The sequence below is a fragment of the Bifidobacterium aesculapii genome (assembly GCF_001417815.1).
GTDB classification, from domain to species: Bacteria; Actinomycetota; Actinomycetes; order Actinomycetales; family Bifidobacteriaceae; genus Bifidobacterium; species Bifidobacterium aesculapii.
Map to the genome: position 1 here is coordinate 1 of NZ_BCFK01000024.1, position 40,699 is coordinate 40,699.

Consider the following 40,699-nt stretch of genomic DNA (forward strand, 5'->3'; position numbering starts at 1 on the left):
AAAGAACCAACCAACCACAAGAGGAAGGAACCCCAGGCGCCGAGCGGCAACAGACGACTAACCTACACCACCCCACCCACCAACGCAAACCCACACCACAAAACAACCCCAAAACCCCCGGAAACACACGCCTCCACCGGCGTGTCGAAAACACGGCACCAAACACCACCAACCCCACCCCACCAACACCAACCCAACACCACAACCCCGAAAACAACAACCAAACAACAAACACACAACCAACCACACCAACCCCATGGTGCGGCAACACAACACCACCACAACCCCGGAAAACCAACAATCCCAACCCCCACAACACCAACCACTCACCACACCATGGGAAAGAAGGCCAATCGGGTCGGGCCGGATGGAATCAGATGAGCCCCAGCGTACGGAATGCGTTGGCGATGCCGTCATCATGAATGTCGGTGGTGACCAGATCGCAGAATCGTTCGATGCCGTGGACCGCATTGCCCATCGCCACCGACATGCCGGCGGCTTTGAGCATGGCGGTGTCGTTGTCGCTGTCTCCCACGGCGACGGTGTCCTCGATGCGGTAGCCGAGCCGTGCCGCAACGTCACGTACCGCGGTGCCCTTGTCCACTCCGTTGATGAGCAGCTCGCCATTGTTCGGCGAAATCGCGTCATACGAGCCGTGCACGGTCTCGAACCAGGCAGAGAGGTCATGCCGCGTCTGCTCGAACGTCACATCCGGGTCGGGGCCGGTGAAATACGATCCTTTGCTCACATGGATGACCTGCCCCAGAGTGAAGCCTTCAGGCACCTCGACCTCATCGATGAGATGCCAGAATCGCGCGAATTCCCCGCGGTCGAACGCCTTGCCCTTCGATTCGAGATAGCGACGGTACCCTTCGGAGATGTACATACCGTCCGCCCCCTGCCATTGGTAGGCTTCGATGCCATGCGCGCGGAAGTACTCGTCGGCCGCATCAACCGCCTCAGGCGGAACCAAGTGCCGGAACAACACCTCATCGCCGACGTTCGCCTGCGCACCGGCCACCGAGACGACGCCGTCGAATCCGAGCGCGAGGATGCTGCGCTCGATCTTCGGCATGGAACGTCCGGTGCAGATGAACAGCTTGTGCCCGTTGGCCTGTGCCTCGCTGCACGCCAGACGCGCGGACTCGGGCACGACATGGTTCTCATCCGCCAGTGTGCCGTCGATGTCGAGAAACACCAGTCTGGAATCGTTCGTCACCATACTCCCCTTTCGAATCATCCATCGTCACCGTATGCCGGTCACCGTCCGTAGAAGAGCCGCTCGGTCACTTCCCTCGCCTTGCGCATGACGGCGAGCAGATCGTTCTCGAAATGCTGGCCACGGTTCGCGTCATAGCCGAGATAGACGGCGATGCCGCCCAGCGAATACATGTCGTCGGGCAGGATGTCCGCCTGGTTCGCGCGTCCGGACCACAGGTAGTTGCCGTTGCGCGCCGCCGTGCACATCGTCCATGCGTTGCGCAGCGTATACGCGTCCGCCTTGTCGATGATCTTGCGGCGCTCCAGTACGGCGAGCGCGGCGAGCGTGCCGCCGACGCGCAGCTCCTTGATGTCGCCGGCATGTCTCAACTGCATGAGCTGCACGGTCCATTCCACGTCGGACAATCCGCCTTTGCCGAGTTTCAGATGCCGGTCGCGGCGCACGTTGCGCGGCAGGCGTTCAGCCTCCATACGCGCTTTGAGCCTGCGGATGTCGCCGAGTTCGGTTTCGGTGAGATCCGTATGCGGGTAACGGAGCGTATCGGCGATGTTCGTGAGGAAATCACGGGCGAGTTCCTCGTCTCCGGCCGCGTACCGGGCGCGCAGCAGCGCCTGATGCTCCCACGTGCTCGCCCATGAACGATAGTATTCCTCACAGGAGGCATAGGAGCGTACGAGCGGCCCGTTCTTGCCTTCTGGGCGTAGGTCCAGATCGAGTTCGATCTTGGGTTCAAGCGTCGTAGGGCCTTGCAGGATCGCGCGCAGATCGTCCGTCACCTTGCGCGCGAAACGGTTCGCCTCGCCCTCGTCGGCGCCGGATGCGGGACGGTAGATGATGATCGCGTCGGCGTCGGAGCTGAAGTTGACCTCGCGCCCGCCGTACCGTCCCATGCCGATGATCGCCAATGACGCCGGCGCCTTGCCGCCCGTATCGCTAACGTGCCGGTTCACCGACCAGCGCAACGCGGCGTCGATGATCGCGTCGTACACGTCGGTCATGCCGCTGAGTGACGCGTCGCCGTCCATGACGCCGCTCATCCACGACAGGCCGATGCGTTCGATCTCATGACGGCGCATCGCGCGCATCGATGTGGCGAAATCGTTGATGTCGGCGGCGTTGCGCTCCAGTGAGGAGCGGCACTGCACGTCGAGGCTCGCCCGAGTGCGCGCCCGCAGTCTGGTGTCATCGCCCAGCCAGGTGACCGATTCGACGGATTTGTTGAGCGCGTCGCCGAGGAAGCGGGAATTGGACAGTACGTGGCACAGGCGTTGCGCGGCCGAGGGGGAATCGCGCAGGAATCCGAGGTATTCGCTTTCGGATCCGAAATGCTCTTCGAGCTTGCGCCAATTGAGCAGGCCCATGTCCGGATTCTGCCCTTGTCCGAGCCATTCGAGCGCGGCCGGCAGGATGATCCGGTTGATCTTCGCCGCGCGGGAGACGCCCGCTGTGAGTGCGACGACATGCCTCATGGCCGCGTCGGGATCGCCGAAGCCGATGGAGCTGAAGCGTTCGCGCGCCGCATCCGGGGTGAGGTTGATCTGATCGTCCTCCAACTGCGCGGAGACAGGCAGCATCGGACGGTAGTAGATGTCGAGGTGCAGGTGGCGCACTTCACGTCGGGTCTCGTCGTACCGTTCCACGAGTTCCTCGGGATGCAGGTGGAACGTGCGTGCGACGCGGCGCAGCTCCTGGTTCTGGTTCAATGCGTCGACGTCGACGTCGCGTTTGCGTTCGAGCCCGCCGAGGTTGGCGGCGCCTCCGAGATCCGGGAACAGGTGGGTGCGTTTGAGCGCCCACATCTGCTGCCGGTGTTCGAGTACGCGTTCGAAACGGTAGTCGGAGGAAAGACGTGCGGCCTGCTTGCGTGAGATGTACCCGCCTTCCGCAAGCCGCGCCAATGATTCGAGCGTGGATCGCGTGCGCAGCGTCTCATCGGCGCGGCCATGCACGAGCTGAAGCATCTGGACCGTGAATTCCACGTCGCGCAGCCCGCCTCGGCCGAGTTTGATCTCCCTGTCCTTGAGGGGCGCGGGGATGAGATCCTCGACGCGTTTGCGCATCTTGCGGCAGTCGTAGACGAAATTGTCGCGTTTGGAGGCGGACCAGACGAACGGACGCGTCATGTCCATGTATGACCGTCCGAGTTCCGGGTCTCCGGCGACGGGACGCGCCTTGAGCAGCGCCTGGAACTCCCAGTTCTCCGCCCACTGCTCGTAGTAGCCCTTATGCGAGTCGATGGTGCGGACCAGTGGGCCGTCCTTGCCTTCCGGACGCAGTCCCCCGTCGATCTGCCACAGGGTGGGTTCGGCGACGCCCATGATCACGGACTGGCATACACGCTGCAGCGTGGTGGCCATCTTCGTGCCCGTGCGGATGAGCGTCTGACGGTCGACGGCGTCGTCGGCCGGCTCGACAGCGTAGATGAGATCCACGTCGGACACGTAGTTGAGTTCCTGCGCGCCGAGCTTGCCCATGCCGATGATGACGAAACGCACATGTTCGCTTCCGGACACTTCATGCCTTGCGATGGCGAGGGCGCCTTCGAGCGCCGCATCCGCCAGATCGGACAATCCACGGCTGATGACCGGCTGGATGGCGCACGGATCGGTGGCCGTGGCGTCCTGTGCCATGATGGCGGCGAGCTGGCGACGGTAGGTGCCTCGCAATGCGGTGGTCGCCTCGGCGAGCGGCAACGAGGCGACGGGTGCGGCGGCGTCCTCGGGATCGGCGCCGACGGCTTTGAGGATATGCGCCCGACGCTGCGCCCGATCGTAGCAGTGGCTGTTGCAGCTGTCCTTGGAAGCGGCTTCGACGAGTCCCGGACGGAAGCGCATGAGCTTGCCAAGCGCATCGGAGACGCCGAGCACGGTGACGAGACGCTCGAACGCCCCTTCGTCGGGAACCATCGTCTCGAAGTCGCGTCCCTGGCTTTGCACCGCGTTGGTGATGGAGACGAGGTTCGCGAGCGCGGCGTCCGGGTCGCATGCCTTGCCGAGGGCTCTGAGAATAAGCCGCAGGCGGCTATCGGGGACTCCATCCGATCTGAGCCGGTCGAACATGCCGCGTGCGTCATCGAGGTTCTGCAACCCTGCGCGAATCAGATCCATGGCCGTTGGGCGGAAGGCGTCATGTGCGTTCATACTTAGCTAATGTACACCGTGAGGCGCGCCCATACGGGCAACGCCCTTCGACGGATGGCCTGATCGGAATGCGTTAGACTGATTGACGGCCGCACGGACGGCCGTATTGTCGTTTCACGCGGTGCCGTTCCTCGGCGCGGAGTCGTGCGTCGGCATTGTCGTCCCCACGCATCGTGGGTATGGTTCGGAGGGATCGCTTATGAGCACTGTGGATATCGTCATCACCGTCGCCGTGTGCGTGGTGGGAGTGCCGCTCGGCATGTTCTTCGGGTTCATCCCGATGCGCACGTCCAATCTGTCGGAGGAGCAGAACAGACTGTCGCAGACGTTGGGCGTCATCGGCGTGGGATTGATCATCGTGCTGATCTTCACCAAGCAGGACGCCGCCTCGTGGGCTGCGACCTTCGCGATGATCGCGGGCGTCCTCATCGCGAAGATTCCGCCGCTGCACCGTTGGGCGCTCAGGCGGTTCCCCGTGTTGCGCCCCGCTCGCGACGACTCGGATGGGAAGTCGGGCAAAGGCGGCAGGAAGCGCAAATAACGGCGGGGCCGGCTCCGCTATGCGAGACCGGCCTGTGCCATTGTGCTTCCGTGGCCGGTGCACGGGTCGGCGATGATCCGCGCACCGGCCGCATGGTTTGTCACGTTCACTCGGTGGTGAACAACGGACGCACGTTGCGCCAGATGCGACGTGTGGTGGCGGGACGGTTCATCGTGTACAGGTGCACGCCGTCGACGCCGTGCGCCACCAGATCGGTGATCTGGGCGGACGCATAGTTGATGCCCGCCTCACGCAACGTGGGTACGTCGCCGCCCCACCGTTCCAGCAGCGCCTCGACGGCGTCCGGCACGCGCGTGTTGTTCTTCGCCGCCATGGAGCGCAGTGATTTGGCGCCGCTGATCGGCATGATGCCGGCTTCGATGGGAACGTCGATTCCCGCGGCGCGCGCCTTGTCCACGAACCGGTAGAAATCCTCGTTGTCATAGAACAGTTGGGAGATGAGATGCGTGGCGCCCGCATCCACCTTCTCCTTGAGATGCTTGATGTCCTCGTCGAGCGACACGGCTTGGAAATGCCCTTCCGGGTAGCAGGCGCCGAATACCTTGAACGCCGGCTTGCGTTCCCGGATGTAGCGCACCAGATCCACGGCGTGTTCGAACACGCCGACCGGGGTCTCGCCCTCGATGTAGTCGCCGCGCAACGCGAGCACGGCCTCCACTCCGGCATGTTCGAACATGTCCAGGGCCTCGTCGACCTTCGCTTCGTCGGAGTAGAGCGCGGTCAGGTGGGCGACGGTGGGGATCCGGTATTCCTTGCGGATCGTGTTGGCGATGCGCGCGGTGGCGGTACGGTCGGCGTGCGTGCCGTGACCGTAGGTCACCGAGATGAAGTCCGGATCGAGCCCCTGCAGGCCGTCGAGCGTGTCGTAGATGGTGCCGACGGGGGCGTCTCGTTTCGGCGGAAACACTTCGAGCGAGAACATGGGCTTGTGCATGATGGTCTCTCCTTCACGACGTGGGGCTCCCTGCGGTCAGGGAGCCCCACGTAATCGGTCATGGTCTATCGGCGATTCACTTCGCCAATTCGGCACGGACCGCCTTGGCGGCGGCTACGAGATGCTCGAGGCTCGGCCAGGTCTCGGCGTTGCCGCGGGTCTTCAGACCGCAATCCGGGTTGATCCAGACCTTCTCCACGTCCATCTTCTTGAGGATCTCGTGGATGCGGTCCACGATCTCCGCTTCGGAGGGGATGCGAGGCGAGTGGATGTCGTAGACGCCCGGACCGGCCTCGGTCTCGAAGTCGGCCTCATGGATGGCGTCGAGCACGACGAGATCGCCGCGTGAGGCCTCGAAGGAGATCACGTCGGCGTCCATCGCGTCGATGTCGCGGATGATGTCGTTGAACTCCGAGTAGCACATGTGCGTGTGGATCTGCGTGGTCGGCTTGACGCCGGAGTGCACGAGACGGAACGCGGGCACGGCCCAGTCGAGGTACTTCACGTGCCAGTCGGTCTTGCGCAGCGGCAGCTTCTCGCGCAGCGCGGCCTCGTCGATCTGGATGACCTTGATGCCGGCGGCCTCGAGGTCGAGCACTTCGTCGCGGATGGCGAGGGCGAGCTGTTCGGTCTGCTGCTCGTGCGTGATGTCCTCGCGCGGCCAGGACCAGTTGAGGATGGTCACCGGGCCGGTGAGCATGCCCTTCATGACGTGCTTCGTGCGGCTCTGCGCGTAGGCCGACCATGCCACGGTGATCGGCTTGGCGCGGGAGACGTCGCCCCAGACGATCGGGGGCTTGACACAGCGGGTGCCGTAGGACTGGACCCACGCGTTCTTGGTGAACAGGAACCCGTTGAGGTTCTGGCCGAAGTATTCGACCATGTCGTTGCGCTCGAACTCGCCGTGGACGAGGACATCGAGGCCGATCTCCTCCTGATGCCTGATGCAGGCGTCGATCTGCCCCTTGATGAACTCGTCGTACGCTTCCTTGGTGATCTCGCCCTTGCGGAACTTGGCGCGTTCGGCGCGCACTTCGCGCGTCTGCGGGAAGGATCCGATCGTGGTGGTGGGCAGCAGCGGCAGCCCGAGGGCCTCTCGCTGGAGCTTCTGGCGCTCGGCGCGGGCCGGCTGGCGCGTGTAGTCGGCGTCGGTGAGGGCCGCGATGCGTTCGGCGACCTTCGGGTCGGCCGCTACGCGGGTGCCGTCGAACAGCGCCTGGTTGGCGGCGAGGGCGGCGTCGGCCTTGCGTTCGTCGTCGGTCGCGTCGGCGAGCGCGGCGATCTCCTTGAGTTCGCCCAGCTTCTCGACGGCGAACGCGAAATGCTTGAGCACGGCCGGGTCGAGGGCGGTTTCGCCTTCGGTGCTGAACGGCACGTGCAGCAGGGAGCTGGCGGTGGAGACGGCCACGTTCGCGGTCTTCTCCTTGAGGGCGTCGACGAGTCCGAGGCTCACGGCGTAGTTGTTGCGCCAGATGTTGCGGCCGTTGACCACGCCGGCGAAGATGGTGGTGTTCTCGGCGACGCCGTACTTGTCGACGGCGGCGAGGTTCTCGTCCTTGCCTTCGTTGAGGTCGAGGCCGATGCCGTCGAATCCGAGCAGGTTCACGGTCTCGTAGATGTCGGCGATGTGGCCGAAGTAGGTGTTGAGCAGGACCTTGACCTTGCCGTCGCGGGCGGGCAGGATCTTCGCGTACAGGCTCTTGAACAGCTCGACGTCGCCCGGCTGCTTGTCGAGCACGAGGTACGGCTCGTCGAGTTGGACCCACGCGGCGCCGAGTTCGGCGAACCTCGTGAGCACTTCGGCGTAGACGGCGGCCACGGCGTTGACCAGGCCCTTGTCGTAGGTGAGCTCCTGCGCGTTGTCGTCGCGGGAGAGCTTGAGGAAGGTGTACGGGCCGATGAGCACCGGCTTGGTGTCGATGCCGAGCGCCTTGGCCTCGTTGTACTCGTCGAACGGCTTGGTGCCGTTGAGCTTGATCTCGGTGGACGGCTCGATCTCCGGGACGATGTAGTGGTAGTTGGTGGTGAACCACTTCTTCATCGGCAGGGCGGTGACGTCGCCCTTGTCGCCCTGGTATCCGCGGGACATGGCGAACAGGGTCTCCTCCGGCTCGGTGAAGCCGAGACGCTGGTAGCGTTCCGGAATCACGTTGAGCAGGATGGCCGTGTCGAGCAGCTGGTCGAAGTAGCTGAAGTCGTTGCTGGGAATGAGGTCCACGCCGGCGGCGGCCTGGAGTTTCCAGTGCTTGGCGCGCAGCTCCTTGGCGGTGGCGTGCACCTCATCGAGCGTGGCGTTGCCCTTCCAGTAGGCCTCGATGATCTTCTTGAGTTCTCGGTTCTGACCGATGCGCGGGAATCCGGACACGGACGTGAGTGCAGCCATGAATCCTCCATACTGCTGACGTTAACGAAACGGCTTTCAACCCGCCCAGCCTATCAAACACATCCGCGAACAGGGTCATCAATGACATCTACGTGTCGCTATAAACCGGCTTTATACCGCCGTTTTCAAGACCTTCGCCGTGGATACCCGATAGTTCGGCGGGCGTACGAAGCGCAAGTATAAGGTGGCGGCGACGCCTCGACGCGCCCGTGACCGCATGCCGATACCACGTCACACCGCCTCGGAGAACGGCGGCGCGTCATCGCGCCGGCGCCCGTCAGTCGAAATCGGAGGAGCTCATCACGGCGAGCAGGTCGCCGGAGTGGACCTGCCATTGGTTGAACGGCTTGTCCGATCCGAACACCACCACGCCCGCGGTCTGTAGGCCGAGATTGAGCAGGTCGAGCCGTTCGGGGTCCGATTCCGATGAGGCGAGCCACTGGCTGGCTATCGATACGGTGGGCTCGTGACCGAGCACCATGAGCACGCGTGTCTTGTCCTTGGCGTGCGCAAGCTCGTCGAACACGGACTGCATGCCCGCGTCATACAGGCTCTGATGGTAGTCGACCTTGGGCTTGTCTCCGAAGACCTTGAGCATCCGCTCCAAGGTCTGGCGAGCGCGCGCGGCGGCCGAACAGGCGATGGCATCGGGCGTGAGCTTCATCTCGGCGAGGCCTTTGGCGACCTTCTTCGCCTGTTTGAGCCCCTTCGCCGTAAGCGCGCGGCCGTAGTCCCCTTCCTGACCGAACGGCTCCGCCTTCGCGTGCCGCATGATGACGAGGATATGGCCGTAGCCTTTGGCCCGTTTCGCTACCTTGTTCGGATTGACTCCCACGTGGGCCTCCCAGCCTCGACGTCCATCGCGCGGCCGGAGCCGAAACGGCTTCGGATGCGGCCGCGCGAGATACAGCGAACCATTATATCGCCTCACGAGGCGGCGTCGCCACTACCGTGCGAGAGACGAGACCTGACGGTCGAGGTCGCGCAGCACCTTACGCAGTTTCCTGTCGGAGATGTCGCGCAGCTCCAGATCCTCGAGCTGCGCTTCGCGCTCTTCGGCGGTCAGGTCGTCGACGTCGGTGACGGTGTCCTTGGCGGGGCGGTCCCGCTTCTTCAATGCGTCGAATCCTTCGGCCATGGCACGACAGACCACGAGGAATCCGGTGTGGCCGATCATCTGATGGTCGGGGCGCACGGCGAGCCCCTGCACCTTCCAGCTGCGTTCGAGCGTCTCCTGCACGGCCGGCTCCGTCCAGTGGCCGGATTCGCGCAACGCCTCGGCCATACGGCTCATCTGCGTGATGGTGGTGATGTACGCGACGAGCACCCCGCCCGGCGCGATCGCACGCCACGCCTGGTCGAGACGGTTCCACGGATCGAGCATGTCGAGCACGATGCGGTCGAAATGATGATCGGGCAGCGTGGCCGCCACCGTGTCGAAATCACCCGTCAGCAGATTCCACCACGAGGGTCGTTCGCCGTAGTAGAGGGTCGCGTTCGCCTCGGCGACACGAGCGAAATCGGGCCTCAGCTCGATGGTGGTCAGGGAACCGGCCTGTCCCACGGCGTCGAGCAGATTCACGCTCATCGCGCCGGAACCGGCGCCGGATTCGAGCACATGGTGGCCGGAACGGATGTCGCCGAGCTGGATGACCTGCGCGATGTCCTTCGGATACATGATCTGCGCGCCGCGCGGCATGGACAATACGTAATCGGCGAGACGCGGACGCATCACGGCATACTGCCACCCTCCGATCGCACGCGCCGCCTTCCACGGCTTGCCTGCGTCGCGTTCCGGGTGAAGTGGGTCGGTCTGCGCCTCGCGTTTGGCCGAGACGGTGGTCACGACCATGCCTTCGCTTCCGCCGATCACGTCGTCGTGCAGGATCAGCCCGTGTTCGGTCTGCGTGCTGCCGCCCTCGACGATCTGGTCGGTGATCTTCTTGCCCCTGCGGTCGGTGAACTGCACCTTCTCCCCCGCGCCCAGCGGCCCACGTCGCATTCTCGTTCTCCTTCAGGTCCTATCCGGTCTGTGTTCCGATCAACGTGCATTATCGCACAGCGTGCCATCCGGCGTCGTCGGGCAGCGCGTCCATCGCCTTGTCGTACGAGCCGTCGTCGCGCATGTCCTTCAGCGCATCCTCGACGGCCGCGGCGAGGGCGACGGCGCCGGGTGCGACGGCAATGCCGTACCGGACGCTCCCGTATCGCGCCCGCGCCGGCATCGCGTACCCGTCCCCCGCCTCCCGCGCGAGGCCTGCGAGCACGACGGAATCCCCCGCGACGGCGTCGGCGGTGCCTACCATCAGGTCGGTGAGGCATTGCGGATACGTGTCGCGTTCGCGTATGACGACGCGGCGCTGGGCATCGAGCAACGCATCGCCCGCGCCGCTGCCGGAGACGGCGCAGACGGCGGCGCCGTCGAGCGCGTCCGTCGTGTCGGCGGCCGCGGCGCCGTCCGTACGGACGAGCACGTTGCGCGTCACGGTGAGATACGGACCCGCATAGGTCGCCTGCCCGTCGGAGACGACGCCCGCATCCGCGCCGTTCTCCGGCATCGGCATGCCGGCGACGACCATGTCGACGGTGCCGTCGCCGAGCAGGTCGAAGCGGTTGGAAGGCTGGACCTGTTTGAAGATGATCTGCTTGTCCGCGTAGCCGAGACGGCCGGCGACGTATCGCGCCACATCCGTCTCGAATCCGGAATACGTGCCGTCGTGCCATCGCGACAGTCCGGGCTCGTCGGCGGCGACGCCTATCGCGATGGTGGGGCCTTCGGGCTGCATGACCGTCGTGGGCGGTTCGCCGCATGCGGAAAGCGGGGCGGCGGCGAGCGTCAGCGCGGCCGCCGCGACGACGGCCCTGCGGGGTGTGCGGAGACGACGCTTCATGACGTTGGCCCGCTCCTACTTGAACATGCGCGAACGGGTGAGGAACCAGGTGACGGCGATGGACAGCAGTATGGAGATCACGACGATCAGCGTGAAGCCCCACGTCTTGTCGGTGAACGGCATGCCGAGCTGCCCGGGTACGAAGTTCATGCCGTACATGGAGAAGATGAGCGTGGGAATGGACAGCGTGATGGAGATGATCGTGAAGATGCGCATCACGTTGTTCAGGTTGTTGGACACGATCGAGGCGAAGGCGTCGGTCATGTTGGCGAGAACGCCGCTGTAGATGTTGGCCATCTCGATGGCCTGCTTGTTCTCGGTGATGACGTCGTCGAGCAGGTCCTCGTCGTCCGGGTACTGCTTGATGCGCTGCAGCGTGTTGAGCTTCTCCATCACGATCTCGTTCGATTTGAGGGAGGTGGTGAAGTACACCAAGGTCTTGCTCAGTTCCATGAGCATCACGATCTCGCGGTTCTGCATGGAGTGGCGCAGCTTCAGTTCGAGCTTGTCGCTTTCGCGGTCGATGATGCGCAGATAGCGCAGGTACATCGTGGCGTTGCGGTAGAGGATCTGCAGGATGAACCGCGAGTGCATGTACGTGTTGAACCCGCGGATCGTGCCTTCCATGAACGGATGGAGCACCGGGGTGTCCTGCATGCATACGGTGATGATGAGGTGCTCGGTGACGATGATCGACAACGGGATCGTCTCGTACCAGTCGCGTCCGCCGCGCTCCTCGACGGTGGGGATGTCGACGATGACCATCGTGTAGTCGTCCTCCACGTCGACGCGCGAGCGTTCCTCGTCATCGAGCGGGGCGCGCAGGTCGGCGAGGTCGACGCCGGTCTCGGAGGCGACGGTGGCGAGCTCGACGTCCGTGGGATCGCTCAGGCACAGCCATGATCCGTTCTCGGGTTTATCGACCCGTTCCACCTGGCCGTTAATGGTGCTGAACATCCTCAACATCGCTCTCACCCGCCTTTCACCGCGCCGAATCACCCGGGACGCCCCGGAAAACCTCGATAAGTCTAGTCCCATACGCGGGACACCTGTTCCGGGGATGCACCGCTATGGCCGAATTCGCGGTGAATTCGGTCTGCGTTCACCATGTCACCATGAGATGGGCTTCCAAGCGGCCATATGCGGGCCGCGCAGGTCCGCGGGACCGTTCTCCCAGTCGGTGAGATTCGCGGCGGGCGGGCATTGGTTGTGTTCGACCAGGTCGAACATCGGGGCGGCGCTGGGGCGTCCTGCGACCCGGTAGCGCACGGCGAGCCTGCTCCAACACGCGTTGCGCATGGATCCGATGCCGTTCATGCCGTCGGGGTCGACGCCCAGCAGTTCGCCGATGGTCGCGACGATCCATGAACCGTGGCCCACGAGCATCATCGTCTGCGGCTCGGCTTCCGCCTCGTGGGCGGCGATGAGGTCGCGCACCGCGGCCGCGCCGCGCCGGCCCACCGCCTTGCGGCTTTCGACGCCGTACGCGGTCTCCCCGCCCTCGTGTCGCTTCCATGAGGCGTAGGCTTCGGCGTCGATCCGCCTGACCTCCTCTCGCGTCAGTCCCTCCCACTGGCCGAAGGAGCGTTCACGCAGCCGTTCGTCGGGCGTGACGTCGAGTCCTAGGATGTCCGCGAACGCGTGCGCGGTCTGCAGCGCGCGGAACAGGTCGGAACTGTATACGACCATGCGCCGGCGCGCCGCGGGCGCCTCCTCGTATTCGGCGACGCTGGTGCTCCGCGCCGCCTGCGGCCCCGGCTGCGGTATGGCGTCGGGGTTCGCGGCGAGTGCGCCGACCTTCGCCCAATAGTATCGGGCGGCGAGCGCCAGGGCGGTCTGGTCGGCCTGCCATTGGCCGATGATGTCGAGGGGCACGTCGATCTGGCCTTGGAGACGCCGTTGCAGATTGTAGTTCGTGCGTCCGTGCCTGAGCATCACCACTTCGTCGATCATCGGCGTTCCTTTCGCGCGTATCGTCGTTTTCGTCCTCCAGCTTCCCACATCCGCCGTCGAGGCGCCACCGTTCGGCGGATACAATGAAACGGTGTTGATTTCGGATGGGACGCGCGCCTTCGCCCTGGCGCATCGTGACGAGGACGTGCGCGAACTCGCGCTGCATGCGAAGCCGAATGGGGACGTGGACCTGACGGCCGCGTTGGAGCAGATCGCCGGGTGGCGCGCGGCCCGTGCGAAACTGCCGGCCTGGGCCGCGTGCCCCGACGTGCTCTATCCGCCCCATCTGTCGATGGAGCAGTGTTCGTCGGAGGCGACGGCACGGTACAAGGCGGATGTCGCGCGGCGGATCGTCGCGGCGGACGATGCGCGCAATGCCGCCGACGGCGCCGGCGCGCACGCCGCGTCGACGCTCATCGATCTGACCGGCGGCTTCGGCGTGGACTTCTCGTATATGGCACGCGTGTTCGACCGCGCGTGCTACGTGGAACGGCAGCGTCATCTGTGTGAGCTCGCCGCGCACAACATGCCCGCGTTGGGACTGCCGTCGGCCGTCATCGTGAACGATGACGCGGAGACGTATCTCGCGTCGTCGCCGGATGATGCGGCGACGCTCGTCTTCCTCGATCCGGCACGGCGTGACGCGCATGGCGCGCGTACGTACGCGATCGGCGACTGCACGCCGGATGTGCTCGGTCTGCTCGACCGTCTGCTCGGCGTCGCGCCGCATGTGATGGTCAAGCTTTCGCCGATGCTCGACTGGCACAAGACGGTCGCGGATTTCACCGGGCACGTGCATGAGGTGCATATCGTGTCCGCCGGAAACGAGTGCAAGGAGCTGCTGCTGGTCGTCGGACGCGACGCGTGTGCGGCGCCGCATGTCACGTGCGTGAACGACGGTGACGTGTTCACGTTCCTCGCCGGAGAGGACTCTCCCGACGTGGGCGCCGCGGACGTGGACGATACGGCGTCATGGCGCCACCTGTACGAGCCGAATGCGTCGATCATGAAGGCGGGCTGCTTCGACCTGCTCGCGCGTCGGTTCGCCGTCACGCCGATCGCGCGTGACAGCCATCTGTTCGTGTCCGCGGAGCCTGTCTCCGGGTTCCCCGGCCGCTCGTTCACGGTCGACGCGGTCGCCACGATGAACAAGAAGGATCTGCGGCGCGTGACCGATGGGCTGACGCATGCGAACATCGCCACACGCAACTTCCCTCTTCCGGTCGCGGCGCTGCGTCGCAGGACCGGGCTCAAGGATGGCGGCGACGCGTTCCTGTTCGCCACGACCGACGGCCGCGGCCGGCATATCGTCATCCGCGCGCATAAGGCGTGAACGTCGACGCCGTCCCTGGCGCATGCCGGAAGAAGTGCCGGGGAACGCGTGACGCCCGCGCTCCCCGAGGGGAGTCGCGGGCGTCTACGATCAACGGACGCACGGGGCGTCGGACGGCTCAGTCCTTGACGATGGTCTTGCCGGCGTTGGCGCCGGAGGCGAGATCCTGGATCTCGGTGACCTCGAGAACGGGGATGACGGCCGGCTTCTTGGTGCCCTTCTCCTCGGCGACCTTGACCTGCTCCTCGTAGATCGCGTCGTCGGAGTGCAGGGTCACGGTGCCGCGGAAGCGGTAGCCCTTCTTCTCGGCGAGGTTGGCGAAGGCGATGACGAGCGGGGAACCGTCCTTGAGGTTCTCGTAGGCCTGACCGGCGGTGCGCTCGTGGTAGGCGATGTGGTTGTCGTCGAGCACGAACAGGCTCATCTTCGGGCCAAGGTCGAGCTGGCCGTCCTTGGAGATGGTGGAGATCCAACCAAGGTTGCTCTCGATGAAGGTCTTCATTTCAGCGGTGATCGTTGCCATATGACGTCCTTTCCTTTGCAACGGACACGAATCCGATTCAACGATACCCATTTCGGCGACGTGGCCGGCCGGTGTTCGCTGTGAGTATGCCCACACGGGCATGTCGCAGGCACGCCGGCCGTATCGTATGAGCGGCACCGGCGGGCTTGGAACGGACGTCGGCGATGGGATCATGATGACACGCGGGAAGGGAGACGACCGTGGGGATGGCCAAGCGGTTCGAGGCGTTGCGCAGTCGCTGGTCCCGTTCGTTCCCGCCGAATCTGGCGCGCCTCATGCTGTTGTCGTGCGCGGCATTGTGGGGCGGCAGCTATCTGCTTGCCAAGGTGGCGATGGCGGCGATCACGCCGCAATGGCTGATGACGCTGCGTATGGCGGGCGCCTGCGCGTGCATGTTCATCCTTTTCCATCGCCGCATCATGCCGGCGCTGAACCGTTCGATCATCATACCGGCGCTCGTCGTGGGCCTCACCTACTGGGGTACGATGATCACGCAGATGACCGGCCTGACGACGATCGATCCGGGGCGCAGCGCGTTCCTCACGGCCTCCTACTGCGTACTCACCCCGTTCGCCATGTGGGTCGTCTCCCGCATACGCCCGAAGTCGATCAATCTGGTGGCCGGCGTGATCTGTCTGATCGGAGTGGGCTTCGTCTCGCTCAAGGACGGCAGGTCGCTGTCGTTGTCCGTCGGCGATTGGCTGACCATCGCCACGGGAATCATCTTCTCCTTCAACCTCACCTGCCTGGGCGTGTATACGAAACGCTTCGACCCGATAGCCGTCACCTTCGTACAGTTCGCCGTGTCCGGCGTGCTGTTCCTTGCGGGCGCCGTCCTCACCGAGCCCGCCCCCGATGCCGCCTGGCTGGCGCCGCCGGTGCTGGCGAGCGTCCTGTACCTGTTCCTCGGCGCCACCATGACCGCGCAGATCATGCAGAACATCGGCCTGGCGCACGTGCCCGCCTCACAGGCGTCAATCATCATGTGCACGGAATGCCTGTTCGCGGTACTGTTCTCGACCCTGTTCTGGGGCGAGCGGCTCATGTGGAGCTCGCTGGTCGGGTTCGCGCTGATCTTCGCCGCCGTGCTGATGTCCGTTATCCGCCCGACGCGCCATTCACTGCACCGCAACTGAACCGGACGGTACGCAAGGCGCCGGCGTGGCGGCGATCCGCATGACGACGCCCGGCACGCCGTACACGCGCGGATGCACACACATGTAATCATTCTGAATCTATCGGAGTCGCTTCAGCTGATCTCCATCGATTTTGGGTACGTTCTAGTGTCGTGAAGAAGTTTTTCCAAGGCATATCGATGTCGCAAATCATCGCGGGATCGCTCGCCGCCGTCACCTCGTTCCTGTTGTCCGCGAAAATCGGCATCGCGGGTTCGGTCATCGGCGCCGCGGCCAGTTACGTGATCTCCACGTTGGCCGCCAACATCTACGGCACGATTCTCAAAGCTTCCAGCGAAAAGCTCCAGGAAGTCAACCCACTGTCCGGCAACGGAACACCGCAGGAGGATGACGGCGGCGCCGACGATGGGACCGACGCAGGTCGGGATGAGTCGTCCGGCAAGGACGTCACGGGTGTTGAAACCGACCAGGACGACGACAAGACCCTGATCGGCAGGTTCGACCGCGCGTCGGTGCTCGCAGCGGGGAACGACGCGCGACGCGCCCGTGGGCTCGGCATCGCGGACGTGCCCCTGCCGCCGGCCGCCGGCAGGACCGCCCGCGGAACCGCATCGTCGTCCACGTCGGGCGAAAGCACGTACAACGTGTCCGAACTGCGCCGCGGACGCCGCATCGGCCCGAAGCGGATGGCCGTCATCGTCTCCGTGGTCAGCGGCCTGTTGGGCGTGGCGATCACCGCCGGCGTGGTCATGCTCGTCACCGGCGGCCACGGCACCGACACGGTCGTGCGCGACATCGTCTCCCCCTCGTCCACGTCGAAGACCCCGACCGACGAAACCGGCACGCAGAACGCGCCGACGGCACCCGACGGAACTACGGAACAACGGAATCCGAACGAAGATTACGGCACCGACGACGAAACGAAGCAGAACAGCGGAACCGGCACCACCGGAGGCACCGCGGAGAACGGCTCTTCGTCCTCCGGCGGCTCCTCATCCGATTCCTCCGGAACCGGTAGCACGTCCGGCTCCACCGGCTCGGGCACCACCGGCTCGGGGTCCACCGGAGAGACCAATGGATCGACGGGCTCGGGCACGACCGGCAGCGAATCCAGTAACGGCACCAGCGGTTCGACCGGCTCGGGCACGACGGGCTCGGGCACGACCGGCAGCGAGTCCGGCACCACGTCCGGTTCGACCGGCTCGGGCACGACCGGCAGCGGCGGCACGAGCAACTGACGGCAAACGGAAGCGCCCCTGCAGAACTCATCTACAGGGGCGCTTTATTATCGTGGAGCTAAGGGGATTCGAACCCCTGACCCTCTCCATGCCATGGAGATGCGCTACCAGCTGCGCCATAGCCCCGTATTCGATTATCAGGACGAAACGTCCATCACGAACCTGACGATTCGACCGAATCCGAACCATCATGTTCCGTGGAGCTAAGGGGATTCGAACCCCTGACCCTCTCCATGCCATGGAGATGCGCTACCAGCTGCGCCATAGCCCCGTATTCGATTATCCGTTCGCTCGCGAACCTCGAATACATTACGCCGAAGTCCCTATCAGGGCAAATGCGCGTGTCGCCCGCGTGTCGGAAATCAGCACGGCGGAATCCGCGGACGTCACGCGCATCGGTCGGGAACGATCAGCGCTCACGCTCCCATTCGGGGGTGTCCGCCACGGCCGGTCCATGATTGTAATCCACGAGCCGCCACCGGAACGTGCCATCGGGCATGTCCATCAGGGACAACCTCACCCAATGCGCGTTGCCCATCGATACGACCGTCGAGAACGTCGGATCCACCTGATCCAGACCGAGCAGGGTCTGCAGGGTCTGTGCGATCCACGCGCCATGGGAGAACACGAACAGGTCGGTGTCGTTCCCGGCGCGCGTGGCCCAATCATTCAACGCCTCGACGCCGCGCCTGCCCACGTGGCTTTTGGGTTCGGCACCGTATTTGAGCTCGCCGCCGGTGTGCAGACGCCATGAGGCGAAATCCTCCGGGTACCGCTCGGCGAGCTCCGCCACCGCGTGTCCATCCCATTCGCCGAAGCTGCGCTCGCGCACACGCTCGTCGTCATGCACCTCGACGCCCGCCGCGGCGCCGCCGAGCGCGTCGGCGAACGCCTGCGCCGTGGCGTGCGCCCTGCTCAGGTCGGAGGATACGATGATTCGGTCCCTGACGTTCGGCAGCCGGTCGACATACAGTGATTTCAGCGCATCCGCGGTCTGGCGCACCTGCCATTCGCCGACCGCGTCGAGCGGGATGTCGACCTGCCCCTGCAGCTTGTGCGCCGCATTGTATGAGGTGCGTCCATGTCGCACCAGGAACACCGCTCTGACGTGGCGTCCCATCATTCGGCGCTTTCCGGATGCGCGAGCTCCAGCTCGATGCGCGGGCAGTCGCGCCACAGACGTTCCAGCCCATAGAAGTCGCGCGATTCCTGATGCATGACATGAATCACGTAGTCGCCGTAGTCGAGCAGCACCCACTGCCCTTCCGTCAGTCCCTCGCGTTCGCGCGGGTGCCGTCCACCGCATTTGAGGTAGAGGTCCTTTTCGATCTCCTCCGCGACCGCGAGCACTTGACGCTCGTTGGCGGCTCCGGCGATCATCATGATGTCGGTGATGCCGAGCGGAGCGGTGACGTCGAAGGCGACGATGTCGGTGGCCTTGACCCGGTCTGCCGCCTCGGCGGCGATGCGGATGTCGTCGATGGATGACTGCAGTGCTGGCATGAATCTCCTTTATGCTGTTATGCCGTGGTTTTGTTCGATGTGAGTTGCGTGGTGCGGCACGCGGCGTGCGACGCGGCCCGTCAGCGCTCCCACGCGGGCTTCCAGCCCTCGACGTTGTGCTGCGTGTTCTCGGAGTAGACCATGGTGTCGTCGGGCACGGCGTGGCGGATGACGGATCCGGCGCCGGAGGTGACGTCGTCACCGACCTCGACGGGCGCGACGAACAGGTTGCCGGCGCCGATGTGGCATCCGGAGCCCACCACGGTCCGGTTCTTGTGCACGCCGTCATAGTTGGCGGTGATGGTGCCGCCGCCGATGTTCGTATGGTCGCCGAGCGTCGCGTCGCCCACGTAGCTCAGGTGCGGGACCTTGGTGCCGTTGCCGATATGCGCCTTTTTCATCTCGACGAAGGCGCCGGCCTTCGCCTCCTCGCCGAATTCGTTGCCCTGGCGCAGGTAGGTCCACGGGCCGATGTTGGTGGCGCGCCCGATGTGGGACTCCTGCACGCGGGAGCGCTCCACGACGGCCTGTGCATCCACGGTGGCGTCGATGAGGGTCGTGTACGGGCCGACGACCGCCTCCTCGCCGATCACGGTATGGCCTTGGAGGAACGTGCCGGGCAGGATGGTCGCGTCGCGTCCGATGCGCACGTCGTCCTCGATCCATGTGGTGTCCGGGTCGAGGATGGTGACACCCTCATGCATCCACGCCTCGCACACGCGGCGGTTGTGCGCCTTGGCGAGGGCGGCGAGCTGCACGCGGTCGTTCACGCCTTCGACGCTGAGCGGGTCGGGAGCGGTGAAGGCGCCCACCTTGCCGGCCGAACGCGCGGTCTCGAGCGCGTCGGTCAGGTAGAACTCGCCCTGCGCGTTGTTGGACTTGAGATCGGCAATGGCCCGGGCGAGCAGTTCGGCGTCGAACACGTACACGGAGGTGTTCACCTCCTGGACGGCGAGCTCGCTGCGGTTCGCGTCCTTCTGCTCGACGATGCGCAGCACGTTGCCCTCACGGTCGCGGATGATGCGGCCGTATCCGGTCGGATCGTCAAGCACGGTGGTAAGCACGGTGGCGCCGTTGCCGGACTCGTTGTGGAATTCCACGAGGCGTCGCAGCGTCGTCGCATCCAGCAGCGGCATGTCGGAGGCGGCGATGAGCACCGGTCCGGTCAACGGACCGGACTCCCCCAGCTGCGCCATCGCGCACTGCACGGCGCGTCCGGTGCCGGGAATGTCGTCCTGGTCGACGATTGTGACCGATTCGTCGTAGGAACGCGCGGCCTCGGCGACGCGTTCGGCCTGGAAGTGGACCACCACGGCGAGGGTCGACGGTTCGAGCGCCCTGACGGAGTCCATCACGCGATTGAGGAAGGTCTTGCCGGCGAAGGTGTGCAGCACCTTCGGCTTCTTCGATCGCATGCGGGTGCCTTCTCCCGCGGCGAGGATGATTGCGGCGGTCACTGCCGAGGATGCCATAAGCGTGTCGTTCCCTTCACTTGGCGTGTTCTTGTTCCAGCATCTAACGATAGACGGCCGCCCGGATGAGCCGGACGGCCGTCAGTATCGGTGCAGGCGTTCCCCCACCTGGATTCGAACCAAGACAAAGGGTTCCAAAGGCCCGTGTGCTGCCATTACACCATGGGGGACCGGCGGCCGGAGCCGCCAAGTGTTTATTTATACCATAAGCTCAGGCGAAAAGGAAACCCTGGCCGTGATGCTCGGGGTACGTGTCGAACAGCTCGGCGACGGAACCGTCCTCGAACACCGCGCGGATGGCGCTGGCCAGCAGCGGCGCGATCGACAGGACCGTCAGGCCGTCCCAACGCTTCTCGTCCGGAATCGGCACCGTGTCGGTGAGCACGACCTCGCGGGCGCCGCACGCCTTGAGGCGTTCGATGGCCGGGCCGGAGAGCACGCCGTGCGTGGCGACGACGGTCACCGATGCGGCGCCGGCGTCCTTGAGCACGTGGCAGGCGCCGGCGATGGTGCCGGCGGTGTCGATGAGGTCGTCGACGAGCACGCAGTCCTTGCCCTTGACGTCGCCGACGACACGGTTGGCGACGGCCTGGTTCGGACGAGTGATGTCGCGCGTCTTGTGCACGAAGGCGAGCGGGCCGCCGCCGAGACGCTGCGCCCATTGCTCGGCCACACGGATGCGGCCGGCGTCCGGGGAGACGACGGCGACGTTGTCGAGGTGGCCCTGGAAGCGGTCGCGGATGTAGTCGACGAGCACCGGCATGGCGATGAGATGGTCGACCGGACCATCGAAGAATCCCTGCGACTGGGCCGCATGGAGGTCGACGGACATGATGCGGTCCGCGCCGGCGGTCTTGAGCAGGTCGAAGACGAGACGGCAGGAGATGGGCTCGCGGCCGCGGTGCTTCTTGTCCTGACGGGAGTAGCCAAGCAGCGGGCAGACGGCGGTGATAGAGCGGGCGGAGGCGCGCTTGAGCGCGTCAATCATGATGAGCTGCTCCATGATCGCCTTGTTGATCGGCTGGTAGTGGCTCTGCAACACGAACACGTCGGCGCCGCGGACCGATTCGGTGTAGCGCACGTACATCTCGCCGTTCGCGAAATCGTACGCGGTGGTCTCCAGCACGTCGATGCCGAGCTGTTCGGCGACGTCCTGGGCGAGTTTCGGATGAATCCTTCCCGTAACGAGAATCAGGTTCTTGTCGGGCTTTCCTTCGAGGATTGCGCTCACCGTATCTCCCAAACGTTGTTATGCAGTTGTCGATGGTCGTTGTTCAAGTGTAATGGTGATAGCCGACCGTTCGGGCCGTGCCGGCGGCATGCGTCGGCGGCACGCGGCATCAGTGGCCGGCGTCGATCCATGAGCGGATGGATTGCCTCACGGCCTGCGCATAGATGTCGCTGCCATCGGGGTGGATGCCGTCCGCGGCGAGATGGTCGGCGTTGGCCGTGGCCATGGAGTCCCAATCGGCCACGAGCACGTTGTCGGGGTGGTTGCGGGCGAAGCCGGCGAGCAGCTGGTTGTTTTCGGGGATCCATGTGCGGTCGCCGTGCGCATTGACGAGCACGAGCACCCGGTCAGGCCCCACCAATTCGAGATACCGGTCGAGCTGGTCGGGCGGCATTGGACCGTTCGTCGCCAGACCGACGACGACCCACGGTCGCAGGCCCGCCGCCTTGCCCGAGATTATGCCGAGGCCCGCGAAGCTGGAACGCGACACCTGCGCATCGATGTCGATGCCGGGAAACATGCTCTGCAGCCCTTTGGATCCGGCAAGCATGACGGAATCCCCCACCGCCGTAATCTCGTCGCCCGTCGGCATCTCATGCAGAGGTCTGCGCGGAGCCGGCACGCCCGCACGTTCGAGGCCGCGCCCGGCTTCGAGTCGCGCCGCCTGACGCTCGAGCGCGACCTCGACGGAGGACCTCTCCGGCGCGTCCCTGACGGCGCAGACGCCGCCGGCGACGACGAGCAGCAGTACAATCGCGGCGCAGACGGCCCGTACGACGTCCTTCCACGTGAAGCCTGCGGAGAGGACGATGACGGAGCTCACGCCACCATCGGCGGCGGGCCGTTCCACCAGATTCCACGAGACGGCGGCCGCGACGATCGAGACCGCGACGGTGACCGGCAGCACCCAGACCGTCACGCCCACCCCCGGCATGAGCCTGGGCAGCGCGGACGAGACGATCAGCCAGACCGGCCAATGCCACAGATACAACCCGTACGAATACCTGCCGATCGCGGCCAGAGGACGGAACACGAACTGCGACTGCATCCATGAATCGGTCTGGATCGTTCCCGCGATGAGAAGCACCGCGAGCACGCTCGCGACCGGAATCCCCCATCGGAACGCGCCCTCACCCTGATCGCAACGGACGGCCATGACGATGAGCGCTATCACGGATGCGAACGCCACGACGGGCGCGAACACCCGCCTTATGCGCACGGGGACGGGCGGCTTGCCTGCGATCACGGTGACGGGACGACGGTGCACGATAATCCATGCGAGGGCGACGCCGAGCATGAAGCCCATGGAGTGTGTGTCGGTGCCGAAATAGACGCGCGTAGGGTCGGCTCCCGGCACGTACAGCATGTTCATGGCCCATGCGGAGCCCGCCGCCAAGGCGATCGGGATGAACACGGCGCAATGGCTGCGGCGCACCCGATGCATGATCCAAGCGACGAACGGGACCACGAGATACAGCTGCGCCAGCACGGAGACGAACCACAGATGACGCAGCAGCTGGGGGTTCATCTGGCCGAAGTAGCTGTTGCCGCTGGCGATCGCGTACCAGTTGTAGCAGCCGAACGCCACAGTGACGATCTGGTCGCGGATGTTCACGAGCAGATCGCGGTCGAACCACCAGGCGGCGGCGCAGACGGCGGGCACCATGAGCACGAGCGCGGGGTAGATCCTGGCGAACCTGCGCGGCCAGTACCGTTCGAGACCGATTCCCTCGCCCGCCTCGAGCCGCGAGAGCAGACCGACGGCCGCGAGGAATCCGGACACGGTGAGGAACACATCCACTCCGTAGAATCCTCCCGGAAGCCACGACTGTTCACAGTGATATAGGACGATGGCGATCAGCGCCAGCCCCTTGATGCCGTCAAGCCCTACGTAATGCCGACACTTCACAGTTTTCTTCTCTTACTTCCCGCTCGTCTCTGGTCAGGATCATCCGGTTTCAAACCGCGGACAACCGTATATTAGTAGTCCCTCTCCGCACCGACACGCCACGACGGGCCAGGTTCGCACCATATGACCATATGCATGTGGGCGGCATATGGGCGGCATATGGGCGGGCCCGGAACCGAATGAACGGCTCCGGGCCCACACTAGGCGACGGCCGATGCTCCGTCGCCGGTCATCACTCCCATTCGATGGTCGCCGGCGGCTTGGAGGTGCAGTCGAGGACGACTCGGTTGATCTGGCGACATTCGTTGGTGATGCGCGTGGAGATCGTGGCGAGCACGTCGTAGGGGACGCGCGACCAGTCGGCGGTCATGGCGTCCTCGGAGGAGACGGGACGCAGCACGATCGGGGAGCCGTAGGTACGCTCGTCGCCCTGCACGCCGACGGAGTGCACGTCGGCGAGCAGCACGACCGGGCACTGCCAGATGTCGCGGTCGAGGCCGGCGCGGGTGAGCTCCTCGCGGGCGATGGCGTCGGCCTCACGCAGCACGTCGAGGCGCTCGCGCGTGATCTCGCCGACGATGCGGATGCCGAGGCCGGGACCGGGGAACGGCTGACGCCAGACGATGGCGTCGGGCAAGCCGAGCTCGGTGCCGATGGCGCGCACCTCGTCCTTGAAGAGGGTGCGCAGCGGCTCGATGAGCTGGAACTTGATGTCCTTGGGCAGACCGCCGACGTTGTGGTGGCTCTTGATGTTGGCGGCGCCGTCTCCGCCGCCCGATTCGACGACGTCCGGGTAGAGGGTGCCCTGCACGAGGAACTTCACTTCCTTGCCGCGGGCACCGGCCTCCTCGAGCACCTGGCGCTGGGCCTTCTCGAAGGTGCGGATGAACTTCTCGCCGATGATCTTGCGCTTGCGCTCGGGCTCGGACACGCCCTTGAGGGCGTCGAGGAAGTCGTCCGCCGCGTCGACGGTGATCAGGCGGATGCCCGTGGCCTCGACGAAGTCGTGCTTGACCTGTTCGACCTCGCCCTTGCGAAGCAGGCCGTGGTCCACGAACACGCAGGTGAGCTGGTCGCCGATGGCCTTGTGCACGAGGGCGGCCGCCACGGCGGAGTCGACGCCGCCGGACAGGCCGCAGATGACTTCGGCGTCACCGACCTGTTCGCGGATTTTCCCGACCTCGGTCTCGATGATGTTGGAGGCGTTCCAGTCGTCCGGCAATCCGGCGCAGCGGTGCAGGAAGTTCTCGATGAGCTTCTGGCCGAGCGGGGAATGCTTGACCTCCGGGTGCCACTGCACGCCGTAGAGGCCACGGGATTCGTCGGCCATGGCGGCGACCGGGGCGCCCTCGGTGTGGGCGAGGACCTCGAAGCCCTCGGGTGCCTGCTCGACGGCGACGCCGTGGCTCATCCACGTGGTCTGGCCGGCCGGGGACCCGGCGAGGATGCCCTCGGCGCGGTCCACCACGGCCTCGGTCTTGCCGTATTCGCCAAGGGCCGCCTTGTCGACCTTGCCGCCGAGCTCGTAGGCCATGACCTGGAAGCCATAGCAGATGCCGAGCACGGGGACGCCGGCGGAGAAGACCTTCCTGTCGATGGTGGGGGCGCCCTCCTCGAAGACGGAGGCAGGCCCGCCCGAGAGGATGATCGCCTTGGGATCCTTCGCGAGCATCTCGTCGACCGGCATCGAATGGGGCACGAGTTCGGAGTACACATTGGCCTCACGCACGCGGCGGGCGATGAGCTGGGCGTACTGGGCGCCGAAATCGACGACGAGCACAGGACCTGTTGCCATGGAAATTCCCCTAACGTTTATCGGGATGTAACTTGATGACTTGCCAGTTCATTATCCCTATCGAGCCAGACAAGGCAAAACAACGTATTTTCATGTGCGTAAACCGCATTCGCAACGTGTGGCGGCGTAGTCAACACGCCGGTAGTGAACATAACGAAACGAACGCGAACCGAATGCCGGAAAGCTGTGTTTGGGCTGGAATTCCAACGTTTTCACCACCGCCTCCCTCATTTTTGATGTGCACATTCACCGGATGGATACACACAAAACCAGCAAAATACAGCACAATTCCGAACACACCCGCAAGAAATCGTTCAAAAGTCGCGTTGTCCACGTACCATATCGAGTGATTGGGAGCGGAAACCGCATGGCCGCAAGGCTGTGGAGGCACCGCGACCGAGTGGAAATAATCAATCGCACGATTACCGTGCAGGAGTACAGGAGTACACATGACGAATCCTGTTATTGGCACCCCTTGGAAGAAGCTGAACGCTCCGGTTTCCGAGGAAGCCCTCGAAGGCGTGGACAAGTACTGGCGCGCCGCCAACTACCTCTCCATCGGCCAGATCTACCTGCGTAGCAACCCGCTGATGAAGGAGCCCTTCACCCGCGAGGACGTCAAGCACCGTCTGGTCGGCCACTGGGGCACCACCCCGGGCCTGAACTTCCTGATCGGCCACATCAACCGCTTCATCGCCGACCACGGCCAGAACACCGTGATCATCATGGGCCCGGGCCACGGCGGCCCCGCCGGCACCTCGCAGTCCTACCTGGACGGCACCTACACCGAGACCTTCCCGAAGATCACCAAGGACGAGGCTGGTCTGCAGAAGTTCTTCCGCCAGTTCTCCTACCCGGGCGGCATCCCGTCCCACTTCGCTCCGGAGACCCCGGGCTCCATCCACGAGGGTGGCGAGCTGGGCTACGCCCTGTCCCACGCCTACGGCGCCATCATGGACAACCCGAGCCTGTTCGTCCCGGCCATCGTCGGCGACGGTGAGGCCGAGACCGGCCCGCTGGCCACCGGCTGGCAGTCCAACAAGCTCGTGAACCCGCGCACCGACGGCATCGTGCTGCCGATCCTGCACCTCAACGGCTACAAGATCGCCAACCCGACCATCCTGTCCCGCATCTCCGACGAGGAGCTCCACGAGTTCTTCCACGGCATGGGCTACGAGCCGTACGAGTTCGTCGCCGGCTTCGACGATGAGGACCACATGTCCATCCACCGCCGCTTCGCCGAGCTGTGGGAGTCCATCTGGGACGAAATCTGCGACATCAAGGCCACGGCCCAGACCGACAACGTGCACCGTCCGTTCTACCCGATGCTGATCTTCCGCACCCCGAAGGGCTGGACCTGCCCGAAGTACATCGACGGCAAGAAGACCGAGGGCTCCTGGCGTTCCCACCAGGTGCCGCTGGCCTCCGCCCGCGACACCGAGGCCCACTTCGAGGTCCTCAAGAACTGGCTCGAGTCCTACAAGCCGGAGGAGCTGTTCGACGAGAACGGCGCCGTCAAGGATGATGTCCTCGCCTTCATGCCGAAGGGCGAGCTGCGCATCGGCGCCAACCCGAACGCCAACGGCGGTGTGCTCCGCACCGACCTGAAGCTGCCGAACCTCGAGGACTACGCCGTCAAGGAAGTCGAGAAGTACGGCCACGGCTGGGGCCAGCTCGAGGCCACCCGTCGTCTGGGCGTCTACACCCGCGACATCATCAAGGACAACCCGCAGATCTTCCGCATCTTCGGACCGGATGAGACCGCCTCCAACCGTCTGCAGGCCTCCTACGAGGTCACCAACAAGCAGTGGGACGCCGGCTACATCTCCGACGAGGTCGACGAGCACATGCATGTCTCCGGCCAGGTCGTCGAGCAGCTGTCCGAGCACCAGATGGAAGGCTTCCTCGAGGGCTACCTCCTGACCGGTCGTCACGGCATCTGGAGCTCCTACGAGTCCTTCGTGCACGTGATCGACTCCATGCTCAACCAGCACGCCAAGTGGCTGGAAGCCACCGTTCGTGAGATCCCGTGGCGCAAGCCGATCGCCTCCATGAACCTGCTGGTCTCCTCCCACGTCTGGCGTCAGGACCACAACGGCTTCTCGCACCAGGATCCGGGTGTCACCTCCCTGCTGCTGAACAAGTGCTTCCACAACGACCACGTCATCGGCATCTACTTCGCCACCGACGCGAACATGCTGCTGGCCATCGCCGAGAAGTGCTACAAGTCCACCAACAAGATCAACGCCATCATCGCCGGCAAGCAGCCGGCCGCCACCTGGCTGTCCCTCGACGAGGCTCGCGCCGAGCTCGAAAAGGGTGCTGCCGCCTGGGATTGGGCCTCCACCGCGAAGTCCAACGATGAGGCCGAGATCGTCCTCGCCGCCGCCGGCGACGTCCCGACCCAGGAGATCATGGCCGCCTCCGACAAGCTCAAGGAGCTGGGCATCAAGTTCAAGGTCGTCAACGTGGCTGATCTGCTCGCTCTGCAGTCCGCCAAGGAGAACGACGAGGCCCTGTCCGACGAGGAGTTCGCCGACATCTTCACCGCCGACAAGCCGGTGCTGTTCGCGTACCACTCCTACGCGCACGATGTGCGTGGCCTGATCTACGATCGCCCGAACCACGACAACTTCAACGTCCACGGCTACGAGGAGGAGGGCTCCACCACCACCCCGTACGACATGGTTCGCGTGAACGAGATCGACCGTTACGAGCTGACCGCCGAGGCCCTGCGCATGATCGACGCCGACAAGTACGCCGCGAAGATCGACGAGCTCGAGAAGTTCCGTATCGAGGCCTTCCAGTTCGCCGTCGACCACGGCTACGATCACCCGGACTACACCGACTGGGTGTACTCCGGCCTGAACACCTCCGAGAAGGGCGCCATCACCGCCACCGCCGCCACCGCCGGCGACAACGAGTGATGCCGTCACCTTCACTGAGGTGATCGCGATCCGTTGAGGATGGAAGAGGCCCGGGCCACGTGCCCGGGCCTCTTCGCATATCCGTACGACATCGGTGGCAGTATTGATGGTGAACGATAACAGACACGATACAATGATGAGTGGTTCCATACACCACTGATCATCAAAGGAGACTGACACCAGTGACCGTCACCCGTGTATACATCGCAAGTCCCGAAGGCGCCAACGGGCGCAACGTCGTCGCATACGGCGTGCTCAATGCATTGACTTCCAAATACAAGACGATCGTCTTCCGACCGGCGGTATCCAACCATGACCATTTCACCCCCGTCCTCCTCTCCGCGTCCAACGCCGGACTCGGCGTGGCGCTGTCCACCGGTCTGGACATCCACAAGGTCCGCGCGGACAAGGAGACCGCCCGCGGCGACATCGTCGGCGCCTTCAACGACGCCATGTCGGTCGCCCGCGCCGATGCCGCGTTGATCGTCGGCACGGACAAGTCCCACGTCAACGACCCCACCACCTACGAGTTCAACGCGAACGTCGCCGCCGACCTGCAGGCGGGCGTCTTCCTGTCCATCTGCACCATCGACCGTTGGCCGGACGAGCTCGACGAAACGGTCAAGCTCTCCATCGAAGGCATGGAGGCCGCCGGCAACAAGGTGCTGGGCGTCTTCGTGACCGGCTGCGAGCCGCGCCACGCGTTCTCCGTCAGGCAGACCCTCGCCAAGTACGGGCTGCCCGTGTGGACGATCCCCCAGGTGCCGTTCACGGACGAATCCAACAAGACCCTCGCGCTGGACACGTTCCGCGCCAACGCCCCCACCGAGGAGGTGCTGGCCGCGCTCGACGTGGACGTCGACTTCCCGGTCACGCCGTACGCGTTCCAATTCGGTCTGCTCGGCAAGGCCAAGTCCAACAAGAAGACCATAGTCCTGCCCGAAGGCGAGGAGGACCGCATCATCAAGGCCGCCGACTTCCTGCTCGAACGCGAGGCGGTCAACCTGATCATCGTCGGTGACAAGGACGCCATCCTGGCGCGGGGCAAGGAGCTGGGGCTCAGGTATCTCGAACGCGCACGGTTCCAGAGCAAGGACGACGAGAACATCCTCAAGCCCATGATCGCGAAGCTGTGCGAGCTGCGCGCCAAGAAGGGCATGACCGAGGAGCAGGCGCGGCAGCAGCTCCAGGACGCAAGCTACTTCGGCACCATGCTCGTGGTGCTCGGCTATGCCGACGGTCTGGTCTCCGGCTCGATCAACTCCACGGCGAACACGGTGCGTCCGGCCCTGCAGGTCATCAAGACCAAGCCCGGTCAGAAGCTCGTCTCCGGCGCGTTCCTCATGTGCTTCAAGGACCACGTCGCGATCTTCGCCGACTGCGCCATCAACCTCAACCCCGACGCCGAGCAGCTCTCGGAGATCGCCATCCAATCCGCCGAGACCGCCCGGGCGTTCGGCATCAAGCCGAAGGTGGGCATACTCTCCTACTCGACGCTCGGCTCGGGCAAGGGCCCCGACGTCGACATCGTCGAGGAGGCCACCCGCCTCGTCAAGGAGAAGGCCCCCGATCTGCCGGTCGTCGGCTCCATCCAGTTCGACGCCGCATGGTCGCCGACCGTCGCGGCGACGAAGGCCAAAGGCAACGACGTCGCCGGGCATGTCAACGTGTTCGTGTTCCCCGACCTGTGCGCGGGCAACATCGGCTACAAGGCCGTGCAGCGCTCCTCCGGAGCCATCGCCATCGGCCCGGTGCTGCAGGGACTCAACCGGCCGGTCAACGACCTGAGCCGCGGCGCCCTGGTGCAGGACATCATCAACACCGTCGCACTGACCGCCGTCACCGCGCAGTGACGTCCCCGCGCATGCGTGCGACGTCGAGGCGAGGAAACGCCGGATGACGAAACGCGGCCCGTCTCCCTGATGGGAGGCAGGCCGCGTTTTGTAGCAAGCAGCGAGTATTCTAAACACTTGGAAAGCCGTGTTTCGCGGCCACAACACACACAATGGAGGATGCCCACAATGGCGAAAACCGTCCTTGTCATCAATTCCGGTTCCAGCTCGATCAAGTACCAGCTGGTGGACCTCGAGACCGGCGAAGGTCTCGCTTCCGGCCTCGTCGAGAAGATCGGCGAGCCGATCGACGGCCACTACAAGCACGAGTACAACGGCGAGAAGCACGAGCTCGAGGAGCCGATCCACGATCACGAGCAGGGCCTGAAGCGCGTCCTCGGCTTCTTCGAGGAATACGGCCCGAACCTCGCCGAAGCGGGCATCGTCGCCGTCGGCCACCGCGTGGTCCAGGGCGGTTCCATCTTCCCGAAGCCGGCCCTCGTCACCGACAAGACCATCAACCAGGTCAAGGACCTCGCCGTCCTCGCCCCGCTGCACAACGGCCCGGAGGCCAAGGGCGCCGAAGTCATGCGCTCCCTGCTGCCGGACGTGCCGCAGATCTTCGTGTTCGATTCCTCCTTCTTCTTCCAGCTGCCGAAGGCCGCCAGCACCTACGCGCTGAACAAGGAGATCGCCGACCAGTACCACATCCGCCGCTACGGCGCCCACGGCACCTCCCACGAGTTCATCTCCTCCGTGGTCCCGGACGTCGTCGGCAAGCCGGCCGAGGGTCTCAAGCAGATCGTCCTGCACATCGGCAACGGCGCCTCCGCCTCCGCCGAGGTTTCCGGCAAGCCGGTCGAGACCTCCATGGGCCTGACCCCGCTCGAGGGTCTCGTCATGGGCGGCCGCACAGGTGACATCGACCCGGCCGTCGTCTTCCACCTCATCCGCAACGCCCACATGAACGTGGACGAGCTGGACGCCCTGTTCAACAAGCGTTCCGGCATGACCGGCATGACCGGCTTCGGCGATCTGCGCGAGGTCCACCGTCTGGTGGCCGAAGGCAATGAGGACGCCAAGCTGGCCCTCGACGTCTACGTGCACCGCATCGTCAGCTACATCGGCAACTACACCTACCAGATGGGCGGCTGCGACGTGATCACCTTCACCGCCGGCGTCGGCGAGAACGACGACATCGTGCGCAAGATGGTGTGCGACAAGCTGGCCCCGTTCGGCGTCAAGCTGGACGAGGAGAAGAACGCCACCCGCTCCAAGGAGCCGCGCATCATCTCCACTCCGGATTCCTCCGTGATCATCGCCGTGATCCCGACCAACGAGGAGCTGGCCATCGCCCGCAAGTCCGCCGCCATCGCGGAAGCCGGCGAGGACACCTACGGCAACACGTTCACCAAGTGAATCATGTAGCCGAGCGGGTTTCATTCCGCTTCGGCATATGAGCTGAGGGCTGCGATTCCGATGAATCGCAGCCCTCAGTGCTATTCACGCCATCATATGGGCACCTGCGATGCACGGTGATGCCCGACGGTTCCCCACCGCCGGGCATCATCTGCGTCAACGACCCAGCAGCGTCCTCCACATGCCGGGGAAGTCCGGCAGCGTCTTGCGCGTGGTCTCCACGTTCACGATGCTCACGCCGGGCACGCGCAGGCCGATCATCGCGGCGAACGTGGCCATGCGGTGATCGGCATACGATTCCATCACGGCGCCGTGCAGCGTTCCACGCGGCACCGGTGTGATCTCGATGCCGTCGTCGAGTTCGCGAGCCTCTCCCCCGATACGCCGTATCTCGTTGACGAGCGCTTCGAGACGGTTCGTCTCGTGCCCGCGCAGATGACCGATGCCAATCATGCGCGTCGGCGCGTCGGCGAATACCAGAATGGCGGCCAGGGACGGCGCGATCTCACCGGCCGCGGTCAGGTCGAAATCGCCTAGCCCGTGAATCATGCCATCGGACGTGACCTGGCAGTAGCGGATGCCGTGCTCCTCGGGGAACGTGACCGTCGCTCCCAGGCGTTCCAGATAGCCGGGAAGCAGACCACCCGGCTGCGTGGTGTGTTCCGGCCAGTGCGGCACCCGGACCGTGCCGCCCGCGATCAGCGCCGCGCCAAGGAACGGCGCCGCATTCGACAGGTCGGGTTCCACGACGACGCGTTCGGGCAATTGCAGGGTGCGCGCCGCGACTGTCCACGTGTGCGGGGCGGCGTCATCGACGTCGACGTCGCCGCCCGCGCCCTGTACGTCGCTGACGGTCATGCGGATGTGCGGCAGACTCGGCGTCTTCGCTCCCGTATGCCGCAACTGCAGGCCATGAGGCAACCGCGATCCGATGAGCAGCAGTCCCGAGATGAACTGGGACGAGTCGGACGAGTCGATGGATACTTCGGCCGGCGTCTGCGCGTCGGCGTGCGGGACGGCACCATCGTCGCCGCAATCATCGTGAAGATGCGTCGGCGGAGTCACGGTGAACGGCAAATGCCCTTCCCGCCCGTGGTATTCGATGGTCGCCCCCAACTGTTCGAGACCGTCCAGCACGGGTTTCATCGGACGCGCGTACGCCTGACGGTCACCGTCGAAACGCACCGGCCCGTCGGCGAACAATGCGAGTCCCGGCACGAACCGCATCACCGTGCCGGCCAGACCGCAATAGACGTCGACATCGCCGCGGAATCGACCGTCGGCGGGAGGGACCACGGTGACGGTGGTTCCGACATGCTCGTCGACATGGCATGCGACGCCGAGGGCGCGCAACGCGTCCATCATCAGTTCGGTGTCGCGCGAACGGAGCAGCCCGACGAGCGTGACCGGCTCCGATCCCAATGCGGCGAGGATGAGATACCGATTGGACAGTGACTTGCTGCCGGGAACGGTGACGTCGGCATGCAACGGCCCGTGCGCCGTCGGCGCGGGCCACAATGTGTTCTGCAATTCGCTCATGCCGCCATCATAACGGGACTGCGGGGAACACGAAGCCGCGCCCCTCACTTGTTGGATTGGGCGTCGTAGCCTTCCTGCAGGACCGCATTGAGTTTCTTCAGCAGCGTGGAGGGATCCGCGTTCTCGCGTGACTGGCGGAGCTTGTCCTGGAACTCGTTGATCGCACCGGCGGAAGTGTCGAGATCGACGAGCTGCGCGGACAGGTTCTGCAGCTGTGTCATCTGCTCCGAATCCGAGTCGAGGGCGTTGGGCGATCCGATGGTCTTGATCTGGTTGACGATGTCGGTCATCTGGTCGAGTGATTGGGTGAGCGTGACCGAGAATTCGGACACGACCTTCGCCTTCGCCTTGCCGAGCGCATCGGTGGAGGTGCGGCAGGAGGCGATGTACTGCTCGTATTGTGCGGTGAAATCGTCATCGTATATCGTGCCGCTCGGCGTCGAGCCGCACGCATCGGTCATGGCGGAGAGGGCCTGCGCGGATTCGGCGAGGTTGGTCGACAGTTCGGCGAACCGTATGGCCTGACGTTGGTACGATGCGTAGGCGACGGCGACGTCATCGTTCCTGGTGACCTTGAGATCCGCGAAACCGGTGGCGGAATCGCGCAGCTTCGTCGCCTGGACCTTCAAGGCGCTCGCTTTGGCTGCATCGTATGCGCCATCCTGCGAGTAGAGGAATCCCAGCGCGTCGTCGATCGCGGCGGACGTCGCCTCATACTGTTTCTGCAGGGCGGCGGTGCGCTTCGTCCCTTCCGAATAGTCGGACGCCCTCACCGTACTGAACGGGCGGATGACGGCGATCGCCGCGATCAACGCGACGACTGCGATCGCGGCGACGACGGTGGCGACGACCATGCGCAACGGCGGACGGCGACGCGGCAGTTCGACGGGGGCGATGAGCTCGTCGAAGTCCGGGGACTCGATGGGACGCGGCGTGTTCCCGTGGGCGGCGTCATCGCCGAGCGTATCGGCATGTGTGTCGTCGAGGAGGTTCCCGTTCTGCTGGTCGTCGGTCATACCTTCTCCTTCATGCGACGGACGGCGGGAATATGGGGCGCGGCATCGGTTCGGCCCCGTATGGCGGTATCCCAGTGTACCTACGAGAGAAGACCACAGCACGTCACATTCAGCGGTCTGATGCGATGCGCGACTCGGGCATGCTCCCCCGGCGTTCCCGCTGTTCCGCGGTCTGCGCGTGCATGAGCTCCATGGAGACGCGATCGGCCTCGATGGCGGCGATCTGACGCGAGAACACGATGAACCATCCGAGGAACAGCAGGCCGGCGAGCGCCTCCACGTTGGTGAGCGTGTTGTGGCCGAGCATCATGTTGGCCCAGAACGCCGCGCACAGCAGCGCGGCGAGGTCGGAACCGACCATGACCACCTTGCTGATGCGGGGCGCCAGCCATGGCAGCATGACGAACAGCACGAGCATGATGAACGGCAGTCCCTTCGCGCAGATGTTGTGCATGAGGTTGTGCGGCGTATACCGGAACGCGCCGATGCCGATGAACGCGAGTCCGGACATGGTGAGCAGCACGGTGAGCACGCCGATGCGGGCCATGAAATGCGGGATGTCGTACCCGCGGTTCGGGTCCTCGCGCGTGTGGTCGTGCCATAGGCGCATGAGACGTTCGGTGGTGACGAGTTCGGAGACGGCGAAGTAGCTGACGATGATGACGCATACGCCGGCGAGCATGAGCGTCGAGTTGAACATGGTCGCCGCGAACGTGGTGCGGTCGCCGAGCTGGGAGAAGTTGTTGTGGTACCAGTACGGGTCGTCGGTGGTGAGGCCCGCGACGCATACGCCGGAAATTACGAAGAACGGCAGCAGCGCGGCGAGCGTCTTCGCGCTCATCATCTCCGCCTGCACGAATGTCATGTAGCCGACGACGCCGGCGAACGCGGCGCATACGGACGACATGTAGCCGACGAACAGCGTGCCCATCATCTCGTTGATGGCGCCGAGCATCGCGAACGTGGACAGGAACGTGGTGGCCGCGTACACGACGGACAGTGCGAGCGTCTCGAACGTACGGCGCAGCGGGACGAGCCAGCCGGCCTTGAGCGTCATCGAGCGCGAGTGGCTCATGTAGCCGGCGCAGAAGGAGATGACCGCGCAGGCGGCGACGATGCCCGAGCACACGGAGAAACGACGTTGCGACACCTGCCAGATGGCGGGTGCGTAGTCGAGGTACGTGTTCATGCCGATGGCGCCGACGCATGCACACACGATGAAGGCGATGAGGCCTCCCGTCTCGGCGCGCTGATGGCGCCCCATGCGCATTCCCTCCATGAGGCCTCCTCTCTTTTCGCCGTGTCTCCGCCATTGCGGCCGTGTTGCGTCATACCGTATTGTACAATGACTGATTGTGCTCATTGAGGCCATCGAGGTGAGCCGTTGACGGGCCGTAGCGCAGTTTGGTAGCGCGCCTGCTTTGGGAGCAGGATGTCGCGGGTTCAAATCCCGCCGGCCCGACTGAAAGCCCTACTCCTGCTTAGGATTTGCGGCTTCGCCGTTCGAGGTAGAAGACCGCTTGGTAACGATGGGTAACGATGACCGCAGACCTCAGCCTCAGTTGGCTGTGCGGAAAAGAAAAATCCCCGGGGTTTCATGATGTTTCGCATGAGTGACGTTCCGGGGCATTCGCTAGTAATATAGCCGCCACGAGTCCTGAAAGTCAACCCGTCACGCTTGCCGACCTACAACAATGGTTCTCGACCGAGCGCATGAGCACGTATGTGCGCTCCGCACAGACAACCGATTGCGACGTGATCGACCTGCATGTGTGGAACGGACGGATTTCCAAGGCCTTGCTCGAAGACATAGCTCATGTGGAGGTGCTACTGCGCAATTTCATTTCCGAGCGCCTCGCCAAAGCCTGCGGGCACGAGGACTGGTACAGGGACGATGCAAAGTTCCGGTTCAATTCGTCCAAGACAAGACGGTTCGAAACATCGGTTACGGAGATCGAGCGACAGATACGGCATTCAGGCAAACCGGTCACACCGGGACACGTGAATCGCCGACATGTCGCTCGGCTCATGGTGTTTCCTGCTCTCCTCCAGATTGGAACAGACCGTGTGGAGAGCTTTGCGTGATCCGGCGAACGGCGGTATGCCGAACTACCCATCGCGCAAGCGCGCCGTATTCGAAAGTCACGTCAAGACAATGCGCGACCTGCGCAACCGGCTATCGCATCAGGAGCATCTGGTGCTCGACAACCTCACGGACGAAGACCGGTATCTCGACGGGCAGTGTGCGAATCTCGATTGGATCGCCCGCGTCATCGACCCGAAAGCCGCCGACTGGATTCGCAGCCAGTCAAGAGTGAAGGCGCTTCGCGCAAAGCGCCCATAGTTATGGGCAACGATACCGCAACGACCTGTGGGGACTCTACCCGACGCGCCAGCCGCATGCACCGAACTTGCGGCGAGCGCATCCCTTATCATCACCACACGCTATCCCGTCGGAACGCGCTCAGTCATCCCAGATAACTAACGATCCTCAAGAATACCGTTCCTCAATCATTCCGATTCGTTTGAGTGGATGTGTTTACGTCGATTGACAGGACGTTACGATCCTAGAACAGCCACGGGGCAGCCATATCGTTGGCTCGGCGGATCAGTGCCTTCTGCAACGCGTAATCGTCCGCATTGGGCACGGTGACCTCCTGGCCTTTGTTGTCATACATGAGACCGGGATACCGGGATCCCGGATTCGGCGTCATGATCATATTGGCCAGGAACCTGCCCGACTCTTTGGGACCTGGCAGTGTGTGACGTATGAGACGCTCGCCGATTCCGACAAGGCCTTTGAATCCGGAACTTAGGTTCGACCGCATGATGCCCGGATAGAATCCCGTAACCGACGCAGACGGGCGCTCCTCACGAAGTGTGCGGTGCAGATATGCGGTGTATAGGACCAGCGCCGCCTTGGACGACTCGAACGCCGCCATTTGTACGAAACCACGCTGACTATTGAGATCGTCGATATCGGGCCTGCGCTTGATCGGACCGCCGACATTGATGATGGATGGACCGCTCTCTCGGCCGACGGCTTTAAGAAAGTTCTGTGTGATAATGAACGGGGCCAGGAAGTTCGTTGCGAACATCGTCTCGAAACCATCGGCGGTGACCTGTCGTTCAGACATATTGATGGCGGCGTTATTCACCAGCACGTCGACGGACTCCGCCTGATCGACAACGCGAAGCGCGGCATCACGAACCGAAGACATGCTGGCCATATCGCACGGTATGACGGACACTTTGGCCTGATGAGTCTGCTCGACTTCCTGCTTGACAGCAGCGGCCCGTCGTTCGCTTCGGGCCAGCAGAATGATATGAACCGGATTCGGAGCCAAGGCGAGCAACGTCTGCCTACCCAATCCTGATGTACCGCCGGACATGACAATCGTAGTCATCTGCTCGTTCTCCGTCATACAAACCGCTCCTTGCCATACGCCGTTCGATTCCGGAAGCCTCGCAGCAGGGAAGCCTATCCACAACGGTAATCGAAAACCATCAATACCTCATTGTAATCCAATAGGTTTCAGACGATCCAGCGGCGGCCACGTGATTCACCCATTCCATTGTGTTACAGTGTTCATACATCAGCACTACTTTGGTGAGGAGCTTGTGATGGCCGATACCGCGACAATCAGTTTCCGCACGGATCCGCAGGTCAAACAGCGGGCGAAGGAACTATACGAGTCGATGGGCTTGGACCTGTCGACAGCATTGAACATGTTCCTTCGACAGTCATTGACCGACAACGGCATGCCGTTCCGCGCCACGAGGGAGAACCCGCTGAACATGGAGGCCCGCCGTCAGGCCGACGCTCGGGAGGGTGCCACGTTCCCGTCTGTGGACGATCTGATGAAGGACCTGGTGGATGCTTAGATCCGTCTTCCGCACCACGCAGTTCAAGAAGGACTTCAAAGGACTGCTGAAGAAGCATTACGACCCGGACAAGCTGCGGCGTGCCGTGGAGGCGTTGATGGCTGAAGACCGCGATCTGTTGTCGACCAAGTATCGCGATCATGCACTGGTCAACAACTGGAAAGGATATCGGGAAATCCACATCGAGGGAGACCGGCCGCTCATCTACCGCATCGAACGCGATGAGCTGCAGCTGGTGCTGACCCGTACCGGATCGCACGACCAGCTGTACTGACATGCGATGCCGGATATGCCACTTCCTTGTCGGATGCGATCCAAGTCAATTGCGACACGCTGATGCCCTCCCCTCCCGTATACGGCAAGGATGGTAACGATGACCGTCACGATGGACAATCCCAGCCCGATCAACCAAACTTCCCAAAATCCAGAATCGACTTGATTCCAACGACAATCAGCCCACCCAAACCCAGCCGGACAAGCCAATCGAACACCCACCCAAACAGGATGTCGCCGGTTCAAATCCCGCCGGCCCGACCGTAAGCCCTCCTCCCGCTTGGGAAGTGGGGCGTTTTTGTTTTATCCGTTTCGCAACGGTTTATCCGATTGTATGAGCCTTCGCCAGTTTGTGTGGAGCAGTGATGCTCCACACAAAGAACTGAGAAATGTTGTGCGGAGCGCCGGTGCTCCACACATTGAATTCAGGTGGGTGCTCATGGCCTGTGTGGAGCGATAATGCTCCACACTTGTGCCGGAATCCCCATATACGGCACGTGTGGAAAGCCCGCTCTCCACACTTTCGCCCCTCCTTCATCGTTGCGTATTGTGTGGAGCGATAATGCTCCACACAACCTTCAACAGATGCCCTGCAAATCTTGTGTGGCGAATCTCTGCTCCACACGCCAGGATCCGACCCTTGTGTGGAGCGCCGGTGCTCCACACTCGTGCCGGACCCATATGCGTAACGGGTGGAAAGCCCACTTCCACCCGTTACGCATTGTGTGGAGCGATTGTATCGATGTCCACACCGGCCGCACTGCGCCGCAGGTGTCCTGTCCCCACCCTCGGAAACCTGCTGCGAGCCGCGATGGAAGGCCCTGCCTCTGCTTCCCTATTTCATTATCCATGCACCGAACAGGAAGCACGGCGGGCTGCGCAGAGCGTCAGTTCCGGGGCATTCGCCGGTAGCATGGATGGCATGGACGATGAAGAACGATTCCCCCTGCCTGCGGATTTGCCCAAAGCCGAGTTCATGATGCCCGGCCCGGAGCGAGACCGGCTGGTCGGGCTCATTCTCGATGGAGTCAAGACCGCCACCGCCACGCTGCTGATCGACTATCAGGAATGCGGCGACCCACTGCCTCAAGTCGGCGACCGGTCCGTACTGATGGATTCCGACGACCAGGGCGTCGCGGTGCTCGTCACCACCGCGGTCGACGTAGTCCGATTGTGCGACGTCACCGACCGGCAAGCCATCGATGAGGGCGAGGGCGACGTCACCGCGGCCGAATGGAGAAGAACCCACGAAACGTTCTGGAATTCTCCCGACTACCGCGCTTGTTTCGTCGATACCGATTTCCCGATCGACGACGACACGCCCGTTGTTTTAGAGCATTTCAAGGTCACACGACTCCCATGATAATATGAAGTTGACTTCACATGAAGGAAACTTCAGGTTCAAATCTGCAACTTCCGGATTAGGCAAGTCACGCAGCACTATTTCCACTACCCGCAAGAACGGAGGTGATTCGGACCGGTGAGGACGAGGCTTCGCGAATACCGCAAGGCGGCGGGCATGACGCAACAGGAACTGGCGGACACGGTGCACGTGTCCTCACGGACAATCATCTCCATCGAAAAAGAGCAATACAGCCCGTCTCTCATGCTCGCCTACCGAATGGCCCGGGTGTTCGGCGTCAGCGTCGAGGACCTGTGCCTGTTGGAGGAGAACATGCGCATCGACGATGAGGAGAACGGTTATGCGTAGGAACAACAAGAACAACGGAAAACCGCCACGCGGCAAGGCGCGTGAAAGCACACTGTTCGCCGGCACGGCGCTGACGGTCGCGGGGACCGGCTTGTGCGGCGTGCTTGTACAGGACGCCCGTCTGGTCCCCATGCCGCTGTGGCTCTCCATCACGGTCTGCGTGCTGCTGACCGCAGCCGGAATCGCGCTGATCGTGTTGAGCTTCGTGAAGCCGCGTCCATTCGATGCCGACGAACTGCGCCAGCTCGCCAACACGCCGAAAGGCATGGACAAGGAAGCGCGAAGGATCCGAACACTCATGTTCGCTGCGGCCGGCATCACGGCGGCATGGAGCATTCTGCAGATCGCCGCCGGCGGCATCCGCTATGGCTGGTCGAGCGCGGAGTTCCGGGATTGGTGTACGTCGGTGACATGGGGGTTCGTCGTCGCGGTCATCTTCCTCGTCGGCGGACTGGTGGGCCGCACCATCCATCCCCTGCCGCGCGACGACGAACGCGAGACGCTCATCAAGCTCAAGGCCGAGGCGGCGACGTCGCGGATCATGGCCTTCATATGCCTCGCCGCGGAGATGCTGATGCTGACCGCCTCGTTCGCATTCGAGGACATGCGCCTCATGTATGTCGGCATCGGGTTCCTCGCCGCGTACATCATCCACATCCTCGTCACGCTGTTCGCCAAGCGGCATTACGACAACCGCATGTGACGCCCGTCGTGGCGGCACCGGACGACTGTCACGGGGCCGCCCGCGCAACCGGCTCAGATGACGACGCTCAGATGACGACGCCGTCGCAATGGTCGATCTCATGCTGGATGATCTGCGCGGTCCAGCCGGTGAACGCGGCGCGTCGCGCACGCCATCGCCGGTCGAGCCA

General features: G+C 63.9%; 35 protein-coding genes and 4 tRNA genes. 15 read left to right on the forward strand and 24 right to left on the reverse strand.

The window, feature by feature from the left end:
* Positions 1 to 373: 373 nt before the first annotated feature.
* The gene (locus BFAL_RS03230; RefSeq protein WP_174514756.1) at positions 374 to 1,219 is read right to left on the reverse strand and encodes an HAD family hydrolase; all 846 of its coding nucleotides are present in this window, start codon (positions 1,217 to 1,219) and stop codon (positions 374 to 376) included.
* A 41-nt stretch (positions 1,220 to 1,260) separates the two neighbouring features.
* Positions 1,261 to 4,362, reverse strand: coding sequence for a bifunctional [glutamine synthetase] adenylyltransferase/[glutamine synthetase]-adenylyl-L-tyrosine phosphorylase (locus BFAL_RS03235; protein ID WP_055427000.1), 3,102 nt, complete (start codon positions 4,360 to 4,362; stop codon positions 1,261 to 1,263).
* A gap of 199 nt (positions 4,363 to 4,561) precedes the next feature.
* Here BFAL_RS03235 and BFAL_RS03240 point away from each other — a divergent pair, with 199 nt between their 5' ends.
* Positions 4,562 to 4,903 carry a hypothetical protein gene (locus BFAL_RS03240; RefSeq protein ID WP_055427001.1) on the forward strand — a complete coding sequence of 114 codons (342 nt, stop codon included), beginning with the start codon at positions 4,562 to 4,564 and terminating at the stop codon, positions 4,901 to 4,903.
* Between the two features lie 106 nt (positions 4,904 to 5,009).
* Here the strand turns inward: BFAL_RS03240 and metF are convergent, their stop codons facing one another.
* The 7 genes from metF to BFAL_RS03275 all read right to left on the reverse strand — a co-directional run bounded on the left by metF (position 5,010) and on the right by BFAL_RS03275 (position 13,085).
* Entirely contained in the window at positions 5,010 to 5,858 is an 849-nt protein-coding gene (metF, locus tag BFAL_RS03245; RefSeq protein WP_055427002.1) for a methylenetetrahydrofolate reductase [NAD(P)H], read from the reverse strand.
* A 76-nt stretch (positions 5,859 to 5,934) separates the two neighbouring features.
* Entirely contained in the window at positions 5,935 to 8,241 is a 2,307-nt protein-coding gene (gene metE, locus BFAL_RS03250; RefSeq protein WP_055427003.1) for a 5-methyltetrahydropteroyltriglutamate--homocysteine S-methyltransferase, read from the reverse strand.
* A gap of 277 nt (positions 8,242 to 8,518) precedes the next feature.
* A complete protein-coding gene (locus BFAL_RS03255) occupies positions 8,519 to 9,076 on the reverse strand; it encodes a SixA phosphatase family protein (protein WP_055427004.1) in 558 nt (185 codons plus the stop codon).
* Positions 9,077 to 9,187: 111 nt separating this feature from the next.
* On the reverse strand, positions 9,188 to 10,243 hold the full coding sequence (locus BFAL_RS03260) for a tRNA (adenine-N1)-methyltransferase (protein WP_055427005.1): 1,056 nt from the start codon (positions 10,241 to 10,243) through the stop codon (positions 9,188 to 9,190).
* A 49-nt stretch (positions 10,244 to 10,292) separates the two neighbouring features.
* Positions 10,293 to 11,132, reverse strand: coding sequence for a transporter substrate-binding domain-containing protein (locus BFAL_RS03265; RefSeq protein WP_055427006.1), 840 nt, complete (start codon positions 11,130 to 11,132; stop codon positions 10,293 to 10,295).
* Positions 11,133 to 11,147: 15 nt separating this feature from the next.
* On the reverse strand, positions 11,148 to 12,098 hold the full coding sequence (locus BFAL_RS03270; protein WP_055427007.1) for a magnesium transporter CorA family protein: 951 nt from the start codon (positions 12,096 to 12,098) through the stop codon (positions 11,148 to 11,150).
* Between the two features lie 144 nt (positions 12,099 to 12,242).
* Positions 12,243 to 13,085: a histidine phosphatase family protein gene (locus BFAL_RS03275; RefSeq protein ID WP_055427008.1), complete on the reverse strand. Its 843-nt coding sequence runs from the start codon at positions 13,083 to 13,085 to the stop codon at positions 12,243 to 12,245.
* Between the two features lie 91 nt (positions 13,086 to 13,176).
* On the opposite strand from BFAL_RS03275, the gene BFAL_RS03280 reads away from it, so the two are divergent.
* Positions 13,177 to 14,418 (forward strand): THUMP-like domain-containing protein, encoded by a 1,242-nt coding sequence (locus BFAL_RS03280; RefSeq protein ID WP_055427030.1) that lies wholly within the window; start codon positions 13,177 to 13,179, stop codon positions 14,416 to 14,418.
* A 118-nt stretch (positions 14,419 to 14,536) separates the two neighbouring features.
* Here the strand turns inward: BFAL_RS03280 and BFAL_RS03285 are convergent, their stop codons facing one another.
* On the reverse strand, positions 14,537 to 14,941 hold the full coding sequence (locus BFAL_RS03285; RefSeq protein WP_055427009.1) for a pyridoxamine 5'-phosphate oxidase family protein: 405 nt from the start codon (positions 14,939 to 14,941) through the stop codon (positions 14,537 to 14,539).
* A 206-nt stretch (positions 14,942 to 15,147) separates the two neighbouring features.
* Here BFAL_RS03285 and BFAL_RS03290 point away from each other — a divergent pair, with 206 nt between their 5' ends.
* Together BFAL_RS03290 and BFAL_RS11200 are read left to right on the forward strand one after the other, a co-directional pair.
* Entirely contained in the window at positions 15,148 to 16,077 is a 930-nt protein-coding gene (locus BFAL_RS03290) for a DMT family transporter (protein ID WP_370696054.1), read from the forward strand.
* Between the two features lie 179 nt (positions 16,078 to 16,256).
* Positions 16,257 to 17,315: a hypothetical protein gene (locus tag BFAL_RS11200; RefSeq protein ID WP_082440329.1), complete on the forward strand. Its 1,059-nt coding sequence runs from the start codon at positions 16,257 to 16,259 to the stop codon at positions 17,313 to 17,315.
* Between the two features lie 53 nt (positions 17,316 to 17,368).
* Here BFAL_RS11200 and BFAL_RS03300 read toward each other — a convergent pair.
* The 9 genes from BFAL_RS03300 to guaA form a co-directional block, all read right to left on the reverse strand.
* Positions 17,369 to 17,441, reverse strand: a tRNA-Ala gene (locus tag BFAL_RS03300).
* A gap of 72 nt (positions 17,442 to 17,513) precedes the next feature.
* A tRNA-Ala gene (locus BFAL_RS03305) sits at positions 17,514 to 17,586 on the reverse strand.
* 138 nt (positions 17,587 to 17,724) lie between these two features.
* Positions 17,725 to 18,435, reverse strand: a complete 711-nt coding sequence (locus BFAL_RS03310) for a histidine phosphatase family protein (protein ID WP_055427011.1) — start codon at positions 18,433 to 18,435, stop codon at positions 17,725 to 17,727.
* Complete coding sequence (gene rsfS / locus BFAL_RS03315; RefSeq protein ID WP_055427012.1) at positions 18,435 to 18,818, reverse strand: ribosome silencing factor; 384 nt, start codon at positions 18,816 to 18,818, stop codon at positions 18,435 to 18,437. Before rsfS ends, BFAL_RS03310 begins: the two co-directional genes overlap by 1 nt.
* Positions 18,819 to 18,898: 80 nt before the next feature.
* On the reverse strand, positions 18,899 to 20,290 hold the full coding sequence (gene glmU, locus BFAL_RS03320; protein ID WP_055427013.1) for a bifunctional UDP-N-acetylglucosamine diphosphorylase/glucosamine-1-phosphate N-acetyltransferase GlmU: 1,392 nt from the start codon (positions 20,288 to 20,290) through the stop codon (positions 18,899 to 18,901).
* 99 nt (positions 20,291 to 20,389) lie between these two features.
* Positions 20,390 to 20,460, reverse strand: a tRNA-Gln gene (locus tag BFAL_RS03325).
* A gap of 41 nt (positions 20,461 to 20,501) precedes the next feature.
* A complete protein-coding gene (locus BFAL_RS03330; protein ID WP_055427014.1) occupies positions 20,502 to 21,521 on the reverse strand; it encodes a ribose-phosphate diphosphokinase in 1,020 nt (339 codons plus the stop codon).
* 109 nt (positions 21,522 to 21,630) lie between these two features.
* Entirely contained in the window at positions 21,631 to 23,430 is a 1,800-nt protein-coding gene (locus tag BFAL_RS03335) for an acyltransferase family protein (protein ID WP_055427015.1), read from the reverse strand.
* 232 nt (positions 23,431 to 23,662) lie between these two features.
* A complete protein-coding gene (gene guaA / locus BFAL_RS03340) occupies positions 23,663 to 25,225 on the reverse strand; it encodes a glutamine-hydrolyzing GMP synthase (RefSeq protein WP_055427016.1) in 1,563 nt (520 codons plus the stop codon).
* Between the two features lie 449 nt (positions 25,226 to 25,674).
* Between guaA and BFAL_RS03345 the strand changes: the two genes are divergently transcribed.
* From BFAL_RS03345 to BFAL_RS03355, 3 genes are all read left to right on the forward strand, one after another.
* Entirely contained in the window at positions 25,675 to 28,152 is a 2,478-nt protein-coding gene (locus BFAL_RS03345) for a phosphoketolase (protein ID WP_055427017.1), read from the forward strand.
* A 182-nt stretch (positions 28,153 to 28,334) separates the two neighbouring features.
* Complete coding sequence (gene pta, locus BFAL_RS03350; protein ID WP_055427018.1) at positions 28,335 to 30,005, forward strand: phosphate acetyltransferase; 1,671 nt, start codon at positions 28,335 to 28,337, stop codon at positions 30,003 to 30,005.
* Between the two features lie 168 nt (positions 30,006 to 30,173).
* Positions 30,174 to 31,403, forward strand: coding sequence for an acetate/propionate family kinase (locus tag BFAL_RS03355; RefSeq protein WP_055427019.1), 1,230 nt, complete (start codon positions 30,174 to 30,176; stop codon positions 31,401 to 31,403).
* Between the two features lie 156 nt (positions 31,404 to 31,559).
* On the opposite strand, the gene aroA is transcribed toward BFAL_RS03355, so the two are convergent.
* From aroA to BFAL_RS03370, 3 genes are all read right to left on the reverse strand, one after another.
* Positions 31,560 to 32,942: a 3-phosphoshikimate 1-carboxyvinyltransferase gene (gene aroA / locus BFAL_RS03360; protein WP_055427020.1), complete on the reverse strand. Its 1,383-nt coding sequence runs from the start codon at positions 32,940 to 32,942 to the stop codon at positions 31,560 to 31,562.
* A 44-nt stretch (positions 32,943 to 32,986) separates the two neighbouring features.
* Positions 32,987 to 33,958 (reverse strand): hypothetical protein, encoded by a 972-nt coding sequence (locus tag BFAL_RS03365; RefSeq protein ID WP_055427021.1) that lies wholly within the window; start codon positions 33,956 to 33,958, stop codon positions 32,987 to 32,989.
* Between the two features lie 109 nt (positions 33,959 to 34,067).
* Complete coding sequence (locus BFAL_RS03370) at positions 34,068 to 35,222, reverse strand: hypothetical protein (RefSeq protein WP_055427031.1); 1,155 nt, start codon at positions 35,220 to 35,222, stop codon at positions 34,068 to 34,070.
* Positions 35,223 to 35,346: 124 nt separating this feature from the next.
* Between BFAL_RS03370 and BFAL_RS03375 the strand changes: the two genes are divergently transcribed.
* The 3 genes from BFAL_RS03375 to BFAL_RS03385 all read left to right on the forward strand — a co-directional run bounded on the left by BFAL_RS03375 (position 35,347) and on the right by BFAL_RS03385 (position 36,302).
* Positions 35,347 to 35,420 (forward strand) — tRNA-Pro (locus BFAL_RS03375).
* A 251-nt stretch (positions 35,421 to 35,671) separates the two neighbouring features.
* The gene (locus BFAL_RS03380) at positions 35,672 to 36,043 is read left to right on the forward strand and encodes an Abi family protein (protein ID WP_055427022.1); all 372 of its coding nucleotides are present in this window, start codon (positions 35,672 to 35,674) and stop codon (positions 36,041 to 36,043) included.
* 16 nt (positions 36,044 to 36,059) lie between these two features.
* Positions 36,060 to 36,302: a hypothetical protein gene (locus BFAL_RS03385; RefSeq protein ID WP_152973516.1), complete on the forward strand. Its 243-nt coding sequence runs from the start codon at positions 36,060 to 36,062 to the stop codon at positions 36,300 to 36,302.
* A 223-nt stretch (positions 36,303 to 36,525) separates the two neighbouring features.
* Here the strand turns inward: BFAL_RS03385 and BFAL_RS03390 are convergent, their stop codons facing one another.
* Positions 36,526 to 37,383 (reverse strand): SDR family NAD(P)-dependent oxidoreductase, encoded by an 858-nt coding sequence (locus tag BFAL_RS03390; RefSeq protein ID WP_055427024.1) that lies wholly within the window; start codon positions 37,381 to 37,383, stop codon positions 36,526 to 36,528.
* A 199-nt stretch (positions 37,384 to 37,582) separates the two neighbouring features.
* Here BFAL_RS03390 and BFAL_RS03395 point away from each other — a divergent pair, with 199 nt between their 5' ends.
* From BFAL_RS03395 to BFAL_RS03415, 5 genes are all read left to right on the forward strand, one after another.
* Positions 37,583 to 37,843: a type II toxin-antitoxin system RelB/DinJ family antitoxin gene (locus tag BFAL_RS03395; protein ID WP_055427025.1), complete on the forward strand. Its 261-nt coding sequence runs from the start codon at positions 37,583 to 37,585 to the stop codon at positions 37,841 to 37,843.
* Positions 37,836 to 38,117, forward strand: a complete 282-nt coding sequence (locus BFAL_RS03400) for a type II toxin-antitoxin system RelE/ParE family toxin (RefSeq protein ID WP_055427026.1) — start codon at positions 37,836 to 37,838, stop codon at positions 38,115 to 38,117. The genes BFAL_RS03395 and BFAL_RS03400 overlap by 8 nt, the downstream gene beginning before the upstream one ends.
* A gap of 921 nt (positions 38,118 to 39,038) precedes the next feature.
* Positions 39,039 to 39,479: an ASCH domain-containing protein gene (locus BFAL_RS03405; RefSeq protein WP_055427027.1), complete on the forward strand. Its 441-nt coding sequence runs from the start codon at positions 39,039 to 39,041 to the stop codon at positions 39,477 to 39,479.
* Between the two features lie 117 nt (positions 39,480 to 39,596).
* Positions 39,597 to 39,827, forward strand: coding sequence for a helix-turn-helix transcriptional regulator (locus BFAL_RS03410; RefSeq protein ID WP_055427028.1), 231 nt, complete (start codon positions 39,597 to 39,599; stop codon positions 39,825 to 39,827).
* Positions 39,820 to 40,530, forward strand: a complete 711-nt coding sequence (locus BFAL_RS03415; protein ID WP_055427029.1) for a hypothetical protein — start codon at positions 39,820 to 39,822, stop codon at positions 40,528 to 40,530. The genes BFAL_RS03410 and BFAL_RS03415 overlap by 8 nt, the downstream gene beginning before the upstream one ends.
* 67 nt (positions 40,531 to 40,597) lie before the next feature.
* Here BFAL_RS03415 and BFAL_RS03420 read toward each other — a convergent pair.
* Positions 40,598 to 40,699, reverse strand: a 102-nt coding sequence (locus BFAL_RS03420) for a peptide deformylase (RefSeq protein ID WP_174514755.1), incomplete at its 5' end; no start/stop codon positions are given.

Coding starts and splice junctions, on each gene's coding strand:
- BFAL_RS03380 (WP_055427022.1), top strand. CDS start 35,672: ATGAGCACGTATGTGCGCTCCGCACAGACAACCGATTGCGACGTGATC.
- BFAL_RS03355 (WP_055427019.1), top strand. CDS start 30,174: ATGGCGAAAACCGTCCTTGTCATCAATTCCGGTTCCAGCTCGATCAAG.
- BFAL_RS03390 (WP_055427024.1), bottom strand. CDS start 37,383: ATGACGGAGAACGAGCAGATGACTACGATTGTCATGTCCGGCGGTACA.
- BFAL_RS03290 (WP_370696054.1), top strand. CDS start 15,148: ATGGCCAAGCGGTTCGAGGCGTTGCGCAGTCGCTGGTCCCGTTCGTTC.
- BFAL_RS03415 (WP_055427029.1), top strand. CDS start 39,820: ATGCGTAGGAACAACAAGAACAACGGAAAACCGCCACGCGGCAAGGCG.
- BFAL_RS03405 (WP_055427027.1), top strand. CDS start 39,039: ATGGACGATGAAGAACGATTCCCCCTGCCTGCGGATTTGCCCAAAGCC.
- BFAL_RS03275 (WP_055427008.1), bottom strand. CDS start 13,085: ATGATCGACGAAGTGGTGATGCTCAGGCACGGACGCACGAACTACAAT.
- BFAL_RS03400 (WP_055427026.1), top strand. CDS start 37,836: ATGCTTAGATCCGTCTTCCGCACCACGCAGTTCAAGAAGGACTTCAAA.
- BFAL_RS11200 (WP_082440329.1), top strand. CDS start 16,257: ATGTCGCAAATCATCGCGGGATCGCTCGCCGCCGTCACCTCGTTCCTG.
- BFAL_RS03270 (WP_055427007.1), bottom strand. CDS start 12,098: ATGTTGAGGATGTTCAGCACCATTAACGGCCAGGTGGAACGGGTCGAT.
- BFAL_RS03345 (WP_055427017.1), top strand. CDS start 25,675: ATGACGAATCCTGTTATTGGCACCCCTTGGAAGAAGCTGAACGCTCCG.
- BFAL_RS03260 (WP_055427005.1), bottom strand. CDS start 10,243: ATGCGACGTGGGCCGCTGGGCGCGGGGGAGAAGGTGCAGTTCACCGAC.
- BFAL_RS03265 (WP_055427006.1), bottom strand. CDS start 11,132: ATGAAGCGTCGTCTCCGCACACCCCGCAGGGCCGTCGTCGCGGCGGCC.
- BFAL_RS03240 (WP_055427001.1), top strand. CDS start 4,562: ATGAGCACTGTGGATATCGTCATCACCGTCGCCGTGTGCGTGGTGGGA.
- BFAL_RS03235 (WP_055427000.1), bottom strand. CDS start 4,362: ATGAACGCACATGACGCCTTCCGCCCAACGGCCATGGATCTGATTCGC.
- aroA (WP_055427020.1), bottom strand. CDS start 32,942: ATGAGCGAATTGCAGAACACATTGTGGCCCGCGCCGACGGCGCACGGG.
- glmU (WP_055427013.1), bottom strand. CDS start 20,290: ATGGCATCCTCGGCAGTGACCGCCGCAATCATCCTCGCCGCGGGAGAA.
- BFAL_RS03365 (WP_055427021.1), bottom strand. CDS start 33,958: ATGACCGACGACCAGCAGAACGGGAACCTCCTCGACGACACACATGCC.
- BFAL_RS03370 (WP_055427031.1), bottom strand. CDS start 35,222: ATGGGGCGCCATCAGCGCGCCGAGACGGGAGGCCTCATCGCCTTCATC.
- metF (WP_055427002.1), bottom strand. CDS start 5,858: ATGCACAAGCCCATGTTCTCGCTCGAAGTGTTTCCGCCGAAACGAGAC.
- metE (WP_055427003.1), bottom strand. CDS start 8,241: ATGGCTGCACTCACGTCCGTGTCCGGATTCCCGCGCATCGGTCAGAAC.
- guaA (WP_055427016.1), bottom strand. CDS start 25,225: ATGGCAACAGGTCCTGTGCTCGTCGTCGATTTCGGCGCCCAGTACGCC.
- BFAL_RS03385 (WP_152973516.1), top strand. CDS start 36,060: ATGCCGAACTACCCATCGCGCAAGCGCGCCGTATTCGAAAGTCACGTC.
- BFAL_RS03395 (WP_055427025.1), top strand. CDS start 37,583: ATGGCCGATACCGCGACAATCAGTTTCCGCACGGATCCGCAGGTCAAA.
- rsfS (WP_055427012.1), bottom strand. CDS start 18,818: ATGCCAGCACTGCAGTCATCCATCGACGACATCCGCATCGCCGCCGAG.
- BFAL_RS03310 (WP_055427011.1), bottom strand. CDS start 18,435: ATGGGACGCCACGTCAGAGCGGTGTTCCTGGTGCGACATGGACGCACC.
- BFAL_RS03285 (WP_055427009.1), bottom strand. CDS start 14,941: ATGGCAACGATCACCGCTGAAATGAAGACCTTCATCGAGAGCAACCTT.